49 protein-coding genes, 1 other RNA gene and 1 riboswitch (1 of these 51 running past the window's edge) are annotated in these 57671 nt (G+C 67.1%); of the genes, 35 read left to right on the forward strand and 15 right to left on the reverse strand.

The genetic code is table 11. The annotated features are described in order from the left end of the window. The first annotated feature begins 285 nt into the window (after positions 1–285). The 3 genes from AC5P60_RS15425 to pncB all read left to right on the forward strand — a co-directional run bounded on the left by AC5P60_RS15425 (position 286) and on the right by pncB (position 3256). Complete coding sequence (locus AC5P60_RS15425; protein WP_483693475.1) at positions 286–1137, forward strand: glycosyltransferase family 2 protein; 852 nt, start codon at positions 286–288, stop codon at positions 1135–1137. After that, entirely contained in the window at positions 1134–1973 is an 840-nt protein-coding gene (locus AC5P60_RS15430; RefSeq protein ID WP_033834856.1) for a glycosyltransferase family 2 protein, read from the forward strand. The genes AC5P60_RS15425 and AC5P60_RS15430 overlap by 4 nt, the downstream gene beginning before the upstream one ends. A gap of 101 nt (positions 1974–2074) precedes the next feature. After that, positions 2075–3256 carry a nicotinate phosphoribosyltransferase gene (gene pncB / locus AC5P60_RS15435; RefSeq protein ID WP_033834855.1) on the forward strand — a complete coding sequence of 394 codons (1182 nt, stop codon included), beginning with the start codon at positions 2075–2077 and terminating at the stop codon, positions 3254–3256. A 22-nt stretch (positions 3257–3278) separates the two neighbouring features. Here the strand turns inward: pncB and AC5P60_RS15440 are convergent, their stop codons facing one another. Continuing rightward, positions 3279–3644 carry a hypothetical protein gene (locus AC5P60_RS15440; RefSeq protein ID WP_033834854.1) on the reverse strand — a complete coding sequence of 122 codons (366 nt, stop codon included), beginning with the start codon at positions 3642–3644 and terminating at the stop codon, positions 3279–3281. 456 nt (positions 3645–4100) lie between these two features. On the opposite strand from AC5P60_RS15440, the gene AC5P60_RS15445 reads away from it, so the two are divergent. The 13 genes from AC5P60_RS15445 (at position 4101) to bcsZ (ending at position 23317) form a co-directional block, all read left to right on the forward strand. Beyond that, positions 4101–4640, forward strand: a complete 540-nt coding sequence (locus tag AC5P60_RS15445) for a fimbrial protein (RefSeq protein ID WP_483693476.1) — start codon at positions 4101–4103, stop codon at positions 4638–4640. A gap of 85 nt (positions 4641–4725) precedes the next feature. Beyond that, positions 4726–5454, forward strand: a complete 729-nt coding sequence (locus tag AC5P60_RS15450; RefSeq protein ID WP_049402407.1) for a fimbrial biogenesis chaperone — start codon at positions 4726–4728, stop codon at positions 5452–5454. 92 nt (positions 5455–5546) lie between these two features. After that, positions 5547–8111: a fimbria/pilus outer membrane usher protein gene (locus tag AC5P60_RS15455; protein WP_483693477.1), complete on the forward strand. Its 2565-nt coding sequence runs from the start codon at positions 5547–5549 to the stop codon at positions 8109–8111. After that, positions 8102–9139, forward strand: coding sequence for a fimbrial protein (locus AC5P60_RS15460; RefSeq protein WP_049402403.1), 1038 nt, complete (start codon positions 8102–8104; stop codon positions 9137–9139). The genes AC5P60_RS15455 and AC5P60_RS15460 overlap by 10 nt, the downstream gene beginning before the upstream one ends. Positions 9140–9352: 213 nt before the next feature. Further along, positions 9353–10891, forward strand: coding sequence for a BcsE family c-di-GMP-binding protein (locus AC5P60_RS15465; protein WP_242898841.1), 1539 nt, complete (start codon positions 9353–9355; stop codon positions 10889–10891). Further along, the gene (bcsF, locus tag AC5P60_RS15470; protein ID WP_033836073.1) at positions 10888–11067 is read left to right on the forward strand and encodes a cellulose biosynthesis protein BcsF; all 180 of its coding nucleotides are present in this window, start codon (positions 10888–10890) and stop codon (positions 11065–11067) included. Before AC5P60_RS15465 ends, bcsF begins: the two co-directional genes overlap by 4 nt. Beyond that, positions 11064–12704, forward strand: a complete 1641-nt coding sequence (bcsG, locus tag AC5P60_RS15475) for a cellulose biosynthesis protein BcsG (RefSeq protein ID WP_231522717.1) — start codon at positions 11064–11066, stop codon at positions 12702–12704. The genes bcsF and bcsG overlap by 4 nt, the downstream gene beginning before the upstream one ends. Then, positions 12704–12883, forward strand: coding sequence for a cellulose biosynthesis protein BcsR (gene bcsR / locus AC5P60_RS15480; protein ID WP_049402398.1), 180 nt, complete (start codon positions 12704–12706; stop codon positions 12881–12883). The genes bcsG and bcsR overlap by 1 nt, the downstream gene beginning before the upstream one ends. Beyond that, the gene (bcsQ, locus tag AC5P60_RS15485; protein ID WP_033836076.1) at positions 12880–13635 is read left to right on the forward strand and encodes a cellulose biosynthesis protein BcsQ; all 756 of its coding nucleotides are present in this window, start codon (positions 12880–12882) and stop codon (positions 13633–13635) included. Before bcsR ends, bcsQ begins: the two co-directional genes overlap by 4 nt. Then, a complete protein-coding gene (gene bcsA / locus AC5P60_RS15490; RefSeq protein ID WP_483693478.1) occupies positions 13635–16259 on the forward strand; it encodes a UDP-forming cellulose synthase catalytic subunit in 2625 nt (874 codons plus the stop codon). The genes bcsQ and bcsA overlap by 1 nt, the downstream gene beginning before the upstream one ends. Beyond that, positions 16256–18619, forward strand: coding sequence for a cellulose biosynthesis cyclic di-GMP-binding regulatory protein BcsB (gene bcsB, locus AC5P60_RS15495; RefSeq protein WP_174842126.1), 2364 nt, complete (start codon positions 16256–16258; stop codon positions 18617–18619). The genes bcsA and bcsB overlap by 4 nt, the downstream gene beginning before the upstream one ends. Next, entirely contained in the window at positions 18619–22200 is a 3582-nt protein-coding gene (gene bcsC, locus AC5P60_RS15500) for a cellulose synthase complex outer membrane protein BcsC (protein WP_483693480.1), read from the forward strand. Before bcsB ends, bcsC begins: the two co-directional genes overlap by 1 nt. Further along, positions 22184–23317: a cellulose synthase complex periplasmic endoglucanase BcsZ gene (bcsZ, locus tag AC5P60_RS15505; protein WP_049430322.1), complete on the forward strand. Its 1134-nt coding sequence runs from the start codon at positions 22184–22186 to the stop codon at positions 23315–23317. Before bcsC ends, bcsZ begins: the two co-directional genes overlap by 17 nt. 60 nt (positions 23318–23377) lie before the next feature. On the opposite strand, the gene AC5P60_RS15510 is transcribed toward bcsZ, so the two are convergent. Both AC5P60_RS15510 and ettA read right to left on the reverse strand, forming a co-directional pair. Beyond that, entirely contained in the window at positions 23378–24694 is a 1317-nt protein-coding gene (locus tag AC5P60_RS15510; protein ID WP_005408048.1) for an NCS2 family permease, read from the reverse strand. Between the two features lie 92 nt (positions 24695–24786). Beyond that, a complete protein-coding gene (gene ettA / locus AC5P60_RS15515; RefSeq protein ID WP_483693482.1) occupies positions 24787–26451 on the reverse strand; it encodes an energy-dependent translational throttle protein EttA in 1665 nt (554 codons plus the stop codon). A 252-nt stretch (positions 26452–26703) separates the two neighbouring features. Between ettA and AC5P60_RS15520 the strand changes: the two genes are divergently transcribed. The 7 genes from AC5P60_RS15520 (at position 26704) to ribD (ending at position 32042) form a co-directional block, all read left to right on the forward strand. Next, positions 26704–27177, forward strand: coding sequence for an RcnB family protein (locus AC5P60_RS15520; protein ID WP_033834700.1), 474 nt, complete (start codon positions 26704–26706; stop codon positions 27175–27177). Positions 27178–27364: 187 nt separating this feature from the next. Beyond that, complete coding sequence (gene glyA, locus AC5P60_RS15525; RefSeq protein WP_005408051.1) at positions 27365–28618, forward strand: serine hydroxymethyltransferase; 1254 nt, start codon at positions 27365–27367, stop codon at positions 28616–28618. A 124-nt stretch (positions 28619–28742) separates the two neighbouring features. Next, a complete protein-coding gene (locus AC5P60_RS15530) occupies positions 28743–29216 on the forward strand; it encodes a hypothetical protein (RefSeq protein ID WP_483693483.1) in 474 nt (157 codons plus the stop codon). A gap of 6 nt (positions 29217–29222) precedes the next feature. Then, entirely contained in the window at positions 29223–29678 is a 456-nt protein-coding gene (locus AC5P60_RS15535; protein WP_049430323.1) for a hypothetical protein, read from the forward strand. Continuing rightward, positions 29671–30120, forward strand: coding sequence for a hypothetical protein (locus AC5P60_RS15540; RefSeq protein ID WP_033834704.1), 450 nt, complete (start codon positions 29671–29673; stop codon positions 30118–30120). Before AC5P60_RS15535 ends, AC5P60_RS15540 begins: the two co-directional genes overlap by 8 nt. A gap of 149 nt (positions 30121–30269) precedes the next feature. Beyond that, positions 30270–30791: a transcriptional regulator NrdR gene (nrdR, locus tag AC5P60_RS15545; protein WP_004143350.1), complete on the forward strand. Its 522-nt coding sequence runs from the start codon at positions 30270–30272 to the stop codon at positions 30789–30791. Between the two features lie 165 nt (positions 30792–30956). Next, positions 30957–32042, forward strand: coding sequence for a bifunctional diaminohydroxyphosphoribosylaminopyrimidine deaminase/5-amino-6-(5-phosphoribosylamino)uracil reductase RibD (gene ribD / locus AC5P60_RS15550; RefSeq protein ID WP_483693484.1), 1086 nt, complete (start codon positions 30957–30959; stop codon positions 32040–32042). 75 nt (positions 32043–32117) lie between these two features. Here ribD and AC5P60_RS15555 read toward each other — a convergent pair whose 3' ends face one another. The 3 genes from AC5P60_RS15555 to AC5P60_RS15565 all read right to left on the reverse strand — a co-directional run bounded on the left by AC5P60_RS15555 (position 32118) and on the right by AC5P60_RS15565 (position 34244). After that, positions 32118–32453, reverse strand: a complete 336-nt coding sequence (locus tag AC5P60_RS15555; RefSeq protein WP_239667776.1) for a hypothetical protein — start codon at positions 32451–32453, stop codon at positions 32118–32120. Between the two features lie 134 nt (positions 32454–32587). Next, positions 32588–33472 (reverse strand): hypothetical protein, encoded by an 885-nt coding sequence (locus AC5P60_RS15560; protein WP_483693485.1) that lies wholly within the window; start codon positions 33470–33472, stop codon positions 32588–32590. Between the two features lie 151 nt (positions 33473–33623). Then, complete coding sequence (locus AC5P60_RS15565; protein ID WP_033834706.1) at positions 33624–34244, reverse strand: hypothetical protein; 621 nt, start codon at positions 34242–34244, stop codon at positions 33624–33626. Positions 34245–34431: 187 nt separating this feature from the next. Beyond that, positions 34432–34577, forward strand: a riboswitch (FMN riboswitch). Positions 34578–34651: 74 nt separating this feature from the next. Between AC5P60_RS15565 and AC5P60_RS15570 the strand changes: the two genes are divergently transcribed. The 5 genes from AC5P60_RS15570 (at position 34652) to thiL (ending at position 38571) form a co-directional block, all read left to right on the forward strand. Beyond that, on the forward strand, positions 34652–35254 hold the full coding sequence (locus AC5P60_RS15570; RefSeq protein WP_483693486.1) for a riboflavin synthase: 603 nt from the start codon (positions 34652–34654) through the stop codon (positions 35252–35254). Then, a complete protein-coding gene (gene ribB, locus AC5P60_RS15575; protein WP_033834708.1) occupies positions 35251–36351 on the forward strand; it encodes a 3,4-dihydroxy-2-butanone-4-phosphate synthase in 1101 nt (366 codons plus the stop codon). The genes AC5P60_RS15570 and ribB overlap by 4 nt, the downstream gene beginning before the upstream one ends. Positions 36352–36544: 193 nt before the next feature. Further along, the gene (ribH, locus tag AC5P60_RS15580; RefSeq protein ID WP_005408061.1) at positions 36545–37012 is read left to right on the forward strand and encodes a 6,7-dimethyl-8-ribityllumazine synthase; all 468 of its coding nucleotides are present in this window, start codon (positions 36545–36547) and stop codon (positions 37010–37012) included. Next, a complete protein-coding gene (nusB, locus tag AC5P60_RS15585; protein ID WP_012479139.1) occupies positions 37009–37488 on the forward strand; it encodes a transcription antitermination factor NusB in 480 nt (159 codons plus the stop codon). Before ribH ends, nusB begins: the two co-directional genes overlap by 4 nt. Positions 37489–37608: 120 nt before the next feature. Beyond that, positions 37609–38571 carry a thiamine-phosphate kinase gene (gene thiL / locus AC5P60_RS15590; RefSeq protein ID WP_483693487.1) on the forward strand — a complete coding sequence of 321 codons (963 nt, stop codon included), beginning with the start codon at positions 37609–37611 and terminating at the stop codon, positions 38569–38571. A 189-nt stretch (positions 38572–38760) separates the two neighbouring features. Here the strand turns inward: thiL and AC5P60_RS15595 are convergent, their stop codons facing one another. From AC5P60_RS15595 to AC5P60_RS15605, 3 genes are all read right to left on the reverse strand, one after another. Further along, complete coding sequence (locus tag AC5P60_RS15595) at positions 38761–39132, reverse strand: DUF805 domain-containing protein (protein WP_088436084.1); 372 nt, start codon at positions 39130–39132, stop codon at positions 38761–38763. A gap of 128 nt (positions 39133–39260) precedes the next feature. Then, on the reverse strand, positions 39261–39671 hold the full coding sequence (locus AC5P60_RS15600) for a hypothetical protein (protein ID WP_483693488.1): 411 nt from the start codon (positions 39669–39671) through the stop codon (positions 39261–39263). A 503-nt stretch (positions 39672–40174) separates the two neighbouring features. Beyond that, positions 40175–42574, reverse strand: a complete 2400-nt coding sequence (locus tag AC5P60_RS15605) for an autotransporter family protein (protein ID WP_483693489.1) — start codon at positions 42572–42574, stop codon at positions 40175–40177. Between the two features lie 332 nt (positions 42575–42906). Between AC5P60_RS15605 and AC5P60_RS15610 the strand changes: the two genes are divergently transcribed. Beyond that, positions 42907–46137, forward strand: coding sequence for an autotransporter family protein (locus AC5P60_RS15610; protein WP_483693490.1), 3231 nt, complete (start codon positions 42907–42909; stop codon positions 46135–46137). Positions 46138–46329: 192 nt separating this feature from the next. Next, positions 46330–48351 (forward strand): acyltransferase family protein, encoded by a 2022-nt coding sequence (locus tag AC5P60_RS15615; protein ID WP_164133293.1) that lies wholly within the window; start codon positions 46330–46332, stop codon positions 48349–48351. Between the two features lie 22 nt (positions 48352–48373). Here the strand turns inward: AC5P60_RS15615 and AC5P60_RS15620 are convergent, their stop codons facing one another. The 4 genes from AC5P60_RS15620 to AC5P60_RS15635 all read right to left on the reverse strand — a co-directional run bounded on the left by AC5P60_RS15620 (position 48374) and on the right by AC5P60_RS15635 (position 52590). Continuing rightward, positions 48374–49759, reverse strand: a complete 1386-nt coding sequence (locus AC5P60_RS15620) for an FAD-binding oxidoreductase (protein WP_049433199.1) — start codon at positions 49757–49759, stop codon at positions 48374–48376. After that, positions 49756–50400: a metal-dependent hydrolase gene (locus AC5P60_RS15625; RefSeq protein ID WP_049402372.1), complete on the reverse strand. Its 645-nt coding sequence runs from the start codon at positions 50398–50400 to the stop codon at positions 49756–49758. Before AC5P60_RS15625 ends, AC5P60_RS15620 begins: the two co-directional genes overlap by 4 nt. Before the next feature lie 110 nt (positions 50401–50510). Beyond that, complete coding sequence (locus AC5P60_RS15630) at positions 50511–50879, reverse strand: YraN family protein (protein ID WP_174842129.1); 369 nt, start codon at positions 50877–50879, stop codon at positions 50511–50513. Next, the gene (locus tag AC5P60_RS15635; protein WP_049402415.1) at positions 50869–52590 is read right to left on the reverse strand and encodes a penicillin-binding protein activator; all 1722 of its coding nucleotides are present in this window, start codon (positions 52588–52590) and stop codon (positions 50869–50871) included. Before AC5P60_RS15635 ends, AC5P60_RS15630 begins: the two co-directional genes overlap by 11 nt. An 81-nt stretch (positions 52591–52671) precedes the next feature. On the opposite strand from AC5P60_RS15635, the gene rsmI reads away from it, so the two are divergent. Continuing rightward, complete coding sequence (rsmI, locus tag AC5P60_RS15640) at positions 52672–53490, forward strand: 16S rRNA (cytidine(1402)-2'-O)-methyltransferase (RefSeq protein ID WP_005412235.1); 819 nt, start codon at positions 52672–52674, stop codon at positions 53488–53490. A 155-nt stretch (positions 53491–53645) separates the two neighbouring features. Beyond that, positions 53646–53997: RNase P RNA component class A (gene rnpB, locus AC5P60_RS15645), an RNA gene on the forward strand. Positions 53998–54135: 138 nt separating this feature from the next. Here rnpB and AC5P60_RS15650 read toward each other — a convergent pair. Both AC5P60_RS15650 and AC5P60_RS15655 read right to left on the reverse strand, forming a co-directional pair. Then, positions 54136–54615 (reverse strand): DM13 domain-containing protein, encoded by a 480-nt coding sequence (locus AC5P60_RS15650; protein WP_005412238.1) that lies wholly within the window; start codon positions 54613–54615, stop codon positions 54136–54138. Between the two features lie 317 nt (positions 54616–54932). Then, positions 54933–55685, reverse strand: a complete 753-nt coding sequence (locus tag AC5P60_RS15655; RefSeq protein WP_033834460.1) for an NRDE family protein — start codon at positions 55683–55685, stop codon at positions 54933–54935. Positions 55686–56009: 324 nt separating this feature from the next. Here AC5P60_RS15655 and mraZ point away from each other — a divergent pair, with 324 nt between their 5' ends. The 3 genes in view from mraZ to ftsL are tightly spaced (at most 14 nt apart) and all read left to right on the forward strand, a layout consistent with a single transcriptional unit that may run on beyond the window. Further along, complete coding sequence (mraZ, locus tag AC5P60_RS15660; protein WP_004143635.1) at positions 56010–56456, forward strand: division/cell wall cluster transcriptional repressor MraZ; 447 nt, start codon at positions 56010–56012, stop codon at positions 56454–56456. Positions 56457–56470: 14 nt separating this feature from the next. Then, positions 56471–57439, forward strand: a complete 969-nt coding sequence (rsmH, locus tag AC5P60_RS15665; protein WP_012479154.1) for a 16S rRNA (cytosine(1402)-N(4))-methyltransferase RsmH — start codon at positions 56471–56473, stop codon at positions 57437–57439. Next, positions 57436–57671 carry the 5' portion of a cell division protein FtsL gene (ftsL, locus tag AC5P60_RS15670; protein ID WP_005412242.1) on the forward strand. It continues 28 nt past the right edge of the window, so the window shows 236 of its 264 coding nt (coding positions 1–236); its start codon is at positions 57436–57438; the stop codon falls past the right edge of the window. The genes rsmH and ftsL overlap by 4 nt, the downstream gene beginning before the upstream one ends.

Raw genomic sequence — 57671 nt, forward strand, 5'->3', positions numbered from 1 at the left:
GCGTGAGCCGCATGGATGCGGCGACCGAGCTTACATGGGTGAGGGCGCTTTGCTTGCGAAGCACTGCTTCGCAAGCGCCCGAACGCACAGCCGCCAGCGGCTGGGCCGGGCCCCGGAAGGGGGACTTGCAGCGTCCCCCGCAACCGGACCCACCCCGCCATCCCACGGATAGCCGGCTTCTGCTGTTGCTTCGGCTTCGGCTCTGGCCTGAAGCGGGTGCCGGGTGCAACCCGGCCGATACCCTCCCGGTGCTAGGCTGTGGCTACCGACAACCACGGAGGCGGGATGGGGGCGATCGTGTTGTTGCCGCTGTGCGTGGACGATGCCGCGCTCGACCGCTGCCTGGCCGCACTGGATGCCGGCACCGCGCCGGGCACCGCGGTCTGGTTGGCCGACGATGCGCAGACCGGGCCGCGCGCGCAGGCGGTGGTGGAACATTGGTTGGCGCATACGCCACTGCAGGCCGAGTACACCCGCCGCGCGCGGCCGCTGGGCGAGGTGGCCCACCTGGACGAGATGTTGCGCGCCTGCGATGGCATGGACGTGGCGGTGCTGGCACCGGACAGCGTGCCCGCGCCGGGCTGGCTGCAGCAGCTGCAGGACACCTTCGCCCGCGATGCCGCCATCGCCACCGCAACCCCGTGGTGCAATGCCGGCGAGACCGCTGCGTGGCCACGGCTGGGCGAAATCAATCCCGAACCCCATGATCCGGCCCTGCTGGCGCATACCTGTGCCACATTGCCAACCCTGCACCCCGAGCTGCCGTCCGCAGTCACCCATGCGGTGCTGGTGCGTGGCAATGCGCGCCGTCGCGCCGGCGGCCTGGACGTGGACAGCTACGCCGGCTGGAATGCGGCGCTGGTGGACCTGAGCCTGCGCATGGCCGGCCTGGGCTGGCGCAACGTGCTGTGCGAGACCGCCTTCGTCAGCCGGGCGGGGGAGGCGGTCAGCCGTGACGGCGATCTTGAAGCGCTGGCCGCGCGCTGGCCGGGCTGGGTGCCTCGGTTGGCGGACTTCCTGATGCACGACCCGCTGCACGGGCTGCGTGCCGACCTGCAGCAGCGCATGCGGCAGGCGATAATGCCGAAGGAACAGGGCGACCTGTTCGTTCCTTCCGCGCCGGAGCCATCCGTTTGAATGTTGCCATCGCCGCCATCGTCGTCACCTACCAGAGCGGCAGCACCATCGATGCCTGTCTCTCGCGCCTGCGCCAGGCGCGGGACGTGGCCGAAATCCGGGTGATCGACAACGGCTCGATGGATGGCACGCTGGATATCGTGCAGCGCCATGCCAGCCACGACCCGCGCGTGCGTTTTGTCGGCAATCCGGACAATCCCGGCTTTGCCGCCGCAAACAATCAGGGGGTGGCCGATTCGCACAGCCCGTGGCTGGCCTTCATCAACCCGGACCTGATGGTTGAGCCCGATACTCTGGCCGAGCTGCGCAGTCGTGCCGAACGGTTGGGGGATTGCCTGCTGGGTGTCGAACAGCTGGACGAGCATGGCCATGCCGACGAGGCCGTGCGCCGTCGTGATCCGGATTTCCTGTTGATGCTGCGTTCGCCCGGCAAAGGCTCGAAGCTGTCGGTCCCGCGCGATCCGCAGCAGGCGTTGCAGCGGGTGCCGGCGTTGTCTGGCGCGCTGCTGCTGATGCCGCGTGCGCTGTTCGACCGCATCGGTGGCTGGGACGCCGGCTATCGCCTGCACGCCGAAGACCTGGACTTGTGCCGGCGCGCACGTGAGGCTGGCGCGGTGGTGGCGATCGCCAACGACCTGCAGGTCACCCATGTGCGCGGTGTCTCCAGCCGCTCACGGCCGTTCTTCGTTGAATGGCACAAACACAAGGGCCTGTGGCGCTATTTCCAGAAGTTCGAAGCGAAGCAGCGTTCGCTGCCGGTGCGGGTGGCGGTGTGGGGCGCGATCTGGGCCCACGCTGTGATGCTGGTGCCGCGCCTGTTGCGCCGGTCCCTGTAGAGCCGAGCCCGCGCTCGGCTGCATGGATAGGGGCATCCATGCAGGGTGTGGATCCACGGGCGGCGCCCCCGGTTCACCCGTCCGGGCGCATAATCCGCCCCATGCCTATCATCCAGTCCCTGCTCGACACCGACCTGTACAAGTTCACCATGATGCAGGCGGTGCTCCACCAGCACCCCGGCGCGCAGGTGCAGTACCGGTTCAAGTGCCGCACCCCCGGCATCGACCTGGCCCGTTACATCGACCAGATCGACGAAGAGATCAACCACCTGTGCAGCCTGCGCTTCAGTGACGCGGAACTGGACTACATGCGTGGCCTGCGCTTCGTGAAGCCGGACTTCGCCGATTTCCTCGGTCTGTTCCACCTGGACCGCAAGTACATCCAGTTGCGTGCCTCGAAAACCGTGCCGGGCGAGATCGAACTCGACATCACCGGCCCGTGGCTGCACACCATCCTGTTCGAAGTGCCGCTGCTGGCGATCATCAACGAAGTCTGGTTCCGCAACACCACCACGCCTGACTTCGCCGAAGGCGAGCGCCGCCTGCAGGCCAAGGCGGCACTGCTGCGCGATACCCCCGGTTTCGAACAGTGCCGCATTGCCGACTACGGCAGCCGCCGGCGTTACTCGCGCGACTGGCATGCGCGCCTGCTGCCGCTGCTGCGCGATGCGCTGGGCCCGCAGTTGGTGGGCACCAGCAACGTGCACTTCGCCCGCCTCTACGGCATGACCCCGCACGGCACGATGGCGCACGAGTACCTGCAGGCGTTCCAGGCGCTGGGCCCTCGGCTGCGCGATTCGCAGGTGGCGGCACTGGAATCGTGGGCGCGCGAGTACCGTGGCGACCTGGGGATCGCGCTGTCCGACGTGGTCGGCCTGGACGCGTTCCTGCGCGACTTCGACATGTACTTCTGCAAGCTGTTCGACGGCGTCCGCCATGACTCCGGCGATCCGTTCGACTGGGGCGACCGCATGCTGGCGCACTTCCAGCAGCGCCGGGTCGACCCGCGCAGCAAGGTCCTGGTCTTCAGCGACGGCCTGGACATCGCCAAGGTCATGCGCCTGTACGACTACTTCCGTGGCCGCTGCCAGGTCGCGTTCGGCGTCGGCACCCACCTGACCAATGATCTGGGTCCGACGCCGCTCAACATCGTCATCAAGATGGTCCGCTGCAACGGCCAGCCGGTGGCCAAGCTCAGCGATTCGCCGGGCAAGAGCATGTGCGACGACCCCGGTTACCTGGCTTACCTGCGCCAGGTCTTCGAGTTGCCGCAGCCGGCGTAACCGCGCCGACCTTCAGGGCTGCTTACAGGTAGTCGACAACGACCAGGTAGGCGCCCTGCAACGGCTGCTGCTTCGAGGCCTGCACGCTGTAGCGCTCGGAGAAGGCGATATCGCCGGCGCGCATCGCGCTGGCCGACACCGACAGCTTCTGCCCCTGGCGCTTGCCATCGCGCAGCGTTGCGGCCTGGCCATCGGCCAGCGCCGTCACAGCCACCGTCGAGCCCTTGGCCGATGGCGGGCAGGCCGCCAGGCTCAGCTCGCCCTGGGACAGGTTGGTCGTGCAGCCCGGTTCGACGATGCGGCCGCTGAAGCGGATGCTGCCGCTGCTGGCCTGGGCCACGGCACTGATGGACATCAGGGCCACGCACAGCAGAAGGGAGGTTCTCATGGCACGTTCTCTGGTTCGGTGTGTCCTAGTTAGCGACAGCTTCGATCAGCCTTTAATAGGACGATTCCGAATCTGCTAGGCCCATCACCAAGAAAGAGTGATGCGCATCAAAGAAGCCGATTTCCACCTGAAAAAGGCCTGTTTCCGTGCATGCCGAACGCGCCACCCGAGGCGTCATCCAAGGTCGTTTCCGACCTGATCCGGCGACCGTCAAATCTCCGCACCTTGAGGCCATCATTTCGCATAGCACGTCACATTTATAGCGTCAATGAATTGGCGTTCAGAAAAATAATGAGACTTTCATCACACTTGTGCATATACTTGCGTCACGGATTCAGGGGAACGTATGTCCGAATCCGGCCACAGGTGAGACGCAAGGATGGGTCTTGTTCGCCCGGCAGTGCTCCTTGCTTCCTCCTCTACTTCCATCTCTTCAGTAGGGTTAGGTAAAAGCGAATGCACAAGATCAACCTCATCGCCGCTCTGATGGTGGCCGCCGCTCCGCTGGCCGCCAACGCCGCCGACGGCACCATCACCTTCACCGGCAAGGTGACCGACAAGACCTGCACCATCTCGACCCCGGGCGGCAAGGACTTCGCCGTCAACCTGCCGACCGTGTCGAAGAACACGCTGGCCGCCGCCGGCAACGTTGCGGGCCGTACCCCGTTCGCGATCAACCTGACCAAGTGCAGCGCCGGCAACGTCGCTACCTACTTCGAGCCGGGTTCGACCGTTGACTTCAACACCGGCCGCCTGCTGAACCAGGCCTCGGCCAACGCTGCCACCAACGTGCAGCTGCAGCTGCTGGGCTCGAACAACCAGGTCCTGCCGATCAAGGCTGCAGGCGCTGGCCAGGCCCAGACCAACTCGCAGTGGGTCACCGTCGGCACCGACGGCTCGGCCGACCTGAACTACTACGCCGAGTACTACGCCACTGCCGCCGCCACCCCGGGCGACGTCACCAGCAGCGTCAAGTACACGATCATCTACAACTGATCGCAGCCGTACCCGCACTGGCCGGCGTACGCGCCGGCCAGTGCCTCGCGGCCTCTGGCCCCATACCTCGAGCGTAGTACTTCCGATGAAAGCATTCTTTCCCCGGGCGCTGCTGCTGGCAGCGTTCACGCTGCCCTTCTGCCAGAACGCTCTGGCCGGCGTGGTGGTCAATGGCACGCGGGTGATCTACCCGGCGCAGGCGCGCGAAGTCACTGTGCAGGTCGACAACGTCGGCGACTCGCCCGCCCTGGTCCAGGCCTGGATCGACAGTGGCGACGCCAACCAGACCGCCGATACCAGCGACGCCCCGTTCGTACTGACGCCGCCGATCGCGCGCGTCGAACCGGGCCGCAGCCAGGCGCTGCGCGTGATCTTCTCCGGCGCGCAGCTGCCGACCGACCGCGAGTCGGTGTTCTGGCTCAACGTACTGGACGTGCCGCCGTCGCCGGACAACGCCGACAGTGGCGACCAGAACTACCTGCAGGTCGCGTTCCGTTCGCGCCTGAAGCTTTTCTACCGGCCGCAGGGCCTGAAGGGCGTCGCCAACGACGCGCCGGCAGCGCTGCGCTGGACCCGTTCGGGCGACCGCCTGCGGGTGGAAAACCCAAGCCCCTTCCACGTCACCCTGGCCGAAGTGCATGCCGTCACCGGCAGCACTGAAAAGGCTGTCGAGGACAAGGGCGCAATGGTCGCGCCGAAGCAGAGCCTGGAGTTCGCCGCACCGGCGGGCACCGACCAGGTCCGCTTCATCACCATCAACGACTACGGCGGCCGGGTGGAACACACGATCCGCCTCGGCAGCACCGGGGGCTGAACGCGCCGCGCTGGCCCACGGCCCGCGCATCCCGCCACCGCCGCCGTGCGGCGAACTGAAGGAATGTCAGTGTGATCGGAAACAGATTGACATTGTCGATCCATCAGGCGCTTTGCCTGCTGGTTGCTGGCGTGGCCTGCCCAGGATGGGCGCTGGCTGCTCCGGCCAATCTCGGCGAACAGGCGCTGATGGCGCAGAGTGGTGCGGCCAATGCGCGTGCCCCGGAATCGGCCCAGTTCAACTCCAGCTTCCTGTCTGGCCAGGCCAAGCAGGTCGATCTGGCGGCCTTCAGTAACGGCAACCCGATGGTGGCCGGCAACTACCGTGTCGACGTCTACGTCAACGGAGCCTGGCAGGGCCGCCGCGACCTGCAGTTCAAGGCCGATGCGCAGGGCCGCGTCGACGCCTGCCTGCCGCTGCCGATGCTGGAAGAAATGGGCGTGGACAGCGAGGCCGTGCTGCTGCAGCAGGACCCGTCCGTGCCGACCGACACGACCAGCTGCGTGCCGGTCCAGCAGCGCATGGCCAATGCCTATGGTGTCTACGACAGCGGCAACCTGCGCTACGACCTCAGCATCCCGCAGGTGTTCCTGCGCCGCGAGGCGCGTGGCTACGTCAACCCGGCACTGTGGGACCGTGGTATCAATGCCGGCTTCGTCGGCTACAGCTTCAATGCCATCGACAGCGACAGCCGCGTCGAAGGCGGCCAACGCAACCGCAGTGCCTACCTGGGCCTCAACGCTGGCCTCAACCTGGGCGGGTGGCAGTTCCGACACGATTCGAACCTGACCTGGTCCGAGGGCGACGGCCGTCATTGGCAGAGCATCGCGACCTACGCCCAGCGCGGCATCCCGCAGGTGCGCGGCATGCTCACCATCGGTGAGGCCTACACCACCGGCGAGCTGTTCGATTCGATCGGTTACCGCGGTGCCAGCCTGGCCAGCGACGACCGCATGCTGCCCGATTCGCTGCGCGGTTACGCGCCGGTCGTGCGCGGCATCGCCGAGACCAACGCGCGCATCGAAGTGCGCCAGAACCAGCAGCTGATCTATTCCTCGACCGTATCGCCGGGCAGCTTCGTCATCGACGATCTTTATCCGACCGGCTATGGCGGCGACCTGGAAGTAAGCGTGATCGAGGCCGATGGCCGTCGCCGCGAGTTCAAGGTGCCGTTCGGTTCGGTGCCGCAGATGCTGCGCGAAGGCGTGTCGCGTTACTCGCTGACCGCCGGCCAGGTGCGCAACAAGCTGCTGGCCGATGAGCCGTGGCTGGTGCAGGGCACCTACCAGCGCGGTATCGGCAACCAACTGACCCTGTACGGCGGCAGTGCACTGAGTGATGGCTACCTGTCGCTGCTGTACGGCGTCGGCCTGTCCACGCCGGTCGGCGCGTTCGCCGCCGACGTCACCCATGCGCGTACCTCGTTCGACCACTACGGCAACCACACCGGTGCCAGTGTGCGCCTGAGCTACAGCAACATGATCGGCGAGACCGGGACCAACCTGACCCTGGCCGCCTACCGTTACTCGACCGAGGGCTTCTACAGCCTGCAGGACGCACTGTACGGTCGTGATTCGGACAAGCGTGGCATCGATCCGACCACCCGCGGCCGCCAGCGCAGCCAGTTCCAGGTGACGCTGAACCAGCCGCTGGGTCGTCGCGGCGGCGCGCTGTACCTGACCGGTTCGGTGCGCGACTTCTACGATCGCCCCGGCACCTCCAAGCAGTACCAGGTCGGCTACAACAATGCCTGGCGCTCGGTGAACTATGGCTTCTCGGCGCTGCGCACCGAAGAGGGCGTACTGGGCCGTTCCGATACCCAGTACCTGCTGTCGATGAGCGTGCCGCTGGGCCGTGGCACCCACCCGGTGTCGTTCAGCGCCGACCTCGGCGTGCGCGACCGCGGTGGCTACGACAACAGCCGCGTCGGCATCACCGGTTCGGCCGGCGTCGACAACAACTTCAGCTATGGCGCAGCCCTGTCCGACTCGCGCGAGGGTGGCACCACCGCGGTCGGCAACGTCGAATACCGCAGCCGCTACTCCGCGTTGAACGCCACCTACAGCCACTCGCGTGATTTCCGCCAGGCCTCGGTCGGTGCCAACGGCAGCGTGGTCGTGCATCCGGGCGGCTTCACCTTCACCCCGCAACGTGGCGACACCATGGTGCTGGTGGAAGCGCCGGGTGCACGCGATGCCATCGTCAGCAACGCCCCGGGCCTGCGTGTCGATGGCCGCGGCTACGCGGTGGTCCCGTACGTGTCGCCGTACCGCCTCAACACCGTCACCCTCGACCCGCAGGGCATGGCCCACGACGTCGAACTGGAGAGCACCAGCCAGGCGATCGCGCCGTTCGCCGGTGCCATCAGCTACCTGCGCTTCGATACCCGCAAGGGCAACGCGCTGCTGATCCAGGTACGCAACCCTGATGGCCGCACCATGCCGTTCGGTGCACAGGTCAAGGACGAGCAGGGCCAGCCGGTGGGCATGGTCAGTCAGGGCGGCCGCCTGTATGTGCGCAGCGAGCAGACCCAGGGCCGCCTGTTGGTGGAGTGGGGCGCAGGTGCCGACCAGCGCTGCACCGTCGATTACCAGGTTCCGGCGGACGCCGATGCGTCCAGGACCGGCTTCATCCCGCTGGAGGCAGCATGCCGATGATTTCTTCCCGTGGTCGCAAAGTGCTGGCCGCAATGGCACTGCTGGGCAGTGTGTTGATGGCGCAGCAGGCCAGCGCGGCCTGCCGCATCCAGATCAACGGTTTCGTTGCCCAGGATGTGCAGATGGACATGGGCCAGATCGTGATTCTGCCCAGCACCCCGGTGGGTGGCGTGATCAAGGAAATCAGCGTGCCGATCAACCAGCAGAACAGCGTCGCCCGCTGCGACTATTGGTATGGCGGCAGCTCGACCGGCGAGTATGTCAATGCCCCGCAGAAGCGGCCAGTGGCCGGCTTTGCCAACGTCTACGAGACCGGTGTTGCTGGCGTGGGTATCCGACTGTTCCGCGACTCCGGCGCGATCCAGACCTACTACCCGCATTCCATCAACTTCGGTGCCAACTCCACCATCTCGCTGATCGGTGGCCAGTTCCGCATCCAGCTGATCAAGACCGCCGCGCAGACCGGTTCGGGGGTGATCGCACCCAATGGCCGCTTCACTACCTATTACTTCGATGGGGATGGTCCCAGCCGCCCGGTACTGACCTCGACCTTCAGGGGCTCGGGCACCACCGTGGTCAGCCCGACCTGCGAAGTGCAGGCCGGCAGCCGCAACATCGCGGTCGATTTCGGCAGCGTGGCCAACACCACCTTCACCGGCGTCGGCTCGCGCGCGGTCGACCGTGACTTCGAGATCCGCCTGAACTGCCAGGGCAGCAACGTGGCCGCCTACCAGAGCAAGATCGGCATCCGCCTGGATGCCGATCAGGACAGCTCGAACATGCCCGGCGTGCTGAAGCTGAGCGCAGCCACCAACAGCGCCACCCGCATCGGCATCCAGATGGTCCAGCGCGACGGCAGCACCGAACGCGAGGTGCGCTTCGGCCAGACCATCAGTGTCGGCACGACCACTACCGGTACCAGTGTCATGAGCCTGCCGCTGCGTGCGCGCTATGTGCAGACCCAGGCCGGCACCGTCGGTGCCGGCACCGCCAACGGGCAGGCGACGTTCACGATCCAGTACGAGTAGTACGCGCTTTCCATTGCTGAGTTTCGAGCCTCACGTCGCCCGTTCCGCGGGCGGCGTTGACTGCGTCTTGATCCCGCAAACGTGAAGATCAGGGCTATCATTGCCGTACAGAAACATGAATGTGATGTACGTCATGAAAGTGACCTCCTTTTCACCGCAGCGCCTCCACTGCCGGGCTTTCCGCCCGGTTGAGGGGCAATGAAAGGATCCGGCGTGCCTGCGACCCACCTTGCCATTGCCGGATTGCCCGCCGAGTTCGTCGAGATGCGCAGCGGAGGCCTGTACTGGGTGGTGGCTGCCGGCAGCGCACCGACGGATCTGCTCGGTGCCGGCGTGCTGGCCACGGCCGAGGCACTGGATGAAGCCGTGCTGGTCACGCTGGGGCGGGGGGCCGAATCGATGCTGGCGCTGCTGCCGGCCGACCAGGGGCCGGCCCGCCTGCGGCTGTTCCAACGCTCGCACCATGGCATGCAGCAGGCGCTGCGCGGGCTGACCGGCGATCTGCCGCGCACCGCGTCGGCGCGCACCCGGCTCAGCATGGTGCAGTTCCCGGTGGCGGCGCTGGACGGCTGGGACGATGCCCGGCTGGCGCGCTGGTGCCAGCAGCTGCAGGACTGGGCCGTGCAGGCGCAGCAGGTGCTGCTGTTGCTTTGCCATGGCGAAGTGGCGACGCTTGCGCCACGGCTGCTGCCGTTGAACCGCAGCTGTGCCGGCGTGGCCCAGCTGCATCCGCATCGCGGCGCCCTGCAGTTGCTGCTGCACTACTGGTCCAACAGCCATGGTGTGGTGGCGCAGCGATCATTCGGCGTCGAGCAGGAGAACCGTGGGCTGCGCCATCTGGCCGAGGCGGATGCCGCCGAGACGGCGATCGGTTTGGCCAGCGGCGGTGACCGCGATGTCTACCTGGCCCAGACCGAAGTACTGGAAGGTGCGCCGCCGTTGTCGGCGGCCTGGCGCCTGTATGACGGTTGGGGCGGGTTGCTGCCGGCCGCGCTGCAGGCGCGCGAGGCCACCGTGGTGCTGGCCATCGACGAGAATGCAAAGGTGGATGCACTGGCCCGCCTGCTGCACCGCCTGCGCCGCGAACGTGGCAGCGCATTGAAACTGGTGGTGCGCGAGCTGCAGCCCTGCCTGCGCTACGCCGATGAGCGGCTGCTGATGCAGTGCGGCTGCAGCCTGGTGGTGCCAGCCGACACGCCTTTGCCGCGCCTGTTGACCCTGCTGGAAACCGTGCAGCGCCAGCGTTGGCAGGGTCAGCTGGCTGAAGATCCGGAGCCGTTGATCCGTGCGCATCGGCCACCATCGGTCAGTGGCCTGGTCAACGCCGCACGCTTCCGCCAGATCGCTGGCGAACGCATCGACCAGGACGGCAGCGCGGTGGAAAGCGCCGTGCTGGCGCTGCAGCCGGTGGCCGGGCTGCGCGCGGAGCAGACCCTGCAGCAGCTGCGCATCCGCCGGCAGGGCGACCTGGCCTGTGTCTACCGCGGGCAGGTACGCCTGTTCCTGTTTGGTTGCCGGCGTGACGCGGTCGAGCAGGCCCTGGGCAATCTGTTCCGTCTGCCCTGGCGCGAACTGTTCGACGGCTACCAGCGTCTGGCCGAATACGACATTGCAGCGATGAACGCCCGCAGCAGCGATCCGGAGGCCGAGGTACTGCCTGAAGCCCCCGCGGTTCTGCCGGCAGTGGCCCCGGCGCTGGAGGCACCTGTTTTCACCGCCCCGAAGCCGCTGCGACTGGGAGATCGCGCATGACCACCGACCAGCAACTCTGGACCCTGATCGTCGCTTGCGCGCTGGTGATGATTCCCTTCGGTGCCATGCTTGGCACCCTGTGGCGCGGGCTGCGCCGCCGTGTCGCGCGCTGGCTGCCGCCCCGCCATCTGCGCCGCGCCGGTGTACGCCAGCGTGCGCCGCGGAGGGCTGCATGAGTCCGCAGATGGCACCCGCGTCTCCCTTCGCCTGGGCCGACCTGCGTGGCTGGAACCTGTACTTCCTGTCCAAGGTGGTACTGGCCTGGATGGGCGCGCTGGATCTGAAGATCCTGCCCAACCTGCTGTTCCTGGGCGCGCTGCTGATTCCGCTGCGCTGGCGCTGGGCACGCATCGCGCGCACCGTCGTCGCGGTACCGGTGGGCGTCGCGCTGTACTACCAGGACACCTGGTGGCCACCGTTCCGGCGCCTGCTGGTGCAGCCGGGCGTGCTGGACTTCTCGGCCGACTATTGGCTTGAACTGGCCCAGCGCTTCATCAACTGGCAGATGGTGGCGGTGCTGGTGATGCTGGTGCTGGCCTACATGCTGCTCAAGCCGTGGCTGCGTATCACTACCCTGAGCGTGCTGGGCATGCTTGGCCTGGCCGTGATGGCGATACCGATGCCGGCGGGCTGGAACTGGGGGCAGGGTACCGCCACCGCGGCCACCGCGGCCACCGCCAGCACCGGAGGCACCTCAGGTGGCGGCCTGCCGCCGGCCAACAACGAGACGCTCAATGCATGGCTGGCCAGCTTCTACCAGCAGCAGGCCAGCCTCAAGACCAGCTTCCCCGCACCGGGCAGCGGCGCGCCGTTCGACGTCATCATCCTCAACATCTGCTCGCTGGCATGGAGCGATCTGGATGAAGTGGGGCTGCGCCAGAACAACCTGCTCGACCACATGGACGTGGTGTTCGACGACTTCAACTCGGCAACCGCCTACAGCGGCCCAGCAGCGATCCGCTTGCTGCGCGCCAGTTGTGGCCAGACCTCGCACACCGCGCTGTTCGATCCGGTGCCGGCCGAGTGCCAGCTGTTCTCGAACCTGCAGCATCTGGGCTTCCAGAGCGAGCTGGCGATGAACCATGACGGCCACTTCGACGATTTCATCGGCGAACTGCACCAGTACGGTGGGCTGCAGGCGCAGCCGATGGACATCAGCGCGTTTCCTAAAGCGCTGGTGGCGTTCGACAAGTCACCGCTGCGCCGCGATGGTGATGTGCTGATGGCGTGGTGGAAACAGCGGCTGGCCGGGACCAGCCAGCAGGTGGCGCTGTTCTACAACACGATCTCGCTGCACGATGGCAACCGCATCGTCGGCGCCGATGGCCGTTCGAATGCCGCCGACTACAAGGCACGTGCGGAAATGGTGCTGGGTGACATGGCCGGTTTCGTCGATGCGGTGGAGAAGAGTGGCCGCCGCGCGATGATCGTGGTGGTGCCCGAGCATGGCGCGGCCCTGCATGGCGACCGCATGCAGATTCCGGGCATGCGTGAGATTCCCAGTCCATCGATCACTCACGTGCCGGTGGGCGTGAAGCTGATCGGCATGGGCGCGCCGGCGGCCGGCGGCCCACGTCATGTGCCCGAACCGAGCAGCTACCTGGCGGTGTCCGAGCTGGTGTCGCGTGTGTACGCGCTCAATGCCCAGTCGCCGCCGAGCGAGCGTAACTGGGACAGCCTGCTGAAGGGACTGCCGCAGACACCGTCGGTATCGGAGAACGAAGGCGCCAAGGTCATCGAGTACGCCGGCAAGCCCTGGCTGCAGCTGCAGGGCAGCCAGACCTGGAGCCCCTACCCGGAGGAGGCGCGCTGATGCCTGCCGACATTCTTGCCGTGCCGGTCACATTGTCCGTGGAAGAGGATGACATCGACCTGCTGCGCCGCAGCCTGGACATGCCAGGGTTGCCCTACGTGGACTTCTCGGCCCAGCAGGAACGTGCACGGGCGCTGGCGCGCTGGCCGTTGCTGGCCGAACTGGAGCCACGCCGATGAGCACCGTGTTGTCGCTGCAGGGCATCCATGGCGGAACCGGCGTCACTACGGTGCTTGCCGCGTTGGGCCAGGGCCTGCACGCCCAGGGCCAGCGTGTGCTGCTGGTCGAATGCAGCCCGGACCAGATGCTCGGCCTGCACCTGGGCCTGCCGGCCGATGTCGACAACGGCTGGGCGCGCGCGCAGCTGGACGGTACGGATTGGCGCGATGCCGCCTATGCCATCGCAGCGGGGCTGGCGGTGCTGCCCTACGGTCGTGTCGATGCCGGGGCCGCGATGCGCATCGAACAGCAGCTGCAGCAGGCACCGGCCACCTGGGCCGAACGCATTCCGCTGCTGGAGACCCAGTTCGACTGGATCCTGTTCGACCTGCCGCAGCGCCTGCCGGCGCACGCTGCGGCCATCAACCAGCACGCGCGCTGCACGCTGCCGCTGCGCCTGGCCTGTGTCGATCCGGTCAGCCATGTGTTCCTGCAACGCCAGCCGGATGACACCCGCCTGCTGCTGGCCAACCGCTATGACCCGGTCATTCCGGTGCAGCGCGATCTGATGCAGCTGTGGCTGCACGCGCACGGGGCGCGGCTGGTGCCGCAGCCGCTGCACGAGGATGCGCGGGTGCCGTCCGCATTGGCCAGCAAGCAGCCACTGGGCCGCTATGCGACCGATTCGCTGGCTGCTGCCGATGTGGATGGCTTGGTGCTGTGGTGCCTGGCGGAGGCCACACGGCGCCAGGCCGCGGCGAGAGGACGCTGATGGGTGCCCGCGTCTATTACCTGGACTGGGGACGCCTGCGTGAGCGGGTGCATGCGTCCTGGCCGACGCGGGCAATGCTGTGGCTGCTGCAATGCGTGGGCTGGGCGTTCCTGTGCCTGGAAGGGCCGGCATGGCAGGCGCAGGCGCCGCGCCTGCGCTACGCCTTCCCGCAGATACAGGGCGACCGTCGCTGGCGCCCAGGTGATCCCCTGCGATTGCTGATCCAGGCCATGTGGCTATCGGTGGTGCGGTTGGTACCGCAGCCCTCGCTGAGGCGGCAACGGTTGGCCCAGGCCCGGCGCGAACGCATTGCCGAACTGCGTGGCGCGGCCGGTCGTGGCCGCCTGCGCTATCTGCGCGCGATGCGCGATGCGCCCAGTGAATTCTGGAACAGCCGCGTGGCGGCCTGGTTCGGCCGTAAGATGGGCAGCCTGTCGCCACGTTCGCGGCACCTGCTGACCCTGCTGGTCGGGTTGGCCACGCTGGGGCTGGCGGCGCTGTGCATCACCCAGCCGTTCACCTATCTCGCACAGTTCGTGTTCGTTGCACTGCTGTGGGCCATCGCGCTGCTGGTGCGGCGCATGCAGGGGCGCTATGCGACGCTGGTGCTGGTCGTGCTGTCGATCACCGTGTCCTGCCGTTACCTATGGTGGCGCTATACCGCCACGCTGAACTGGAACAGCACCTTCGACCTGGTCTGTGGCGTGGTGCTGCTGGCGGCGGAAACCTATTCCTGGCTGGTGCTGATGCTGGGCTACGTGCAGGTGGCGTGGCCGCTGCGCCGCCGCCCGGCGCCGTTGCCGGCCGACATCCGCCAGTGGCCGACGGTGGATGTGCTGATTCCCACCTACAACGAAGACCTGGCGCTGGTGCGGCACACCGTGTACGCAGCGATGGGCCTGGACTGGCCGGCCGACAAGCTGCGCATCCACATCCTCGATGATGGAAAGCGCGAAGAATTCCGCGCATTCGCTGAGCGCGCCGGGGTCAACTACGTCACCCGCGCCGATAACCGCCATGCCAAGGCCGGCAATCTCAACCACGCCCTGACCCTGATCGATGGCGAGCTGGTGGCCATCTTCGACAGCGACCACCTGCCGGTGCGTTCGTTCCTGCAGATCACCTGCGGCTGGTTCCTGCGCGACCCGAAACTGGCGCTGGTGCAGACCCCGCACCACTTCTTCTCGGCCGATCCGTTCGAACGCAACCTGCAGGTGTTCCGCAGCGACCCCAACGAAGGCGAGCTGTTCTACGGCCTGGTGCAGGACGGCAACGATCTGTGGAACGCGGCGTTTTTCTGCGGCTCCTGCGCGGTACTGCGGCGCGAGGCCATCGATGCCATCGGCGGGTTTGCCACCGAGACCGTCACCGAGGATGCGCACACCGCGCTGCGCCTGCACCGCAAGGGCTGGAACTCGGCCTACCTGCGCATTCCGCAGGCAGCCGGCCTGGCCACCGACAGCCTCGGCGCACACGTCAACCAGCGCATCCGCTGGGCGCGCGGCATGGTGCAGATCTTCCGCATCGACAACCCGCTGCTGGGCAAGGGCCTGAGCCTGTTCCAGCGCTTCTGCTATGCCAACGCGATGCTGCATTTCCTGGCAGGCATTCCGCGCCTGGTGTTCCTCACCGCGCCGCTGGCGTTCCTGCTGCTGCACGTCTACATCATCTACGCACCGGCACTGGCCATCCTGCTGTTCGTGGTGCCGCACATGGCCCACGCCAGCCTTACCAACGCGCGAATCCAGGGCAAGTACCGGCGGCCGTTCTGGGGTGAGGTGTACGAGACCGTGCTGGCCTGGTACATCGCACGGCCCACTACCGTGGCGCTGTTCAGCCCGGGCCGTGGCAAGTTCAACGTCACCGACAAGGGTGGTACCCAGGCCGGTGATCGCTTCGACTGGCGCGTGGCGCAGCCCTACCTGGTGCTGGCGCTGCTGAACGTGCTAGGCCTGTGCTTTGCCGTATGGCGCTTCATGCATGGGCCGCTCGACGAACGCGGCACGGTGGTCGTCAGTTCGCTGTGGGTACTGTACAACCTGCTGATCATCGGTGGTGCGCTGGCGGTGGCCGCTGAAGTGCAGCAGGTGCGGCGCACGCATCGCGTCACCACCCACCTGCCGATGGCGCTGCAGGTACCCGATGGCCGCCGCCTGCGCGGCGTGCTTCAGGATTACTCCAACGATGGCGTGGGCGTCGAGCTCGGCGAAGACGCACAACTGGCCGAAGGCCAGCGCGTGCAGGTGCTGCTGGGGCGCGGCCGCCGCGAGTTCGCGTTCCCGGCGCGCGTGCAGCGCACGGTCGGCCAGCGACTGGGCTTGCTGCTGCTGTTCGAGGACGAACGCCAGCGCGTCGAGTTCGCCCAGTGCACCTTCGCCCGCGCCGATGCCTGGCTCGACTGGCACGCCGGTTACCAACCCAAGAGCCTGCCGCGTAGCCTGTGGAGCGTGCTGGTCCTGGGCTGGCGTGGCTATCGGCGGATGGGTGATTTCGCACCGTTCGACCTTGACCGCCCGGCACATTGGAATCGTCGCCTGCTGCGATGGCTGGCCAGTTTTGCTCCGCAACGTCCGCTTCCTTCCCACCCGGCTGACCCAGCCGCTGATCCAGGGCTTCGTCCATGACCCTTCCGTCCTCTCTGCGTTGGCTGCTGCTGCCCCTGCTGGCCCTGCCCGTGGCGTCAGGCAACAGCGCGCCTGCCCCGGCACCGGCCACTCCTCCCACCACGGCGCCTGCCGCGCCACCGATGCCGAGCGTGCCGGCCGCACCCGCCACCACGCCTGCCGCCGGTACCGAGCCCGCGCTGGCGCAGACCTGGGCGGGCAGCGCCTGGCCCTGGCAGCGGCAGAACACCTTCGCGCAGCTGGGGCGTCGCCAGGACACGCTGCTGTCGGGGGTGCGCAATGCCACCACCTTCGAGTTCCAGGTGCGCCGTGACCGCCTGGTCCGCGATGCGGAACTGGATCTGAGCTTCACGCCTTCACCATCGCTGCTCCCGACCCTGTCGCACCTGCGGGTCTACCTCAACGACGCGATGATGGGCGTGGTGCCGATCAGCAACGACCAGCTCGGCCGCCCAGTGCAGGCCAAGCTGCCGCTGGACGCACGCCTGATCGCCGATTTCAACCAGGTCCGCCTGGAGTTCGTCGGTCACTACACCGACATCTGCGAAGAGCCGACGCACAGCTCGCTGTGGGTCAACCTGTCCAGCAACAGCACGCTGCGCCTGGGTGGCCAGCCACTGGCGATGCAGGACGACCTGGCCAACTTCCCGCTGCCGTTCTTCGACCCGCGCGATACCGCACGCCTGGAACTGCCGGTGGTGTTTGCCGCCGCACCGAGCCTGGCGCAGCAGCGCGCGGCGGCGGTGATGTCCTCGTACTTCGGCAGCCTGTCCGGCTGGTGGCGCCAGGCGCGTTTCCCGGTCAGCTTCGGTGCGCTGCCGGACAAGGGTCACGCGGTAGTGCTGGCGGTCAACGGCAGGTTCCCGCCGGTGATCGCCAACCATGCCCCAGTGAAGGGCCCGATGATCGAACTGATGTCGCTGCCGGAGGATCCGCAGCGCAAGCTGCTGCTGGTGCTGGGCCGCAACGATGAGGATCTGCAGAAGGCGGTGGCCGCGATGGCGGCCGGCAACGTGCTGTTCCGCGGCCGTCAGGTCAGCGTCGACGAGATCAAGCCGCTGGCCCCGCGCAAGCCGTACGACGCACCGAACTGGGTGCGTACCGACCGCGCCGTGCGCCTGGCCGAACTACTCGACTATCCGCAGCAGCTGCACGCCAACGGCGTGTCGCCGCAGCCGATCACGGTCAACCTCAACCTGCCGCCGGACCTGTTCATCTGGCGCAACCAGGGCATTCCGCTGAACCTGCGCTACCGCTACACGCCGCCGTTCGGCAGCGATGAGTCGCGGCTGGGCGTTGCAATCAACGACCAGTTCATCTCCAGCTTCCCGCTGGTGCGTCGCAACGGCAAGCAGGGCCTGGAGGAAATCCGCCTGCCGGTGCTGGCCGGCGATGCCGGTGCCGATGACGGGCGCCTGTTGATTCCGGCGCTCAAGCTGGGCGACCGCAACCAGCTGCGCTTTGATTTCAACTTCGCCAGCGTGATGGGAAGTGCACAGCGCGATCATTGCCAGACCGTGCTGCCGCCCAACCTGCAGGCAGCCATCGAGGAAGACTCCACCATCGACTTCTCCGGGTTCCATCACTACATGGGCCTGCCGGACCTGTCCGCGTTCGCACTCAGCGGTTTCCCCTTCACCCGCATGGCCGATCTGTCCGAGACGGTCGTGCTGGTGCCGCCCGGCGCCAGCGAAGCACAGGTCAGCCTGCTGTTGAACCTGATCGGTGGGCTGGGCGTGCAGAGCGGCTACCCGGCCTATGGCCTGCGCCTGTCCGATGACTGGAAGCAGGCCAGCGCGCTGGATGCGGACCTGCTGATGCTGGGCGCCCTGCCTGCCGAACTGCGCGGCAGCCAGCAGCTGTCGCTGCTGATCGACGACCAGCGCACGCGTCTGCTCAACGGCCAGTCGCCGTCGCCGCAGCAGGCGATGGAACAGGCGCGCCGTGGCAGCCGCGATGGCGACCCGGCGGTGACCGAAGTGGCAGTGAGCGCGCAGGCGCCGTTCGCCGCGATCATCGGCTTGCAGTCGCCGAGGCATGCGCAGCGCAGCATCGTTTCGCTGGCCGCCAGCAACGCCGCCGACTACGGCCTGCTCGACGATGCACTCAGTGATACCGGCAAGCGCGAAGCCATCGCCGGTTCGGTGGCGATCCTGCGTACCTCGGGCATCCACAGCCAGTTCGTCGGCGATCACTACTACGTCGGCGCGCTGCCGTGGTGGCTGCTGCTGTGGTACCACCTGGCCGACCACCCGGCACTGCTGGCGGTGCTGGCCACGCTGGTGGTGCTGATGGTGGCCTTCCTGTTGTGGCGCACGCTGCGCTGGGTTGCGGCCAAGCGCCTGGACCCGGGGCATTGATGGCACGCACTCGGCATCCGCTGGTCACCGCATCCGGCCTGGTCCTGTTGGGACTGGCCGGTGCCGGGCCCTGCGCGGCGCAGACCTTGTCCGATACACCGGGCGGAACCATCGCCGAGCAGCGCCAGTGGTTGCTGCAGCAGGTGCGCATCGGTGAGGCCACCGGTCGCCAGAGCCTGATCGAAGACGCGCTGGCGCGGCTGCGCATGCTGGCACCGGATGATCGCGGCACGCTGGTGGCGATCCTGGAAGTGCAGTTGTCGCAGCAGAAGCTGCAGGATGCCGAGGCGACCCTGAAGCGCCTGCGCGAGATCGGCGCGGGTACCCGTGAACTGGCCGCCGGCGAACGCCTCTGGCAGGCCTACCGTGGTGACCTGCAGCAGGACCTGCAGCAGGCGCGTCTGTTCGCTGCCGGTGGTCGCAGCGCCGAAGCGCTGGCGATCTACCGGCGCCTGTTCAACGATGACCCGCCCGGCCTGCAGCTGGGCCTGGAGTACTGGCGCCTGCGCGGCGCCCAGGCGGATGGGCGTACACAGGCGATCCGTGCGCTGAGCGAACTGGACCGCAGCTATCCGGGCAATGTGCCGTTGCTGCAGGCGCTGTCGCAGATGCTGTTCGCGGCCGGCCGCGATGCCGAGGCGCTGGCCGTGCTGCAGCGCATGGGGCGCAATCCGGAAGCGCGCGGCATGGCGGCGGACGCCGAGTGGGCCTACCTGAAGGATCAGCCGGCCGATGACCGCAGCGTACGCAGGCTGCAGGACTTCATCACCCGCAACCCGACGTTCGCCGACATCGCGTTGGTGCGCGACCGCTACACCGACCAGCACAAGCGGGTCAGCGACCCGGCGTGGCGCGCCGGTCTGCGTGGTCAGCAGTTGCTCGATGCAGGCCGCAATGAAGAGGCCGAGCGCGCCTTCCTGCGGGCCCTGCGCGATTATCCTCGCGAGCCCGACCTGCTGGGGGGGCTGGGCATGGCGCTGATGCGCCAGGGCCGCCGCGAGCAGGCCATCAACTATTTCCAGCGTGCGGTGCAGGCCACCCCGGCCGGTGACAGCAACGACAAGTGGCGTGACCTGATCGCCAGCACCCGCTACTGGCTGCAGCTGGACCAGGCCGACGCGGCGCTGGCGGCCGGCCGGCTGGACGAAGCCGAGCGCCTGTATGCGCAGGCGCGCCGCCAGCAGCCCCGCGACGTCAATGCTGCACTGGGCCTGGTCGACGTGGCCGTGGCCCGTGGTGATGACGCCGCGGCCGAACGCCAGTTGCAGGTTGCCCGGCGGATGGCGCCCAACGATGCCAACGTGATCCGCAAGCTGGTGCAGCTGTACGGCCGCACCGATCCTCAGCGGCTGGAAGCCTTCATCAACGCATTGCCCGCTGCCCAGCGCAGGTTGTATGCCGAAGACCTGCGCCAGCTGCAGATCAGTCGCTTGCGTGAGCGTCGCGAGCAGGCGCTGGCTGCCGGGGATGCAGGCACTGCGATCACGCTGGGACAGCAGCTGCGCGGCGAACTGCCGGGCGATGCATGGCTGGCCTATGCGCTGGGCAACGAGCTGCGCGCCGCCGGCCGGCAGGACGAAGCCGACGCGGTGGTGGCCGACATGGCCACGCACAACGACAGTGCCGAAGCGCGCTACGCGCAGGCGCTCTATCTGTCGGGATCCGATCGGCTGCCGCAGGCGCTGGCGGTGCTCGATGCGCTGCCGCAGGCGCAGTGGGACGATGACATCCGCGCGCTGTCGGCGCGCCTGCAGCGGCAGCAGCTGGTCGATCATCTGTGGGATCTGCGTGCGCAGGGCAGGGAGGCCGAAGCCATCGCGCTGCTGCAGCAGCAACCGCCCAGCACCGACAACGATCTGCTGATGGCCGAATGGGCGCGCCTGCGCGGCGACCACGCGCAGGCGCTGCACTACTACCAGCGCGTGCTTGCTGCACAGCCGGACAACGTGGATGCGCAGCTGGGCCAGGTACAGGCCTGGATTGGCACCGGCGATCTGGCCAGCGCGCGCCGCCAGATGCACGACGCACCGCCAACAGTGGACGATGCCGAGATCGGCCAGCAGCGCCAGCTCGCCACGATCTGGACCGACCTGCGCGAGGACACGAAGGCGTTGGCGATCCTGCGCGCGTTGCTGGCGCGCAAGACCGGGCCCGACGCACAGTCCTGGCGTGATGCTGCACGGCTGGTGCGCCGCGATGATCCACAGCAGGCGCTGGACATGTATGCGCATGCGATGGCCGACAACGGCCTGTTGGCCCCCAGCCAGGCCGCGCCACGCGACAATCGCGCGCTGACCCTGGCCAGCCGCGAGACGGCCGGCGATGACTGGTTGCGGCGCAGCCTGCGCAGCGACGTGGAGACCCTGTACCAGCAGGAGAATCCCACCCTGACGGTGATGCAGGACACCGGGCGCCGTAGCGACGGAACCCCGGGTATTTCGCGGCTGTCGCGCGATACCCGCATCGCGCATCTCGACGCGCCGTTCGCCGGTGGCCTGGGCTGGGCGCGCATCGAGCAGGTGAGCTTCGATGCCGGCCGCTTCCAGACCGACGGGAACGGGGCCTACGACGAGGATTTCGGTAGCTGCGACCTGGATCTGCTGCAGGCCGACAGCAGCCGCCTGCGCGCACCGGGTTGCACCCGTTTCGTGCACCAGCGGCGCACCTCCGGCGCCGGCTTCGCCGTGGGCTGGCGCACCTTGGATGACCGCTGGAACTTCGATATCGGCCACACCCCGTCCAACTACGTGGTCGGCAACTGGCTTGGCGGTGTCACCCTCAATGGTGACCTCGGGCGCTTCGGCTGGGGCGCCACGGTGTCGCGGCGGCCAATGACCAATTCGCTGCTGTCGCAGGCCGGTGCGGTTGATCCGCGCAGTGGCATCAGCTGGGGCGGCGTCACCGCCAACGGCGTGACCTTCAGCCTCGGCTACGACCAGGGTGGCCGCGATGGCGTGTGGTCGAACTGGAGCTGGCATCGGCTGACCGGCCACAACGTGGTCGACAATACCCGTGCACGCGCGATGGTGGGCTGGTACCACAAGCTGATCCAGCGCCCCGACATGCGGCTGGATGTGGGCACCACCGCGATGTACTGGCGCTACCAGAAGGACCTGGGCGGTTACTCGCTGGGCCAGGGCGGCTACTACAGCCCGCAGCGCTATGCGTCGCTGAGCCTGCCGGTCAGCTTCGCCTGGCGCAACGACGTGTGGTCGGTGCGCCTGGATGGCTCGGTAAGTGTGTCCAGTGCGCGTACCTCGTCGATCAGCCGTTTCCCCGACCAGGCATTGATCGAGCGCGTGATCGCACAGCTCGAGCCGCAGTATGGCCCCCTGCAGCTGGACGAGGCCGGCCTGTACACCGGCGACAGCAGCAGCACCGGCACCGGCTACCGCTTGTATGGTGCGGTCGAGCGCCGCCTGGGCGACCACTTCGTGCTGGGTGCCGCCGGCACTCTGCAGCGCAGCCGCGATTTCTCGCCGAATTCGTTCCAGCTCTACCTGCGCTATACCTTCAAACCGTGGCAGGGAAACCTACCATTGCCCGTATCGCCACTGGTGCCGTATGGCGAATTCCGCTGACCTGCGGCGACGTCGCCTGCTGCAGGCGGCCGCCACGCTACCGCTGCTTGGCTGGTGCAGCGCGCAGGCCGCGCCCGCACCGCGCTGGCCGGCGTGGCAGGTACTGCTCGACAGCAGCCTGAGCCGCGACGGACGCATGATCGATCGCAGCCAGGACGATCAGCGCAGCACGTCCGAAGGCCAGTCCTATGCCTTGTTCTTCGCCCTGGTCAACAACGACCAGGCGCTGTTCGACCGCATCCTGGGCTGGACCCAGGACAACCTCGCCGCTGGTGACATGGGCAAGCGCCTGCCCGCCTGGCTGTGGGGACGCGATGACGCCGGAGCGTGGCGGGTACTGGATGACAACCCGGCCTCGGACTCCGATCTCTGGCTGGCCTATGCGCTGCTGGAAGGCGCGCGGCTGTGGCGCCGTCCCGCGCTGAACGCCATCGCCGAGGGCATGCTCGCCCAGGTGCGGGCACGCGAGATCGTGGACCTGCCCGGGCTCGGCCCGATGCTGTTGCCGGGCCCACAGGGATTCGTCGAAGGGGAGGCCACGCGGGTCAACCCCAGTTATCTGCCACTGCCGCTGCTGCGCCGCTTTGCGGTGGAGGATCGCGGCGGGCCGTGGCAGGCACTGGCGCGCAACAGCGTGCAGCTGTTGCAGCAGAGCAGCCCGCACGGGTTCGCACCGGACTGGGCGGCGTGGAAAGGCGATCGCTTCGTCGTCGATCCGGTGCGCGGTGCGGTCGGCGGCTACGATGCGATCCGCTGCTACACCTGGGCAGGCATGACCGCGCCGCGCGATCCGTTGTTCCGCACGCAGCTGGCGGCCCTGTCCGGGCCGCTGCAGCGCCTGCGCAGTGGTGCGCCGATGTGGGAAAAGATCGACACCCGCAGTGGCCAGGGGCAGGGCGAAGGCAACTACGGATTCCGTGCGGCCCTGCTACCGTATCTGATCGCGCAGGGCGACACGGAGCACGCGCAGTCGCTGCGGGCCAGCCTGCCGAGTGCCGAACAGCAGCGTGCTGATGCACCGGCCTATTACTCGCAGATGCTGGCCCTGTTCGGCTTGGGCTGGGCTGAAGGACGCTGGCGTTTCGCCGCCGACGGCCGCCTGCAGCCGCGCTGGTAGCTGCAGTGCTGCGGGGTCGGATCCCATTGCATCGCAATGGGCTCTGGCCCCACACAACGGTCATTCCAGCGCGTAGCGCAGGGTGAACAGCACCGCCACCAGCCACACCGCCGGATGCACTTCGCGCCAGCGCCCGGTGCCGGCCTTCAGCGCGGCATAGGCGATGAAGCCGAACGCCAGGCCGTTGGCAATCGAGTAGGTGAACGGCATCGCCAGCGCACACAGCGCCGCCGGCACCGATTCGGTCAGGTCGCTCCAGTCCACTTCCACCAGTTCGCGCAGCATCAGGCCGGCGACGAACAGCAGCGCGGGCGCGGTGGCATAGCTGGGCACCATTGCCGCCAGCGGCGAGAACAGCAGCGCCGCCAGGAACAGGGCCGACACCACCAGCGCGGTCAGGCCGGTACGGCCGCCTACCTGCACGCCCGAGGCGCTTTCAGCGAAGGCGGTGGTGCTGCTGGTGCCCAGCATCGAACCCGCCACGATGGCGGTGCTGTCGGCCAGCAGCGCGCGGCCGAAACGCTTCTGCGCGCCCGGCAGCTTCAGCAGGCCGGCACGGCCGACCACGCCGTACAGCGTGCCGGTGGCATCGAACACCTCCACCAGCACGAACACCAGCACCACCTGCAGAAGTACTGCGATGGGTGCGCCGCCGTCATGGTGCAGCAGGCCCGGCAGGTCCAGCTGCAGGAAGGTGGGTGCAAGGCTCGGCGGCAGCGAGACCAGGCCCTGGTACTGCACGTCGCCCAATGCCCAGCCAGCGCCGGTCACGGCCAGGATGCCGATCAGGATCGCACCGCGGATGCGCCGCGCTTCCAGCACCGCGATCAGCAGGAAGCCGGCCAGTGCCAGCAGCGGCGGCGCCGTGTTCAACGGGCCCAGCGCCACCAGTGTGTCTTCATTGCCGACGATCACGCCGGACTTCTGCAGCGCGATGATCGCCAGGAACAGGCCGATGCCGGCCACGATGGCCGAGCGCAGCGATGAGGGAATACCCGATACCAGCCACGCGCGTACTCCGGTCAGCGACAGCACCAGGAACACCAGGCCTGAGATGAACACCGCACCCAGTGCCTGCTGCCACGGCAGGCCGGCGGCGCCGACCACGGTGAAGGCGAAGAACGCGTTCAGGCCCATGCCCGGCGCCATGCCCACCGGGAAGTTGGCGGCCAGCGCCATTACCGCCGAACCCAGCGCTGCGGCCAGGCAGGTGGCCACGAACACCGCGCCGGCATCCATGCCGGTGGTGCCGAGGATCTCGGGGTTCACGAAGACGATGTAGGACATCGTCAGGAAGGTGGTGACACCGGCCAGCAGTTCGGTGCGCACGGTGGTGCCGTGCTGCTGCAGCTGGAACAGGCGCTCGAACAGGGACATGGAGATTCTCGCGACAATAAGGTGTCACGACCAACGGTCGTGACCTACCCGAATGCAGAACGGCCGCGCAGAGCGCGGCCGTTCTTCCTTTCTTATTTCAGCGCCTTGAAGCGCAGGCGCTTCGGCGCGGCGTCGTCGCCCATGCGGCGGCGCTTGTCTTCTTCGTACTCGCGGTAGTTGCCCTGGAAGAACTCCACGTGCGAGTCGCCTTCGAACGCCAGGATGTGGGTCGCGATGCGATCCAGGAACCAGCGGTCGTGCGAAATGACGAAGGTGTTGCCCGGGAACTCCAGCAGCGCATCTTCCAGCGCACGCAGGGTTTCGATGTCCAGGTCGTTGGACGGTTCGTCGAGCAGCAGCACGTTGCCACCCTGCAGCAGGGTCTTGGCCATGTGCAGGCGGCCACGCTCACCACCGGACAGCGAACCGACCATCTTCTGCTGGTCCTGGCCCTTGAAGTTGAAGCGGCCGATGTAGGCGCGCGACTGGATCTCGATGCCGTTGATGTTGAGGATGTCCAGGCCGCCGGCGATTTCCTGGAAGACGGTGTGGTTGCCTTCCAGCGCGTCGCGGCTCTGGTCCACGTAGGACAGCTTCACGGTCGGGCCGACCACGATCTCGCCGGTATCCGGCTTTTCCTGGCCGGTGATCATCTTGAACAGGGTCGACTTACCGGCACCGTTCGGGCCGATGATGCCGACGATGGCACCGGCCGGCACCAGGAAGCTCAGGTTGTCGAACAGCAGGCGGTCGCCGAACTTCTTGGAGACGTTCTTGAACTCCATCACCGCATTGCCCAGGCGCTCGCCCGGCGGGATGAAGATTTCGTTGGTCTCGTTGCGCTTCTGGTAATCGACCGACTGCAGCTCTTCCAGGCGGGCCAGACGGGCCTTGCCCTTGGTGCGGCCGCCCTTGGCGTTCTGGCGCGACCACTCCAGTTCCTTCTGGATCGCCTTCTGGCGGGCCTTTTCCTGGTTGTCTTCCTGCTTCAGGCGCTCGTCCTTCTGGGTCAGCCAGTCGGTGTAGTTGCCCTTCCACGGAATGCCGCGGCCGCGGTCCAGTTCCAGGATCCACTCGGCGGCGTTGTCCAGGAAGTAGCGATCGTGGGTGACGGCCACCACGGTGCCGGTGTAGCGCGCCAGGAACTGTTCCAGCCATTCCACCGACTCGGCGTCGAGGTGGTTGGTCGGTTCGTCGAGCAGCAGCATGTCCGGCTTCTGCAGCAGCAGGCGGCACAGGGCCACGCGGCGCTTTTCACCACCTGACAGCTTGCCGACGATGGCATCCCACGGCGGCAGGCGCAGCGCGTCGGCGGCCACGTCCAGCTGGTTTTCCAGCGTGTGTGCGTCGCCAGCGGCCAGGATCGCCTCCAGGCGCTCCTGTTCCTTGGCCAGCGCGTCGAAGTCGGCGCCTTCCTCGGCGTAGGCGGCGTACACCGCTTCCAGCGCGGCCTGGGCCTGCAGCACTTCGCCCACGCCTTCCTCGACCGCTTCACGCACGGTCTTGGTCGGGTCCAGTTCCGGTTCCTGCGCCAGGTAACCGACCTTGATGCCCGGCTGCGGGCGGGCCTCGCCCTCGAAATCGGTGTCCACGCCGGCCATGATCTTCAGCACGGTGGACTTGCCGGCGCCGTTCAGGCCCAGCAGGCCGATCTTCGCGCCCGGGAAGAAGGACAGCGAGATGTCCTTGATGATCTGCCGCTTGGGCGGGACCACCTTGGACACGCGGTTCATGGTGTAGATGTATTGCGAGGACATGCGGTCTCCGTAGGCGCGGCCCTGCGCCCGACCCGTCACGGGTAGATCCCGTTGCGGCAGCGGGCACAGACTGAAATGGAATACCGCCAATTATAGCCGGAACCGGTTCCGGGCCGCTCCCGGGAGGCGCCGCCGGGCTGGCTATCGCCTGAATACTCGGTCACAGTCCTGCAGCGGGAAGCGTTTCCAGCCGGAAACGGTTCAGATCGGTTGCGCAATATGGGCTCACCACCCACCAAGCAGAGGTCTGACATGCGCATCAATCGAGTAATGGCCAGTGCCGTGGCCTCTGTGCTGGCACTGGGCGCCGTGGCCCCGGCATTCGCCGACAACGACCATCGCCGCGACCACGATCGCCGCGAGTGGCGCGAGGATCGCCGTGAGTGGCGCCAGGACCGCCGCGACTGGGAGCGCGACCGCCGCGAGGCCCGTCGCGACTGGGAACGCGACCGCCGCGACTGGCATCGCGACCATGACCGCTACTACCGCCCGGCACCGCCGCGCGTGGTCTATCGTCCGGCCTACGGCCCGGGCTATGGCTGGAAGGTCGGCCACCGCTATCGCGACTACTACCGCGGCCCGATCTACGTGGTGAACGACTACCCGCGCTACAACCTGCGTCGCCCGCCCTACGGGCACCAGTGGATCCGCGATGACCGCGGCAACATGCTGCTGGTAGCCATCGCTACCGGTGTGATCGCCCAGTACGTGCTCAGCAGCCGCTGAGGGTCGCGGCCGGGGTCGGATCCCTTTCCAACGGAAAGAGCACTGACCCCACAACATCCCTCGAAACCATACGGGGCCGGATTCCTTCGGGGATGCCGGCCCCGTCTGTTTCGGCCCCAGCGGGCCGGCGCGGGGCTACAATCAGGGGCTGAGCCGTACCCCTTTTCCCTGCCTGCTGGAGTACCCGATGTTCCCGCGTGACGTCCGCATCGAATCCTACGATCCCGAACTGGCCAAGGCCATCGCCGCTGAAACCCAGCGCCAGGAAGACCACGTCGAGCTGATCGCCAGCGAGAACTACACCAGCCCGGCGGTGATGGAAGCCCAGGGCAGCCAGCTGACCAACAAGTACGCCGAAGGCTACCCGGGCAAGCGCTACTACGGTGGCTGCGAGTACGTGGACATCGCCGAGCAGCTGGCGATCGACCGCCTGAAGCAGCTGTTCGGCGCCGACTACGCCAACGTGCAGCCGCACAGCGGCTCGCAGGCCAACCAGGCCGTGTACTTCGCCCTGCTGCAGCCGGGTGACACCATCCTCGGCATGAGCCTGGCCCACGGCGGCCACCTCACCCACGGCGCCAAGGTGAATGCTTCCGGCAAGCTGTTCAACGCCGTGCAGTACGGCGTGAACGATCAGGGCCTGATCGATTACGACGAAGTCGAGCGCCTGGCCCTGGAGCACAAGCCGAAGATGGTCGTGGCCGGCTTCTCGGCCTACTCGCAGGTGATCGACTGGGCGCGCTTCCGCGCCATCGCCGACAAGGTCGGTGCCTACCTGTTCGTCGACATGGCCCACGTTGCCGGCCTGGTTGCCGCTGGCGTCTACCCGAGCCCGCTGGAACACGCCCACGTGGTCACCTCCACCACCCACAAGACCCTGCGCGGCCCGCGCGGCGGCATCATCGTCGCCAAGGGCGCCGATGAGGACCTGGTCAAGAAGCTGCAGTCGATCGTGTTCCCGGGCATCCAGGGCGGTCCGCTGATGCACGTCATCGCCGGCAAGGCCGTGGCCTTCAAGGAAGCGCTGGAACCGGGCTTCAAGGCCTACCAGCAGCAGGTGGTGAAGAACGCCCAGGCGATGGCCAATACGCTGATCGAGCGTGGCTACAAGATCGTCTCCGGCGGCACCCAGAACCACCTGATGCTGGTCGACATGATCGGCAAGGACGTGTCCGGCAAGGACGCGGAAGCGGCGCTGGGCAAGGCCCACATCACCGTCAACAAGAACTCGGTGCCGAACGACCCGCGTTCGCCGTTCGTGACCTCGGGCCTGCGCCTGGGCACCCCGGCGGTGACCACCCGTGGCTACGTCGAACAGGACTGCGTGGACCTGGCCAACTGGATCGCCGACGTGCTCGACGCGCCGAACGATGACGCCGTCATTGCCCGCGTGCGCGATGCCGTCAGCGCGCAGTGCCGCAAGTACCCGGTCTACGGCTGATCAGGGCCGGGGTCAGAGCCCTTTCCTGGCGGAAAGGGATCCGACCCCGCCTTCCGGATCGACGCAGGGGTCGGATCCCTTCCCGCAGGGAAGGGCTCTGACCCCGTCATCAGGAATCCCGCGCATGGATGAGCGCCGCCTCAAGTACCTGTACATCGCACTGGCGGCGCTGTTCGGCCTGCCCAGCCTGTTCTTCGGCGGTGCCGGCGCCTGCATCGCCGTGGTCATGGGCGTGATCGGGCTCGTCTCGCTGGACGCGGACAAACCGTGGTTTGCCGCCGGCATGCTCGCGTGGGGATCCTGCGCGATCACCGGCCTGGTGGCCTGGGTCGCACTGAGCATCGTCTGGCTGCGCGATGGTGCACGCGGGCTGCACATGGCATCACGCCGCTGGTGGCTGCTGCTGGGCCTGGGCGTGCTGGCAGGCCTGCCCTTGCTGGCGATGGCGCTGTATTACTTCGACGAGCTGGGTTCGTCCGTGCTCAGCGGGCTGTTCGCCGGGCCGTCCCTGTTGGTGCCCACCGGTACGTTGATCCTCCTGCGGCTGCGTGCTGACGCCCTGGGCGAGCCATCCGGCCCGGCGCGATCAGAGGAGTAGGCCCGCGTGGATGAGCGCCGCCTCAAGTACCTGTACACCGCGCTGGCGGTGCTGTCTGGCCTGCCCAGCCTGGTGGTGGGCGGTGCCGCAGCGACGATGCTGCTGCTGACGGGGCTGGGCCAGTTCGGTCATGGCACGCTGGCCTCGGTGACGGTGATGCCGCTGTGGGGCCTGGCCGGCATTGCCGGCTGCCTGGCCTGGTTGTGGCTCAGCGCGGGTTTTCTGATGCAGGGGCGTGCCGGGCTGCACGTGCACCGCCTCTGGTGGTGGATGCTGCTGGCAGGCGGTCTCGCCGCCTTGCCCCCGCTGGGGCTGGCGCTGTGGTGGGGCATCGCCGTGCATGTCGAAGGCATCGGCTTGTTGCTGTTAAGTCCGTCGATGCTGGTGCCGGCTGCGATGCTGCTGTGGATCAAACGCCGCGGATGGACGTGGCCCATGGAAGGAGATCGAACGCATGGATGAGCGTCTGCACAAACGCTGGATGGCGATCGCCGGCCCGCTGGTGGGCCTGCCCGCCGTGGCGGCAGGCGGCACGGGTGCCGTGCTGGGGTTGATGGTCGTATGGGACGGCAAGTATCTGACGGGCGACGAGCACAGGCTGTTGCTGCTGTGGTCGTCGGCCGGAATCATCGGCCTGCTGTCGTGGTTGTGGCTGAGCGGCCTGTTCCTGTGGCGAGGTGTCACCGGCCTGCGCCACTCCCCGGTTGTCGCCTGGGTAGGGCTGGCGGTGGGTGCCCTGGCCGCACTGGGCGTCGTTGCGGCCACGCTGTACTTCACCTTCAAGCATGGGGAGATCTCGACATTGGCCTTCCTCGGCTTTGGCCCACCGCTGCTGGTGATGGCAGGGCATCTGGTGTGGCTGCGTTGGGCGCGCGCGGCCTCGGCGCCGCCGGCACCCGCTTGAACGCGCAGCGCTGACCGCGCAGAAGGCTCGGTTCGACCGAAATGCAGGCACTTCCGCGCAGACAGCATTTGCTGCCGGGCCCCTTCTCAGGTACCTTTGCGACGCTGCCATGACCGTGGCAATAGGTACTTCCCTGAGCCAGGCGTTCCATGCATTGCCCCTTCTGCCAACATGCCGATACCCGGGTCATCGACTCGCGCGTCTCTGAAGACGGCGCGACGATCCGCCGTCGGCGTGAATGCGAAGCCTGCGGCGAGCGCTTCAGCACCATGGAAACAGTCGAGCTGAAGCTGCCGGCCATCGTCAAGAGCGATGGCACCCGCGAAGCGTTCGACCAGCGCAAGGTCCGCGCTGGCTTCGACCGCGCGCTGCAGAAGCGTGCGGTGGCCGAAGACAAGATCGAAGCGGCAGTACGCGCTGTGGTCCACCAGCTGCGCATCAGCGGCGAGCGCGAAGTGCCCTCGATCAAGGTCGGCGAGTTCGTCATGAACGAACTGCGCAAGCTCGACCATGTCGGCTATGTGCGCTTCGCTTCGGTCTACCGCAGCTTCGAGGACGTGGCCGATTTCCGCGAGGAGATCGAGAAGCTTGAACGCGACCTGCCGTCCAGTACCGAACAGCTGCAGCTGCTGGGCGACGTGATTGCCCTGACCAAGAAGAAGAAGGGCTGACCGCCTCTTCCCTGGTAGATGCCAACCTTGGTTGGCTCCGGTGGCCGCATCCACTGGTGGGTGCTGCCCATCCACGCATGGCCTGGATCTACTTTGCTCTGGTGGGTGCCAACCTTGGTTGGCACCAATGGCATGGATGCACACCGGCGGCGTTACCATGGCCGCATGACCACCCCGTTCTCCGTCCTCGACCACCTGCACATGGCCAACGCACTGCGCCTGGCCGAGCGTGCCGCCTACACCACCCGCCCCAACCCGATGGTCGGCTGCGTGATCGCCCATGGCGAACGCGTGGTCGGGCAGGGCTGGCACCAGCGCGCCGGTGGCCCGCATGCTGAAGTGTTCGCGCTGCGCGAGGCCGGCAGCGACGCCCGTGGCGCCACCGCCTACGTCACCCTGGAACCCTGCGCGCACTACGGGCGCACGCCACCGTGTGCGCTGGCACTGATCGAGGCGGGCGTCTCGCGTGTGGTCGCGGCGATGCGCGATCCGTTCCCGAAGGTCGATGGCGGTGGCTTCGATCTGCTGCGCAATGCCGGCATCGAGGTCGCCGAAGGGCTGATGGCGGCACAGGCGCGCGAGCTCAACAAGGGTTACCTGTCGCGCGTGGAGCGCAACCGGCCGTGGTTGCGGGTGAAGCTGGCCGCGAGCCTTGATGGGCGTACCGCGATGGCCGACGGCAGCTCCAAGTGGATCACCGGTCCAGCCGCACGCGAAGACGTGCAGCACTGGCGTGCGCGTGCTGGTGCAATCCTGACCGGCGCCGACACCGTGCTGGCCGACGACCCGATGCTGACCGTGCGCCTGGCCGATACCGAAGTGATGCCACCGTTGCGCGTGGTACTCGATTCGCGCCTGCGTTCGCTCGAGTGCGGCCGCGTGCGCGAGGGCGGGGCACCGACGCTGTACATGCACGATGCGGCGGTGAGTGCGCCGGATGCGGCTGACGCAGAATTTGCCAGCGTGCCCAGCGCAGAAGGCCGGTTGGATCTGGGCGCGGTGCTGGCGCTGCTGGCCGAACGCGGCATCAACGAAGTGCATACCGAAGCCGGCGCGACGCTGGCCGGTGCCTTGCTGCGCGGCGGCTGGGTGGACGAGCTGCTGCTGTACCAGGCCCCCACACTGCTGGGCGACGGCGGACGCCCGTTGCTGACCGGCCTCGGCATCGATGCCATGGACCAGCAACGCCGCCTGCGGGTGGTTGACCAGCGCCAGGTCGGCGAGGACATCCGGCTGCTGCTGCGGCCGTGAGGGAATGGAGGTATCTCCGGCGTCGTCAGGTGCCCTTGTCCTCGTCCTCGTCTTCGTAGGCGGGGCACTGTTCTTTCACTGCTGCTTCCACAGCACGTGCAGGTCGCGGCAGTAGGCACTGAGCGCTTCCCCCGCCAGCTCTGTCGACTTCGACCGTAGTCTGCGGCGGCTGATGCCGTCGTCGTACTCGTCCGGCAGGACCGTCGGTGCACATCGATCGTGGTACTGCAGGAACGCGCGGCAGTCGTCGTTCTCGCTCAGCTGTGCATCAATGTCCCTGTCACGTAGCTGGTTCGACTCGAAGGCAACCGATGGGCGGATGATGAAGGTCTTGGGCCTGTACGCTTCGGCCTGCCCACACACCATCAGCGCCAGCAGCATGACAGTAGTCGACGTCGTACGATGTTTCATGCGGTTGCCCCGGTGGAAGAGGGCAACAGCATTGACCATGCAGGCCGCGCAAGGCCATGCAACGGTTCTGAAAGTGCAGTCGCCCTTGTCGTCGGCGACGATGAGCCGAGCGTGGGCTCGGCTCTATACGTGGCTTACGCGCACTCGTCGGTCCACATCATTTCGGTGATCGGGCGCAGCGACTTGCACTCCTGCGTCATCTCGTCGGCCGACTTCACCTGGGCCTTGGCCTTCAGTTCCTCGGCCATCGCGTCCACGCCGCCGATCTGGTCCGGTGCGATCTTCGCCACGCAGCTGCGGTGCTGCTGCAGCAACAGGTCGCAACCCGGAACGCCGGTCACCTTCGGCGCGTTGGCCGCCTGCGCGTCCTGCATCCAGTCCTCGAACGGTGCCAGCGCACCGGCCACGGTGCCCACCAGATCATCGAAGTTGCCGCTGTACCAGTAGCCATTGTCCTTGGCCGGATACAGGGTGAAGGTGCCGCTGGCCGGAACGCGCGCGCCACTCTGCAGTGCCTGGGTATAGGCATCGGTGAACTGCTTGCGCGCGGCCGGGCTGGCATCGTCGGCCAGGCTGGCGGCGAACAGCGGGCGGACCTTGCCCAGGTCGGGCACCTGGCAGCTGTAGCTGATCCGCGCCAGCTTCTGGTCTTCAACGTATTCGTTGTCTTCGATCACGCTCTTGGTCGCGCGGCACTTCGAATCGCGCAGCGCCTTGGCATACAGCGCTTCGGTGCCCGCAGCGTCGACCTTGGCGCCGGTGCTGGCCAGTACCGTCTGCCAGGGTTCGGCCAAGGCCTTGGCCAGCGCACCCGGGTTCGGGGTCACGGCGTCCTGGCCCTCGAACGCCGGCTTCAGTGCGTCGTTGAGCGTGCGCGTGGCGGCCGCGTCGTCTTCCAGCAGCACGCGTGCATACAGGTCGAAGGCCTGCTCGGGCGTCAGTTGGGCCGGTGCTGCGCTGGCAATCAGCGGGGCGCACAGCAGCACGCTGGCCAGAAGGGTTCGGGTGGGGGTCTTCATGACGGTGTTTTCCTGTTCCAGACGCGCGCAAGCCTAGCGCATCTGCCCACACTTTCGATGGCGCGATGCAACCAGGTGACGGTGTGCAGCGGACAAAAAACGGGCCCCTTGCGGGGCCCGTTCGATCGCACGACGAGGAGCGATCGTTGGATCAGAAGCTGGCGCGCACGCCAACCGAGTACTGGGTGACGTCGCGGTAGCCGGAGATTTCGCCCACCAGACCCCAGGTCTTGGTGAAGTTGATCTGGCCGCCGACGGTGCCGACCCAGGTGCCCTTGTAGTTGTTGCCGCCGTCCATGTAACCGGCCTTGGCCCAGGCTTCGGTCATGCGCGACGGCTTGCCGCGGATGCCCATGGTGACGCGGCCCAGGTTGGTGTGGTCCTTGCCGTGGTAACGCACGCCGTCATAGCGCAGGGTCGATTCGGCGTTCTGGCGAACCCAGGCGGCATCTGCGGTGAAGTCCACGCGGTCGGTCCATGGCATGTGGTAGCCGATGCCGAGCTCCGGCTGGTTCAGTTCCAGTTTCAGCGAATCCTCGCCGTAGTGGCGGGTCTTGCTGGTACGCGACCATCCGCCGAACACGTAGACCTGTTCAGCCAGCGCGACCGAACCACGCAGGTAGCCGCCGTCGACCTTCGGGTCGTCCAGTGCGTTGTCGTCAACCTTGACCTGCGTCCAGCCGCCTTCAACGTAGGTGTAGCTCAGGGCATCGGCGGAGGCCGAGAACGGGGCGGCGGCCAGCAGGGCGGCCACGATCAGGATCTTGCGCATGGGAATTCCTGTGAATTTCAGTCCATTGGCGGGCCTGCCGTCGCGGCTGCCCGTGGCGACATCATGTCGTCCAGGGCGGAATTTTAATGAAAGTTTTACAAATTGCGAGCGACGGCCGTCACAGCTGCGGCATCCGACCCCGTTCAGCCTGGGCTGTTACACTGGTCACGCCGGTTCGCCGGTATACAAACGTCTTCAGGGCGGGGTGCAATTCCCCACCGGCGGTAGGTGCGCAAGCACGAGCCCGCGAGCGCCCCGGCCCACGGCCGGGGGTCAGCAGATCCGGTCCAATGCCGGAGCCGACGGTCATAGTCCGGATGAAAGAAGACGGTGCCACAGGGCTCATGCCCTGCGTGCGCCTGTTTGCCTTGCGGCGTTTTTCGCTCACTTTTCGCGGAGAACGTTACTTGTTTACTGGAATCATCGAAGGCGTCGGCCGTCTGGCCGCACGCGAATCCATCGGCGGCGATGTCCGCTTCACCTTCAGTGTCGGGAATCTGCCGTTCGACAACGTGCAGATGGGCGAGAGCATTGCCATCAACGGCGTCTGTCTCACTGTCATCGCATTCGACGCCAGCAGCTTCCAGGCCGATGCCTCCACCGAGACCCTGGGCCTGACCACGCTGGGCCAGCTGGGCGAAGGGGCAGTCATCAACCTGGAACGCGCCATGCGGCCAACCGACCGCCTCGGCGGCCATCTGGTCAGCGGCCACGTCGACGGCCTCGGCCAGGTGCTGTCCATCCACGAAGACGCGCGCGCCCAGCGTTGGCGTTTCGCCGCGCCGGTCTCGCTGCGCCGCTACATCGCCAAGAAGGGCTCGATCTGCGTGGACGGCGTCAGTCTCACCGTCAACGAAGTGGACGATGAAGGCTTCGAAGTCGCCCTCATTCCGCACACCGTGGCCAACACCGCGTTTTCCGCTACCGGCGTGGGCAGCGCGGTGAACCTGGAAATCGATCTGGTCGCTCGGTATGTCGAGCGGTTGTTGGGTGAAGGAGCCCGCGCATGAACTTCGCACCCATCCCCGAAATCCTGGAAGACATCCGCCTGGGCCGCATGGTGGTCATCGTCGATGACGAAGACCGCGAGAACGAAGGCGACCTGATCATGGCCGCCGAGCTGGTGAAGGCCAGCGACATCAATTTCATGGTCACCCACGGCCGTGGCCTGGTGTGCCTGCCGCTCACCCGCACGCGCGCGGCCGATCTGGGCCTGGCGCCGATGGTGCAGGCCAATACCGCCCAGTTCCAGACCAACTTCACGGTCAGCATCGAGGCTGCCGAGGGCGTTACCACCGGCATCTCGGCGCATGACCGCGCGCACACCATCCGCACCGCGGTGAAGCCCAATGCCAAGCCATCGGACCTGCACCAGCCGGGCCACATCTTCCCGCTGATCGCCCAGCCGGGCGGCGTGCTGACCCGCGCCGGCCACACCGAAGCCGGCGTCGACCTGGCCATGCTGGCCGGGCTGGAGCCGGCCGGTGTGCTGGTGGAGATCCTGAACCCGGATGGCAGCATGGCGCGCCGCCCGGAGCTGGAAATGTTCGCCCGCGAGCACGGGCTGAAGATGGGCTCCATCGCCGATCTGATCGCCTACCGCCTGGCCACCGAAAAGACCGTTGAACGCGTGGACGAGCGCGAGATCGACACCGAGTTCGGCCCGTTCAAGCTGGTGACCTACCGCGACCGCATCGCCCACGACATGCATTTCGCGCTGGTGCGCGGGACCCCGGATGCGGACACCCCGACCCTGGTACGCGTGCAGGTGGAAAATCCGCTGGCTGACCTGCTGCATTGGCGCCGTGACGACTTTGGCGTGGCCGCCACCGATGCCCTGCGTGCGATCGATGCCGAAGGCAGTGGCGTGATGGTGGTGCTGTCGGCCCCGCGCGACGGCGAAGCCCTGCTGGCCCGCCTGCGCCAGCAGCCGGCGCCGGTGGTGCCGGGCAAGGACAAGGATGTGGGCCAGTGGCGCCGCAATGGTGCCGGCGCGCAGATCCTGTCCGACCTGGGCCTGGGCAAGCTGCGCGTGCTGGGCACCCCCCGCCGCCAGATCGGCCTGGCCGGGTACGGCCTGGAAGTGGTGGAGACGGTGACCCTGTAATGGGTAGTGCCGGCCGCTGGCCGGCAACCGCATCCCCGGGCTTGCCGGCCAGCGGCCGGCACTACCGGTGGGTGCCGACCCCTGCCATCGGTGGGTGCCGACCGTTGGTCGGCACGCCCTTGCGCGCCCGCCAGCCACGGCCGGGGTCCATCCACGCTAGAATTACCCCCTTATCGAGTCCCCCAAGCCGCATATGAGCCACTTCGAAGGCGATCTTCGCACTCCCGAATCGGCGCGCTTCGCCATCCTGGCCAGCCGCTGGAATGCCCGCATCACCGACACGCTGGTCGCTGGCGCCCGCCAGAGCCTGGCCGGCAACGGCATCACCGAAGCCAACATCGACGTGATCCGCGTGCCGGGTGCCTGGGAGCTGCCGCTGGTGGCCGCGCGCCTGGCCGCTGCCCACGAACACGCCGCCATCCTCACCCTGGGCTGCGTGATCCGTGGCGATACCCGTCATTACGAGCACGTGGCCGACCGCTGCGCTGAAGGCTTGATGCGCGTGCAGCTGGATTTCGGCGTGCCGGTGCTGAACGGCGTGCTGGCGGTGGAACGCGTTGAAGACGCCGAGGCCCGCGCAGGCGGCAGCCACGGCAACAAGGGCGAGGAAGTCGCACTCGCCGCATTGGAAATGGTCAATCTTCTGGAGCAGCTGCCATGAACAAGAACACCCAGGGCAAGCCCTCCGGTAAACCCGTCCGCCGCGATGGCGTCGATCCGGTGCTGCGCTCGCGCGCACGCCGTCGCGCGGTGCAGGCCATCTACGCCTGGCAGATCTCCGGCGGCAACGCCCAGTCGCTGATCGCCCAGTTCGCCCACGAGCAGGCCCGCGAAATCGCCGACCTGGCGTATTTCGAGGCGCTGCTGCACGGTGTGCTCGACAACCGCCGCGACATTGACGAAGCGCTCGGCCCGTACCTGGACCGAGGCATCGAAGAAGTGGACGCGATCGAACGCGCGGTGCTGCGCCTGGCCGGCTACGAGCTGCGCTACCGCCTGGACGTGCCGTACCGCGTGGTGATCAACGAAGCCATCGAATCGGCCAAGCGCTTCGGTTCCGAACATGGCCACACCTACGTCAACGGCGTGCTGGATCGTGCCGCCGTGGAATGGCGCAAGGTCGAATCGGGTCACTGACCCACCCGTGGTAGTGCCGGCCGCCGGCCGGCAGCTGCAGGGATCCTGAGGTTGCCGGCGAGCGGCCGGCACTACCGCCCACCGCGCCTTGCGCGGCACGTACAACAGCGGGAACGCCCCATGTCCCTGGCCGAATTCGCCCTCATCGACCGCATCCGCGCCCGTACCCTCGAGCGCGACGACATCCTGCTCGGCATCGGCGATGACGCCGCGCTGCTGCAGCCGCGTGCCAATGAACAACTGGTGGTTACCGCCGACACGCTCAACAGCGGCGTGCACTTCCCGGTGGAAACCCCGGCCTTCGACATCGGCTGGAAGACCCTGGCGGTCAACCTGTCGGACCTGGCCGCGATGGGCGCGCGGCCGGCGTGGTGCACACTGGCGTTGTCGCTGCCGGAAGCGTCTGAAGACTGGATCGAGGCCTTCGCCGATGGCTTCTTTGCCCTGGCCGACCAGCACGACATCGCGCTGATCGGCGGCGACACCACGCGCGGTCCGCTGTCGCTGTCGGTGACTGCGATGGGCCAGGTCGGGCGTGGCCAGGCGCTGCGCCGCGACCGCGCACAGGTGGGCGATGACATATGGGTGAGCGGCACGCTGGGCGATGCCGCCGGTGCGCTGCGCCTGTGGCAGCAGGGCGCGCTGAACCTGGCCACCGCCACGTTGCTGGCCGACTACGAGAGCCTGCGCCTGCGCCTGCTGCGGCCGACGCCGCGTGTGACCCTCGGCCTGCGCCTGCGTGCCTTCGCGCATGCGGCGGTGGATGTGTCCGACGGCCTGCTGGCCGACCTGGGCCACATCGCCACGCGCAGCAACCTGGCCGCGCATGTGGATGCCGATTCGCTGCCGATCTCGCACGCGCTGCGTGAGCTGCTCGGCCGCGACGGTGCACGCGACTGCGCACTGCGCGGTGGCGACGACTACGAGTTGTGCTTCACCGCCGCCGCCGACCAGCGCGACGCGCTGCACTACCTGGCCGAATCGTTGGACGTGCCGCTCACCCGTATTGGTCGTATTGCTGAGGGGCAGGGCGTGCACGTGGATGGCGAAGCCGCCGACGGCGGCTACCAGCACTTCGCGTAGCCGCAGCGGTACTGCGCTGGTGGGTGCCAACCTTGGTTGGCAAAGATGTGTCGACCAAGGTCGACACCTACCCAGACGGAGACACCTCGGCATTGCTCTGGTAGGTGCCAACCTTGGTTGGCACGAACGTGCCAGCTGCCCGTGGCAGCACCGTTTCGACCAAGGCCGACACCTACCCAAGCGGGGAGGTTACACGTGCGGAACTGGCGCGCCGAAGCGGTTGTCGCCCGGCGTGCTGGGCAGCAGCATGAACACCAGCACGGCCAGGCCGGCAATCGGCACGAGCCCCAGCAACAACCACCAGCCCGAACGATCGGTATCGTGCAGCCGGCGAATGGTCACCGCGATCAGCGGTAGCGCCAGTGCCAGCCATACCACCAGCATCAGCCCGGACGAAACCAGCGCCAGCGATGTGGAGTTGATGTACCCGGCGATGAAGCCCAGCACGTTCAACGGAATAGTGAATATCATCATGAACAACTGGAACCACCAGTACTCACTGCGGCTGGCGCGCCCACTGAACTGCGTATAGCGCTTCAGCGGAACCATCATCTTGTGCATCGGTACACTCCCTGAAAAGAAGTGCGAACTATCCGTGCCAGCGTGACGGTGGGCCATCAGATTTGTTGTAATCGCGAGCCGCGCAGTTTGGAACTGAGCGCTCTTCCGCAGTTCAGAACGCGCGCTGCTCAAGTCGCGTGCAACTGCACATCCACATACTCTGCCAGCCCACGGCAGGCCAGCAGCAGCCCTTCGCGCACGTCGTCGCCTACCTGCTGATCATCATCGCCGTCCACGCGCACGCGTTCGGTGGCATGCAGCAGTTCCAGCAGCAACGTCAGGCCGGCATTGGCCCGGTCCGCACGTGCCATCGCCATGCACTGCCCCGATGTACGGCCCTTGTCTGGCCACGGCTGGCCGTCGGCGGCCTCCACATGGCGGATGCGCTGCAGGCACGCCAGCAAGGTGTTGCTGGTTGGCACAGTGCTGCCGTGCGTGGCACTGAGCGTGGTTTCCAGTGCGCGGGCGATGGTCTCGGGCAGCTGGTTGACAGCTTCACCGAGGGTGGCGAACAGGTAGGGGTAGTGCGCAGCAGTCATGGCGGCATCCTTGTGCAGGAAACAAGGGGCCACCCCGCTTAACAGCGAGGGTGGCGGACGGTGCGTGGTTCCAATACCGGAGGTCGATGTAGAAGCGCCGGCGGGCACGAGGCCCCCACGCACCGCCCGCCATGTAAGCGCGGACAGAATGCCTGCCGACGCCACCCAACAAGAAAAGAGCGACGCCGGCAGGCAAGCGTAACCAACACATCAACCTAACGGGATTGGAAGCCCGTGCCACCCGTTGTCGGTGGCGTTACATGATTTGCATGAAGCGCCCATGCTGCCAATGAGAATTTTTGGAAAGTTCGAAAACGTTTCAATTTCCTGGCTGGCAGGCAGCAGATGGCAATGCCTGCCGAATGCGACATTCCCTGTGGAGTCGAGCCATGCTCGACTGTTGTCGGCCACCGTCGAGAAAAGCAGCCGAGCATGGCTCGGCTCTACAGAAAGCAGAAAGCAGAACGGCGCCGGAATCATCCGGCGCCGTCCTTTCAATTGCCTCACCAGTTGTACGACATGCTCAGATTGGCCGTCGCTTCGCGGTACCCATGGTCACCGCGCATCACACCGAAGCCACCCCACGCACTCAGCCCGGAACGGAAGTCCACGCGCGCACCGGCATTCAGCTCGTAGCGGTTGCGCGGCACGCTGGCCTTCAGCGCTTCATCGTCGAACGCCATGCCGTTGCTGGCGCCGTCGCGGTACCAGTTGGCCACCACATACGGGCTGACCGACGCACCGGCTGCCGAACGGGATTCACCCTGCAGGCGAAGGCCCACGCGGCCGGACAGGCCGCTGTCGCCGAAACTGCGCACCACCGTGCCGTTGGCTTCCTCGTGGCGGTCGGTATTGGCGTCGGTGTAGACCAGCTGCAGTTCCGGCTGCAGGCTCAGCGCGGTGCTGCCGATCTGGCCGATGCCGAGGCGGTAGCCGGCTTCCAGCGAGCTCTGCCAGATGTCCGAGTCGTAGCGTTCCTCGGCCAGGCCTTCGCCCTGCACGCGGTTGCGGAACTGGCCGCGCTGCACACTGGCATCCACATACAGTGCATCGTTGCTCCAGTTGCCGTATACGCCCAGCGCGCCACCGTTGACCTTGCCACGTGCGCTGTAGCCGGTCAGCTGCGAACGTGAGCTGGCGTCGGACCTGGCCAGCGTGCCCATCACGCCCACGCGTCCCTGGCCGTTGTCGAACACGCCGATGTCCGCACCCAGCTGCAGGCGCGAGCGGTCCACGCGCAGGTCCAGCTGGTCTTCCACCGCCGACAGCTTGCTCTGCGTAGCGTCCACGCGGGCCCAGCCACGCACGCCATCAACGGCGGCGCTGTTGCCGCCCTGGCGGTCGCGCCAGCCATGGCGCAGCAGCTGGTCCATCGCGAACTGGTTGGCCAGGTACGCGCCGGCTTCCGGGCGCAGCACCGGGGTGGGGTCAACCGGATCGACCGGGTCCACCGGATCGACCGGCGTGCACTCCGGCAGCGTGGGATCCACCACGCACGGGTCCGGCGTGCCGGCCAGCTCCGAGCGCAGGTACCAGCCGCCGTTGGTCGCGTCCTTGAACAGGAAGTACTCGTACTGCCCGCCCACTGCACGGCCCTGCAGGTCGAACTGCGCATTGGACGCACCGCCCACGCGGATCAGCTCGATGCCCTTGTCGGTTTTGGCGCCCGCGCCACCAGCATTTAGCACACGCACGTTGGCCTGGCCGTTGGCATCGCCCTTGATGATCAACTTGTCGGTGGCCGAGCTGTCGTCACCCAGCTGGGTGTTGAACAGCAGGGTGCCGCCAGCGCCATCGAAGGTATCCACGGTGAGTGTGTTGAACGTGCTGCCATTGCCCAGCGCCACGGTGCCGGTGCTGCCCAGCACCAGGTGGCCGACATTGCTGTCGCCGGTCATCAGCCAGGTGCTGTCGCTATCGATGCTGGCCGAGGTGACGTTGATGAAGCGGCCGTCGATCTGTGCCTTGTTGCGCAGGAAGACATCGAGGGTGCCGTCGACAGTCGCTGCGTCGAAACTGACGTTGCCCACGAGCCGTGCATCATCCACGTTGAAGGTCACGTGGCTGGCACCCGGCGTAGCGCTGCCGGTGCGGGAATCGACCTGCAGCAGGTTGCCGTTGCCGCCATGCAGCTGGGCGCCATTGCTGACGTTGATGACGAAGTCGGCAGGCTGGTCGGCCGCCACACGGATGGCGGCGCCACGGCCAGACGAGATCGTGGAGCCATCTACGGCGAGCTGCAGCGTGTCGGGGGTGTATCGCGTGCCATACATCAGCACACCCACGTTGTCTGCATCGATGCGTGACCCGTTGATGATGCTGACCTTGCCGTTTTCCATGCGCACACCCAGGCCGCTGGACAGGTCGCTAGCGGCGGCAGTGTCTTCCACCCGCATGTAGGTAGAGTCGATGATGGCCCATGCACCGGGCAGCGGCGCACTGGCCGGCGTGCCACCCACAAAGAGGCCGATGCTGAGTGATTCAGTGGGTGACAGGCCGTCTGCGGCGGTGACCAGAACACGATTCCCGACCATATGCGCCGACGAAGCTCCGCTGACGAGAACACCGCCACCGCGGATCGTGCTCCGCTCGGACTGCAGCCGAGCCGTGCCGAAAAGTTCGATGGCGTGTTGATGGCTGCCGCTGCGGGTGATGGTGGCGCGGTTGTTGTAGACGTAGGAGCTGTCAGCGGTGACGGTCAGGGTCTCCGCGTCCTGCACCGTAAGTACTGCGTTGTTCCTGAGCGTCCATTCTTCGACGGTGTCGCCCGCTCGAACGTGGCCCACGGTGCCGTCCAGGTCACCTGCAAATGCGGTTGCTGCAGGCATCAGGGCCAGCGCAGCCAGCAGGCCATGGGCCAGCGGCCGCAGCTTGGGTTGAGAAAAGCGGAAGCGATGACGCATGGGAAGTTCCTCATGGGCGGAAATGGATTGGACTCCGCACTGCAACGACAACGCCCCCTGTTCATGCATGTGCGTATTACGCCCACATGGCGTGAAGAGGGTGTGATTCAGTGGCGTTCGCGTCAGTGTCTGTCTGGAATGGAGTCAGTCTCGCGAGGCGGCCGCCCGCCGACCATGCAAATAGTTGTAAAGCCTGCTTGCATCCCATCAATTGCTGGGATGGGTTCAGGAATCTGCGACAGGACGTCGCACCTTTCGTAAAACGCAAGTCATTCGATGTTTACAACTGCCGGGGACATCGAGGCTGTCTGCAACTTCCCCAGAGACATGCCATGCACGTTCACTTCCCCCTCCACCATCGCTTGACACTGGCGCTGGCGGCCGCCCTCGCAGCCGCTGCCCCCGTACAGGCACAGCAGGTCGTCGCCGACGGCGACGAACAGACGCCCGTGGCCGGTGACTACGCCACGACCGAGCCGGTGGAGCCTGGCAACCCGGCTGGCTATGCCTTCCATGCACTCAATGGAGGCACCATTGTTCCAACCGGCGCGGTCAATCTTCGTACGGAGGGCATGCGCGCCGCCGCGGCGCGGGCGGAGGGTGCGGGCAGCAGGATTGAGTTGCAGCAAGGCAGTGTACTGACGACAGGCTCGGGTGCGGCGGGGGTTTCTGCCGCCAATGGCGGGCACATTGAGGCCGTCGACACGCGCATCCAGACCGAAGGCAGGGCGTCGCATGGGGCAGAGGCCCTGGGCGGCCATCTTGTTCTGGATAGTGTTCACATCACCACGCACGGCGGCTTGTCGCATGGAGTGTTCGTACAAGCCGGCACTGCGCAACTGATTGACAGTGTCATCGAGGTCAATGCCGATCAGTCCAACGGTCTGGAAGTACGTGGCGGCAGCATGGTCGCCGAACGTGTGCGCATCGACGTCGGTGCTGGTGCTTACGGAGTCTGGATACAGGACGGGGGAGGCGCGCAGCTGCGTTCGGTTCAGATCAACGGGACAGGTGCAGGTTCGGGCGGTGTGTTGGCGGGTGTTGGAAAGCTCGTGCTGGAGGACGTGGACATCAACCTGACCCACGAGCGGTCCGGCGTGGGGCTTTCCGTTGGCGGAGAGGTTGAGATGCGAGGTGGCAGTATCCACGCAGGTGGAGATCACGCCAGCGCGATCAGCTTCGCGACGGGATCCGTTGGGTCGCTGCTGCTGGATGGCGTCGATGTTTACGGACATTTCGGCATCAACATGACCGAAGGATCTGAACTGACCCTGCGCGACAGCCAGTTGCGCAGTGAGAGCATTGGCATCGACGTCAACCGACGTGATGGCAAAGCCACTGTCATCGGATCGGTCATCACCGCGCGCAATGGCATCGGCGTTCGGCTGATGAATGAAGGCGAGCTGGATATCGAGGGCTCGCAGATCACCGCCGAGGGCGACCGTTGGCAGGCTGTTGCGCTGTACGGCGGGACGACGCGGATTAGGTCCAGCCAGTTGCACGCCCAGGGCCAGAACGGGCACGGGTTGTACGCGGAGGGATCGATCGGGCTGGAGCCGCTGGCCGAGGTCGGTGACAGTGGAATTCTGACCGAGGGAGATGGCGCCTTCGGTGCGATCGCACGCCTGGGCGGCACCGTGCATCTGGCCGACAGCGTGGTGCGCACCACCGGCATCAACTCACACGGTGTGCTGTCTGGCGGCACCGGCGAAATGACGCTGAACAACACCCATGTGCGCACCGAAGGCGAGGGCGCGTGGGCGGCGGTGATCAATGACAACGGGCGGATGAACATCGACGGCGGTTCGCTGGTGAGCGTCCAGCATGGCGGTGTGTGGCTGCGCAGCAGCCGCGATGCAGGCCTGACTCTGTCCAATGGCGCGTTGGTATCGGGCGGCAACGGCATCGCGCTGGCACTGGATGCCGCAGTGTCCGGGCGTTTTGATGTGGTACTGGCGGGCCGCTCGCAGATGGACGGCGACATTGTCATCACGCCGGAGGATGAGGACGCGGGATTGCCGCCACAGTCGGATGTGCATGTGCGGCTGGCGGATGGGTCGCTGTGGCAGGGTTCGTCGGATCTGGTGCAGACGATGGCAATTGAAAACGGCAGCCAGTGGACGCTGACCAGTGATTCCACGGTGGGCGAACTGCAGGTACTCAACAGTGGCGTGGCATTGTCCGACGGCAGTGGGCGCTTCAATACGCTCAGCGTGGATGGCGACCTGCACAGCGAAGGGGCCACGTTCCTGTTCCAGGGTGCGCTGGCTGGCGATGACAGCGCGATGGACCGCCTGCACGTGCGCGGCGATACGTCCGGTGACGCGCTGATCGCGGTGAAGAACATGGGGGGCGTGGGCGCGCCGACGGCCGATGGCATCCAACTGATCGAGATCGACGGTGCATCACGGGCGAGCTACGCACTGAGCGGCCGCGCGGTGGGCGGATCGTACGAGTACTTCCTGTTCAAGGGGGGCGTGACTGATCCTTCCGATGGCAACTGGTATCTGCGTTCGCAATGGTTCGATGTCTGCCAGGACAACCCGGCTGCGCCGGGATGCGTGGTCGATCCCGGCCCAGATCCGATCGACCCGACGGATCCCGTCGATCCGGTGGATCCAATCAATCCGATCCTGCCGCCGCCGGTACTGCGCCCGGAAGCCGGTGTCTATCTGGCAAACCAGTCGGCAGCCATCAACATGTTTTCCCATCGTCTGAACGACCGCATCGGTGCCGTTTCGCTGGATGAAGGTCGTGCCGCGTGGGCGCGCGTGGGCCGGCAGCAGGCGGACTTCAGCGCGGTCGGTGGTCAGCTGTCGATTGATGGCAACACCTCGGTGCTGCAGATTGGCACTGACCTGGTTCGCCGGGGCAATGCAGCGTTCGGCGTGATGATGGGCACGGGGCGTGCCGACAGCAGCGCAGTGTCCGATCTGACCGGCTACAGCGCCAAGGGTCGGGTGCGTGGCAGTGCCGTGGGTGTGTACGGCACCTGGTTGCAGGCGGCTGACGGCACGCAGGGGGCGTACATGGATGCGAACCTGCAGTACGGCCGTTTCGACAACCGGGTGCAGGGCATCGGCCTGGCGCCGGAGCACCACGATTCGCGCATGGCCAGTGCGTCGCTGGAGACCGGCTACACCTTCAACGTGTGGCAGGGCACCGCCAGCGCGCTGTATGTGCAGCCGCAGCTGCAGCTGAGCCATGTCGATTTCCGCGCCGATCACCACGTGGAGAGCAACGGTACGGTGATCGACCATGCCGATGCCGGTGGCCTGAGCGGGCGTCTGGGCGTGCGCGTGTTCGGTCATGGCACTGCAGCCGGCAACACGGTGCAGCCGTACCTGGGCGTGAACTGGCTGCGTGGCAGCGGCGCCAGCACGTTGCAGTTCAACGGTGACACGCTGGGTGCGGACGTGCCGCGCAACCGTTATGAGGTGCAGGCCGGTGCCGAGTTGAAGCTGGGCCAGCGTTGGGGCGCGTGGGGTGGCGTGAGCGTGCAGCGTGGTGATTACGGCTACCGCAATGTGGGTGGCCAGCTGGGCCTGCGCATGGGCTGGTAAGCGGGCGTGCAGCGGGGTCGGATCCCATTGTCTGGGCAATGGGCTCTGACCCCACTGCTGCTGTAGAGCCGAGCCCATGCTCGGCTCAACGCGATCTGGACGAAGGGCCGCTGAGCGGGGCTCGGCCCTGCAGTGGCCCACAGGCTGCATCGAACCTAAACACACCCCCGCCCTGTCGCGATCGTCCATTGAATGACTGCGCAAACGGTGGCGATGCTGCCGGATCGCTCGCTGCCGGTCACCCGCATGTCCCCTCCCGAACGTTCCCACAATGCGGCCATTGACGGCCTGCGCGCATTGGCGGTGCTGGCCGTCATCCTGTTCCACACCAATGCGGCATGGTTGCCCGGTGGCTTCACCGGCGTGGACCTGTTCTTCGTGGTGTCCGGCTTCGTGATCAGCCAGTCGTTGGCCTCGCGCACCCATGCGTCGCTGGGCGCGCTGTTACTCGATTTCTACCGGCGTCGCGTGCTGCGCCTGCTTCCCGCGCTGCTGGTGATGCTGATGGCGACCTTCGTGCTGTCGGCATTGTTCATTCCCCGCGCATGGCGCAATGAGCAGTTCGACCAGACCGGCTGGTCCGCGTTGGTCGGCTTCAGCAACATCGTGCTGGCGGGTCAGCAGAACGACTACTTCTCACCCGGCGCGGAATTGAACCCTTTCCTGCACACGTGGACGCTGGGCGTGGAGGAACAGTTCTACCTGGTCTTCCCGCTGCTGTTCTTCGTGTGGCTGCGCGGGCGTGAGCGCTGGCCGTGGTCGCATTGGTTGTTGCCGGTGCTCACCCTGCTGTCGCTGGCGTGGGCAGGCTGGCAGGCGCAGACGGCACCGGCGGCAGCGTTCTACCTGCTGCCGGCGCGGTTCTGGGAGCTGGCCGCGGGCGCGCTGCTGTACCAGTGGATGCGCACGCGCACGCCGGGCCAGAACGCTGACATGGTCGCAGCGGCCGGCCTGGCGATGCTGGCCGCAGGTGTGGTGATCGCCCCGCAGCTGGCGATGCCGGTGCCGGGGGTGCTGGCGACCGTGGCCGGTACCCTGCTGCTGTTGGCGAGCGTGTCGACAGCGGGGTCATCGCGCATTGCCCGCGCGCTGGGCTGCGCACCGCTCGCCTACCTGGGGCGCCTGTCCTATTCGCTGTACCTGTGGCATTGGCCGCTGCTGGTGCTGCTGCGCTGGACCTACGGCCTGCACGGTGCTGCGCTGTGGCTGTATCCGGTACTGCTGCTGGCGGTGTCGGCCGCGTCCTACCACTTCGTCGAACGCCCATTGCGCCGTGCGGCGCCGCTGCTGCGGCTGGCACCGGGCAAGGTGCTGGCGATGGCATTGCCGCTGGTGGCGCTATGTGGCGCGGGTGCCTGGGCCACCGTGGAGTACCACGAGCAGGTCTCGCTGAGTGTTACCCGTGACGGCTATGCATGGCAGGCGCGGCGCTACCCGGCATGGCGCCCATTGGAGCCGGTGAGTGCGCCGGCGCTTGAAGGGCGGCGACTGTTCGTGTCCGGCGATTCGCACGCGGCGGCGTATCGCACCATGGCCAGCATGGTCGCGCGCCAGACCGGCATGGAGGTGCGCCAGCAGGATCGCGGCGGCTGCAGCTTCGTCAACCTGCTGCGGGCCAGCCCGTCCGACTGCCAGGGCTTCATTGAGGACGCGTTGTCGACCATCGAGCGCGAGGCGCGCCCCGGTGACTTCGTGCTGCTGGCGGCCCTGCGAATGCCGGAGCTGCGCGGATTTGACTGGCAGCGGGAGGATGCACAGCAGATCTATCGTCAACTGCTTGCCGAGCGCACCCCGACCCATGCGCAGGCCGCGCGTGATGAGGCTGATCGTGTTCTTGGACGTCTGCAGAAGCTGGGCGTGCATGTGGTTTTGGATGCACCGCTGCCGTTGTTCAAGGCCGGTGCGTACCGCTGTTCGGACTGGTTCAACCGCCGCAATCCGGCTTGTGCCGGCGGTCTGAGCATGCCGCGTGCGGATCTGGAAATGCTGCGCGTGCCGCAGATGGCACTGCTGGCGGACCTGGCCGCACGTTACCCGTCACTGACCGTGTGGGATCCGCTGCCGTTGCTGTGCGGGCCAGACACCTGTTCGGCGGTGGAAGACGGTGAACCCCTGTTCTTCGACAATGACCATCTGAGCGGGCATGGTAATCGCGTGCTGTTGCCCAGCTTCCGCCAGACCCTCATCGACAGCGTAGGCAGCGCGCCCCGGTAGCGCCGGGCATGCCCGGCGGCGTTCACACCGGCGGCAGCACTTTGCCCGGGTTGAGGATGCCGTCCGGGTCCAGCGCGGCCTTGATCGCGCGCATCGTCGCCAGCGTGGCCGGGCTGAACGCCTGCGCCATGAAATCGCGCTTGGCCAACCCAATGCCATGCTCGCCGGACAGCGTGCCGCCCAGTGACAGCGTCAGTTCGAAGATCTTCGGCAGTGCGGCATGCGCGCGTGCGTTTTCGTCGGCTTCGTCCGGGTGGTAAAGAATGTTGACGTGCAGGTTGCCGTTGCCGGCATGACCGAAGGTGACGATGGTCAGGGTGTAGTCGCGCGCCAACGCCTGTACACCGGCCACCAGTTCCGGAATGCGCGACACTGGGACCACCACGTCTTCATTGATCTTGCCGGGCGCGACCGTCCGCAGTGCCGGCGACAGCGCCTTGCGCGCCGCCCAAAGCTGGTCGCGCGCGCGGCCTTCCATCGCCACGTCCAGCTCGATCATGCCGTCGCCTTCGGCGGCGCTGGCCAATGCCTGCAGCAGATAGGGCAGGGTGTCGTGGTCACCATCGGCCTCGACCAGCAGCATCGCACCAGCCTCCGGAACATTGGCGCCATTGAGCCGCAGCAGCTCCAGGCTGCGTGCGTCCATGAATTCCAGGCGGGTGGGTACCACCGGCTGCGACATCAACCGCGACACGGCGGCTGCGGCGGCATCCGCATCGCGGTACAACACGCGCAGCCCGGCCTGGCTGACCGGCAGCGGGGTCAGTTTCAGCGTGGCTTCCACGATCAATGCCAGCGTACCTTCGCTGCCCACCAGCAGATGGGTCAGATCGTAGCCAGTGGCGTCTTTGGTGTAGGCGCCGCCGCAGCGGATCACCTCGCCGGTGCCGGTCACTGCCACCAGGCCCAGCACGTTGTCGCGGCTGGTGCCGTACTTCACCGCGCGCGGGCCACCCGCATTGCAGGCCAGGTTGCCACCGACGCTGCAGATCTCCGCACTGGACGGGTCCGGTGCCCAGAAGAGGCCGTGCGGGGCCAGTGCCTGCTGCAGGGCGCCATTGAGCACGCCCGGTTGCACCACCGCGCAGCGATCGCCGGCGCGGATCTCGACGATGCGGTCCATGCGGGTGAACGACAGCACGATGCTGCCGGGTAGCGGCACGGCTGCGCCGGTGGTGCCAGTGCCGGCGCCACGTGCGACCAGAACCACGCCATACGCGCGGCAGGCACGCACCAACGCCTGCACCTGTTCGATGCTGGCGGGCAGCGCGACGGCAGCGGGGCGCTGGTGGCGCCACGAGTTGTCCTGCGCGTTCGCCTCCAGCGCGTTGTCATCCATGCGCCAGCCATCGGCACCCAGCAGGGCGGACAGTTCGGCAACCAGGGCAGCAGGCAGGGCAGGACTCATGACGGATCTCGTGGGGCAGCAGGAGCGGGTTGGATCAGTTTCCAGGTGACAACGGCGCCAGCCAGTGGCAGCCACACCCAGCGCAGTTCCGACAGCAGGGTGGCCAGGCCGCGCGCGCTGAAGAACTGTGGGGCGAACGGTGAAACGCGGATCGGTCGCCACGGCGCGAAGAAGCGTTGTTCGCTCCAGGGCCAGGCGAGGGCCACGCCGAGGCCGCCCGAGGTCATCGCATCCAGCAACGGGTGACTGGCAGCGCAGATGAAGACGAACACTGCCGCCTGCACGGTAGATGCCACCGTTGGCCGCGCCCAGGTAGGTGCCAACCTTGGTTGGCACGAAACCGCCGACCAAGGTCGGCGACTACCGGGCCTGTGTGGTGCCGACCAAGATCGGCGGTTACCAAAGAACGCCGGCACCGCGGCCAATGCCGCCAGCATGCCGGCAAACAGCAGCGAATGGCTGGCGCCGCGATGGCCGAACGCATCGGCGTAGGGAATGTGCAGCGCGAAGGCCAGTACATCGGCATCGGGCAGCATCGCTGCAATCACGCCGGCCGCCAGCAGGTGCGGCGGGATGCGGCCGCGATCAGCGGCGCACCACAGCGCCAGCGGCACGGCAGCATGGGTGATGATCGAAGGCATCAGTCACACACCGTGGTCGTGCCGGCCTGGCTGCGCGCTGGCAGGTGCCAACCTTGGTTGGCACAGAAGCGCCGACCAGGGTCGGCCTCTACCAGAGCGGACGGTACCCATCAGCAATCATCCAGCCGGAACGCATCACGCAGCCACCGCAGCTGCGGCGGCTCGCCGGTGGCGTCGACCACATCAAAACGGCAGGGTGCATCGGCCAGCGCCGGGTTGTCCTGCAGGTACAGCTGCGCGGCGTGCGCCAGGCGTCGGCACTTGCGCACATCCACCGAAGCGGCACCGCCACCGAAATCCGATCGCGCGCGATAGCGCACTTCCACGAACACCACGGTGCCGGCATCGTCCATCACAAGGTCCAGTTCACCGCCGCGATAGCGCACGTTGCGCGCACGCGGCTGCAGTCCCGCCTGTTGCAGATGCTGCTCGGCGGCGGCTTCCACCGCCGAGCCCCGTTGGCTGCGCTCAGCGACCACCGGCGATCGGCATCGGCCGGCCGCCATTGAAGGTGGACCAAGCCGGCTGGCGCAGGATGTTGCCGTTGCTGTCCAGGAACAGGGTGCCGGTGGCACCGTCCAGGCCGCCTTCGTTGGACAGCTTGTCCAGATAGGCGGTGATCTTCCAGGCATCGGCGCCGAAAGCGAACAGGCGGCCGGCTGCACCGCGTGCGCTGGGCAGGGTGCTGGCGACCTGGCTGGCCGACGGCAGGCCCGACACGCTGCGCACGTTCCAGGCTTCGTTCGGGTAGACGATGCCGTCCAGCGCCACGTCTTCTTCCACCTTGCCGCTGCCGATGGTCAGTTGCGAGGTGCCGACGCGGGTGGCGCCGCCGGCACCGGCCAGCGCCAGCTGCGGTGCCAGCAGGCGCGCCTGCGGCGCACGCACGGCGAGGAACACGGCATCGACCTGGCCGGCATTGCGCACCTGCGCACCGACATCGCCGACTGCATCGCTGACGCCGATGGTGGCCACCACCTGGCCGCCACGCTGGGCGAAGCGCTGGGCGAAGGCGGCGGCGGCACGGCGGCCGGTATCGTCGGCGCTGTTGATCACCAGCGCCTTGCCGCGCTCGCGACCACGCAGGTATTCAGCGGCGACGATGCCGTCATCTTCCGGTGCCAGCGAGAAACCGGCGCTGCCGGCCGGCGGCGCATCCTTGCCACGGTTCAGCGCCAGCACCGGCACCTGCAGCTGCTTACGGCCGTACACCGCGTCCACTTCGTCGCGGCCCAGCGGGCCGACCACGAAGTCGGCACCGGAGGCCACGGCCTTGTCATAGGCGGCGAGGGCACCGGCCGGGGTACCGGCGGTGTCGATGAAGTTGATGTCCGGGCGGCGGCGGGTCTCGCCGTAGTACGCGGCCAGCAGGCCATCGCGCACCGGCTGCGCGGCGGTGGCCAGGCGGCCGCTGAGCGGCAGCAGCACGGCCAGCTTGGCCGGCGGGCGGTAACCGTCGCTCATCGCCGGCGGGCGCTTGCTGGTGTCGAACTGGGCGGCGCCATCGCGGTCGAACGGTCGCGGCAGCGGCAGGCCGCGTGCAATCAGTGCGCGGCCGGCGAAGTTGTACAGCGGGTCGTTGGCCGGCAGGGCGGCGGCACGACTGCGCAGGGTGGCGTCGTCGAGGGTACCGAGCAGGCCGGCGATGGCGGCCTGGTTCTCGCTGCGCGCACTGCCGGTCAGGCTGGCATGGGCGCGGGCACGTTCGGTGGCGGCGCCGAAGGCATCGCCGGTGCCCTGCAGCGCAGTGGCGCGGGCCAGATACCAGCGCGTCCGCAGTGCCGGCAGCACGTTGTCGCCGTGGTCCTTCAGCAGGGCCAGGGCCTGCCCCGGCTGCTTGTCGGCCAGCGCCAGCTCGGCACCGGTCAACTGGTAGCGCTGCAGGCTGGCGCCGGTCAGCTGGCGGGCGGTGAGCTGACCCAGCAGGCTGCGCGCGCGGGCGCTGTCGCCGGCCAGGTGCCAGGCCCAGGCCGCATCGGCCAGGGCATTGGTGCGGGCTCCGCCGCGCAGGGTGGCAGCAAGGCCTTCCAACTGCAGTGCGGCGTCGCGCGGCTTGCCCTGGTCGATCAGCGCCAGCGCCTGGCTCTGGGCCGGCGATTCGGGCGCGCTGGTCAAGCTGGTGGTGGCACAGCCGGCCAGCAGCATCAACGACAGCGACAGGGCGGAGATCCGTGCGGCGGGCTTGTTCATGATCGGGTCCATGCGATGAGGGCAGCGGCCTTGGCCGGGTACACGCTACGATTCTACCCTTGCCCCGTGAGTACCGCTGAAATGAGTGTGCCAACCCTGTACGTCGTCGCCACCCCGATCGGCAACCTGGCCGATCTGAGCCCGCGCGCGCAGGAGGTGCTGCGCTCGGTGGCGGCCATCTGTGCCGAAGACACCCGCCGCAGTGGCCAGCTGCTTTCCCATTTCGGCATCCAGCAGCCATTGGTGGCCCTGCACGAACACAATGAAGAGGCCCTGGCCCAGCGCTTGGTGTCGCGCCTGCAGGCCGGCGAATCGCTGGCGCTGGTCAGCGATGCTGGCACCCCGCTGGTCAGTGACCCCGGTTTCCGTCTGGTGCGTGCCGCGCGTGCGGCGGGCATCAAGGTCAGCCCGATTCCCGGCGCCTGTGCCGCCATCGCCGCGCTGAGCGTGGCCGGCCTGCCCAGTGACCGCTTCAGCTTCGAGGGTTTCCTGCCGGCCAAGGCCAGCGGCCGCCGCGACCGCCTGCAGGCGCTGGCCGGTGAAGTACGCACGATGGTGTTCTACGAATCCTCGCATCGCATCGCCGAGTCGCTGGCGGACATGGCGGCGATCTTCGGCGGCGAACGCCCTGCGGTGCTGGCGCGTGAGCTGACCAAGCTGTTCGAGACCGTGCTCGATGGCGACCTGGCCGGCCTGCTGGCGAAGGTGGAAGCTGACGAGAACCAGCGCAAGGGCGAGTTCGTGGTGATGGTGCAGGGCGCCGGCGACGATGAGGAAGCGCAGCTGGCGCATGGCCGCCGCGTCTACGCCAAGCTGAGCGAGCACCTGCCGCCGTCGACCGCGGCGAAGCTGGCGGCAGAGTTGACCGGTGCACCGCGCAAGGCGTTGTACGGCAGTTGATGGATCGTGCGGACCAAGGTCCGCACCCACCAGAGCGGAATCCGCACCCACCAGAGCAGCGGAGTCGGTAGATCCACGCCATGCGTGGATGGATGAACCGGATGCCGCGATCAGCACGGCAGGAAGGGCGTGCGTAGGCTAGAATGTGCGCTGGCGGAGCCGGCCAGACAGTCGCGTCATCCCTTCGGGGGTGCCGAGGAAAGTCCGGGCTCCATAGGGCAAGGTGCCAGGTAACGCCTGGGCGGCGCAAGCCGACGGAAAGTGCAACAGAAAGATACCGCCTACGTCTTCTTCGGAAGGCCGGTAAGGGTGAAATGGTGCGGTAAGAGCGCACCGCGAGTCTGGCAACAGACCGGCACGGCAAACCCCACCTGGAGCAAGACCAAATAGGGATCCTTTGGCGCGGCCCGCGTTGGATCCGGGTAGGTTGCTTGAGCGTTGCGGTGACGTAACGCCTAGAGGAATGACTGTCCACGACAGAACCCGGCTTATCGGCCGGCTCCGCCTCTTTCTTCTACATGCGTGCTTGCATATGCGTGAACCGCGCATCGGTAGTGCCGGCCGCTGGCCGGCAGCTTCACGCTGCCAGCAGCGGCGGACAGAATACCGGCCAGCGGCCGTCACTACCTCGACGTCGCGCGGTCTTCAACCCGGCGTACGGTACTGCCCGGCGGAGATGAACTGCTCGAACCGTTCACACCACACCACCACGGTGGTGTAGTCGTCCACGTCCACGTTCGCAGGCACCTCCACCAGGAAGCGGTTGAACGTCTTCACCTCGCCGATGCGCTGGGCCTGCGCCTTGATCTTCAGGAAATCGGCCTTGTTGTCGACAAAGTCGCGGACCAGGTAGACCTTGTAGTCCGGCCCCGGGCCCATCTTGCCGTCGAACGCGACCTGGCGGGCGCTGACGCTGACGTTGCCTTCGGCCCAGTGCACCGCGTCGCTGCCCTTGAGGTCGCGACGGAAGGTGGTGTGGTAGCGGGCGTCGCCCATCGCCGCCTGCACCTTCGCGACCGGCGGGTCATCGGGAGCGATCAGGATCGGCAGCAGGTAGATGCCCAGGCCGAAGCCCAGGCCGAGGGTGAGCAGGTGGGTGGCGAGCAGGATGAGGGTACGGCGCATGGGGCCTCCATGTGGATGTGGATCGCGCGGCATGGCGCCGGGCATGAGCACCTTGGGAGGTTGCGGGCGGCATTTATAGACACAGTGCGAGACGCAAAAGGGGCACAGTGGGATGACCTCAGCGGCGCAGGCCCTGTGGCGCGGGCGAGAAGGCGCTGCGCCGGGAAGCTGAATGACGCCGTTGGCAGTCCTGGAGCAGGTAGTGCCGGCCGCTGGCCGGCAGCTGCGTGGCCTGCCCGAAGATCCGGAGGTTGCCGGCCAGCGGCCGGCACTACCCTGCTGGAAAGAAATGCCGACCAACGGCCGGCATTACCCGGTCAGAAAATGACGTGGCTCTGTCCGTTGGCTGCGCCCTGCGGGCCAAAGCGGCGCTCGTGGATCTCGCCGTGGCCCTCGGCGTCGATCAGCAGCACGGTGCTGGCGCGGGTGCCGTAATCGTCGCCACGGATGAACGCCGGGCTCAGCCAGCGCTCGCGTTCCAGGCCGATGCCGGTGTCGGGCAGGTCGCTGTCGGCGGGGCGATGTTCGTCGGCCAGCGCGGCCCAGAGCGGGGCCAGATCCTCATCGCCGGCCTGCAGCCACGCAGACAGCGCGTCCATCAGCCGTCGGGTCTTCGGCCAGGGCGCGTCCAGCGCGCCGTTGGACATGCCATGCACGCCCGGGCCCAGGCTCTGGCGCTCGGCGGGGTGGTTGCCGAGGTACTCCAGGCTGTCGCCATCGGCCAGCAGCAGGTTGAAGGGCGCATACGCGCCCGCCACGGTGGCCAGCCGGTCGATATGCACGGCGGCGGGGTCGCGGCCGCGCAGGAAGTCGGCCACCAGTGCACCCCGGGACGGGCCGGTCTGGGCGGCCAGCGGATCACGGACATTGGTGACCACGGCCATGCGGCCGCCGGCGCCGACGCCGGCCCAGCCACCGCCGGAGCGCAGGTCGCGCCCTCCGATGACGGAGGTCTCATCCTGCCAGGGGGCCAGCGCCGCGGTCGGGCGGGCGTGGAACTCATCACGGTTGCCGGTCATCACCAGCCGCCAGCGCGGGTGGTGCATCCAGCCAAGAGCGAGCAGGCACATGGCCTCCATTGTGCATCGTTTGCGCAGTCCGGCGGCGTTTCCGGCCGGTTCCGGATGAATGCGCGGGCGATGTTTCACGCCTTGTCCACAGCCCTGAACTTCCGTTCAATCTCAAAAATTGAGACGGATCAGCAACTTGTGGATAAGCCTTGAACAATTCTCTAAAGGTTGTTGCAAGCCATTGATGCGGCTGGCGATTTCCCCGCTGAAAAGTTGTTGACAACCCTTCGGCCGCTGCTAAGGTGGGCATCAGAGGGAAATCCGGGTGTTTTGTGGGTTTTCGTGGTTCAATGTTTCACCGGGCGAAGGATAGGTGCACGCGTCGTGTTCCAGGGCGAGACGGCCATCACAGTTGACGATAAAGGGCGCATGGCGGTTCCCACCGCTTACCGCGACCTCGTCGCGCGCGCCAGCAACAACCGTCTCGTGCTGACCTACAACCCGTTCGAAGCCGGCTGCCTGTGGCTGTATGCAGAGTCGGAATGGGAGCGGGTCCGCGACGACGTCATGTCCAAGCCCAACACCCAGCGCGTCGTGCGCCTGTTGCAGCAGAAGCTGGTCGGCTCGGCCGCCCATCTGGAACTGGACGGCAACGGTCGCATCAGCATCCCCGCCAGCCACCGCGGTGCGGTGGGCATTGAGAAGAAGGCGGTATTGCTCGGTATGGGCGACAAGTTCGAATTGTGGAGCGAGCAGGCGCATCGGGCCCTGATCCAGCAGACGTTGTCTGACGAGGATCTGGGTGATGGGTTGCTCGACCTGAAGTTGTGAGCCGGGGTGCCCGGATGCGCCCAGAAGCGCAGACCGGTCACCTTCCGGTGTCGCAGTCGCCGGCGGTGCACCTGCCGGTCCTGTACACCCAGGTCCTTGAAGGCCTGAGGGTGATCGAAAACGGACGTTATCTGGATGGCACGTTCGGTCGTGGCGGTCATGCACGTGGCGTGCTCACCCAGCTCGGTCCCGAGGGGCGCCTGCTGGTCATGGACAAGGATCCGGAAGCCATCGCCGTTGCCGAGCGCGATTTCGCGCCGGACCCACGCGTGTCCATTTTCCGTGGCAGCTTCGCCCAGCTGCTGCAGTGGGATGCGACGGCCGAAGGCCTGGACGGCGTGCTGTTCGACCTGGGCGTGTCGTCGCCGCAGCTGGACGTGGCCGAACGTGGCTTCAGCTTCGGCAAGGACGGCCCGCTGGACATGCGCATGGACCCGGACAGCGGTGAAAGCGCCGCGCAGTGGATCAACCGCGTGGAAGAGCGCGAAATTGCCGACGTGCTGTGGACCTATGGCGAAGAACGCCAGAGCCGCCGCATCGCCCGTGCCATCGTGGCCCGCCGTGAGAAGCAGCCCTTCTCCCGCACCGCCGAACTGGCCGAGCTGATCGCCTCGGTGATGCCGCGTGGGAAAGACAAGATCCACCCGGCCACGCGCAGCTTCCAGGCCATCCGCATCCACATCAACCGCGAGCTGGCCGATCTGGAAGCCGGGCTCGATGCGGCCGTGGAACGGCTCAAGCCCGGTGGCCGGCTGGCGGTGATCAGCTTCCATTCGCTGGAAGACCGCATCGTCAAGCAGTACATGAACCGCCTGGCCAAGGCGCCGCCGGCCAACCGCCGCCTGCCCGAGGCGGTGGCGTTCGTGCCGACGCTGGACCTGATCGGCGGTGCCATCAAGGCTACCGACGAGGAACTGGCCGCCAACCCGCGTGCGCGCAGCGCCGTGCTGCGCGTGGCGCAGAAGCGGGAGGCCGACGCATGAGCCGGCTGCTGCTGATCATCCTGCTGGCGTCCACCGTGGCCTCGGCGATCGGCGTCGTGTTCGTGCGTCACCGTCATCGGCAGACGTTCATCGAACTGTCGCGCGCCGAGCGCAAGCGCGATGACATCAACCTGGAATTCGGCCGCCTGCAGCTGGAGCAGGCGACCCTGGCCGAAGCCAACCGTGTTGATCGCATCGCCCGCGAGAAGCTCGGCATGAAGTTCCCCGAGGC

The organism is Stenotrophomonas sp. YJH_SMC_120 (genome assembly GCF_059368675.1).

Coding starts and splice junctions, on each gene's coding strand:
- ettA (WP_483693482.1), bottom strand. CDS start 26,451: ATGTCCTCGCAATACATCTACACCATGAACCGCGTGTCCAAGGTGGTC.
- AC5P60_RS15520 (WP_033834700.1), top strand. CDS start 26,704: ATGCGCATCAATCGAGTAATGGCCAGTGCCGTGGCCTCTGTGCTGGCA.
- ribB (WP_033834708.1), top strand. CDS start 35,251: ATGAACTTCGCACCCATCCCCGAAATCCTGGAAGACATCCGCCTGGGC.
- bcsA (WP_483693478.1), top strand. CDS start 13,635: ATGGGTGCCCGCGTCTATTACCTGGACTGGGGACGCCTGCGTGAGCGG.
- bcsB (WP_174842126.1), top strand. CDS start 16,256: ATGACCCTTCCGTCCTCTCTGCGTTGGCTGCTGCTGCCCCTGCTGGCC.
- nusB (WP_012479139.1), top strand. CDS start 37,009: ATGAACAAGAACACCCAGGGCAAGCCCTCCGGTAAACCCGTCCGCCGC.
- AC5P60_RS15510 (WP_005408048.1), bottom strand. CDS start 24,694: ATGTCCCTGTTCGAGCGCCTGTTCCAGCTGCAGCAGCACGGCACCACC.
- AC5P60_RS15540 (WP_033834704.1), top strand. CDS start 29,671: ATGGATGAGCGTCTGCACAAACGCTGGATGGCGATCGCCGGCCCGCTG.
- bcsF (WP_033836073.1), top strand. CDS start 10,888: ATGACCACCGACCAGCAACTCTGGACCCTGATCGTCGCTTGCGCGCTG.
- AC5P60_RS15655 (WP_033834460.1), bottom strand. CDS start 55,685: ATGTGCCTGCTCGCTCTTGGCTGGATGCACCACCCGCGCTGGCGGCTG.
- AC5P60_RS15635 (WP_049402415.1), bottom strand. CDS start 52,590: ATGAACAAGCCCGCCGCACGGATCTCCGCCCTGTCGCTGTCGTTGATG.
- AC5P60_RS15620 (WP_049433199.1), bottom strand. CDS start 49,759: ATGAGTCCTGCCCTGCCTGCTGCCCTGGTTGCCGAACTGTCCGCCCTG.
- AC5P60_RS15460 (WP_049402403.1), top strand. CDS start 8,102: ATGCCGATGATTTCTTCCCGTGGTCGCAAAGTGCTGGCCGCAATGGCA.
- AC5P60_RS15530 (WP_483693483.1), top strand. CDS start 28,743: ATGGATGAGCGCCGCCTCAAGTACCTGTACATCGCACTGGCGGCGCTG.
- AC5P60_RS15610 (WP_483693490.1), top strand. CDS start 42,907: ATGCACGTTCACTTCCCCCTCCACCATCGCTTGACACTGGCGCTGGCG.
- AC5P60_RS15605 (WP_483693489.1), bottom strand. CDS start 42,574: ATGCGTCATCGCTTCCGCTTTTCTCAACCCAAGCTGCGGCCGCTGGCC.
- AC5P60_RS15445 (WP_483693476.1), top strand. CDS start 4,101: ATGCACAAGATCAACCTCATCGCCGCTCTGATGGTGGCCGCCGCTCCG.
- AC5P60_RS15600 (WP_483693488.1), bottom strand. CDS start 39,671: ATGACTGCTGCGCACTACCCCTACCTGTTCGCCACCCTCGGTGAAGCT.
- bcsC (WP_483693480.1), top strand. CDS start 18,619: ATGGCACGCACTCGGCATCCGCTGGTCACCGCATCCGGCCTGGTCCTG.
- AC5P60_RS15650 (WP_005412238.1), bottom strand. CDS start 54,615: ATGCGCCGTACCCTCATCCTGCTCGCCACCCACCTGCTCACCCTCGGC.
- AC5P60_RS15450 (WP_049402407.1), top strand. CDS start 4,726: ATGAAAGCATTCTTTCCCCGGGCGCTGCTGCTGGCAGCGTTCACGCTG.
- AC5P60_RS15425 (WP_483693475.1), top strand. CDS start 286: ATGGGGGCGATCGTGTTGTTGCCGCTGTGCGTGGACGATGCCGCGCTC.
- AC5P60_RS15565 (WP_033834706.1), bottom strand. CDS start 34,244: ATGCGCAAGATCCTGATCGTGGCCGCCCTGCTGGCCGCCGCCCCGTTC.
- thiL (WP_483693487.1), top strand. CDS start 37,609: ATGTCCCTGGCCGAATTCGCCCTCATCGACCGCATCCGCGCCCGTACC.
- bcsR (WP_049402398.1), top strand. CDS start 12,704: ATGCCTGCCGACATTCTTGCCGTGCCGGTCACATTGTCCGTGGAAGAG.
- nrdR (WP_004143350.1), top strand. CDS start 30,270: ATGCATTGCCCCTTCTGCCAACATGCCGATACCCGGGTCATCGACTCG.
- bcsQ (WP_033836076.1), top strand. CDS start 12,880: ATGAGCACCGTGTTGTCGCTGCAGGGCATCCATGGCGGAACCGGCGTC.
- AC5P60_RS15615 (WP_164133293.1), top strand. CDS start 46,330: ATGACTGCGCAAACGGTGGCGATGCTGCCGGATCGCTCGCTGCCGGTC.
- bcsG (WP_231522717.1), top strand. CDS start 11,064: ATGAGTCCGCAGATGGCACCCGCGTCTCCCTTCGCCTGGGCCGACCTG.
- rsmH (WP_012479154.1), top strand. CDS start 56,471: ATGCGCCCAGAAGCGCAGACCGGTCACCTTCCGGTGTCGCAGTCGCCG.
- glyA (WP_005408051.1), top strand. CDS start 27,365: ATGTTCCCGCGTGACGTCCGCATCGAATCCTACGATCCCGAACTGGCC.
- ribH (WP_005408061.1), top strand. CDS start 36,545: ATGAGCCACTTCGAAGGCGATCTTCGCACTCCCGAATCGGCGCGCTTC.
- rsmI (WP_005412235.1), top strand. CDS start 52,672: ATGAGTGTGCCAACCCTGTACGTCGTCGCCACCCCGATCGGCAACCTG.
- AC5P60_RS15595 (WP_088436084.1), bottom strand. CDS start 39,132: ATGCACAAGATGATGGTTCCGCTGAAGCGCTATACGCAGTTCAGTGGG.
- bcsZ (WP_049430322.1), top strand. CDS start 22,184: ATGGCGAATTCCGCTGACCTGCGGCGACGTCGCCTGCTGCAGGCGGCC.
- AC5P60_RS15560 (WP_483693485.1), bottom strand. CDS start 33,472: ATGAAGACCCCCACCCGAACCCTTCTGGCCAGCGTGCTGCTGTGCGCC.
- pncB (WP_033834855.1), top strand. CDS start 2,075: ATGCCTATCATCCAGTCCCTGCTCGACACCGACCTGTACAAGTTCACC.
- ribD (WP_483693484.1), top strand. CDS start 30,957: ATGACCACCCCGTTCTCCGTCCTCGACCACCTGCACATGGCCAACGCA.
- AC5P60_RS15440 (WP_033834854.1), bottom strand. CDS start 3,644: ATGAGAACCTCCCTTCTGCTGTGCGTGGCCCTGATGTCCATCAGTGCC.
- AC5P60_RS15555 (WP_239667776.1), bottom strand. CDS start 32,453: ATGAAACATCGTACGACGTCGACTACTGTCATGCTGCTGGCGCTGATG.
- AC5P60_RS15625 (WP_049402372.1), bottom strand. CDS start 50,400: ATGCCTTCGATCATCACCCATGCTGCCGTGCCGCTGGCGCTGTGGTGC.